The sequence below is a fragment of the Pseudomonas neuropathica genome (assembly GCF_015461835.1).
GTDB classification, from domain to species: Bacteria; Pseudomonadota; Gammaproteobacteria; order Pseudomonadales; family Pseudomonadaceae; genus Aquipseudomonas; species Aquipseudomonas neuropathica.
Map to the genome: position 1 here is coordinate 1 of NZ_JACOPX010000028.1, position 57,191 is coordinate 57,191.

Below are 57,191 nucleotides of genomic sequence, written 5' to 3' on the forward strand. Positions count from 1 at the left end.
AGCAGTGAAACGATGCATCGCCGATGGTAGTGTGGGGTTTCCCCATGTGAGAGTAGGTCATCGTCAAGATTAAATTCCGAAACCCCAATTGCGAAAGCAGTTGGGGTTTTGTTTTGCCCGCAGGAAAGTTTTCACAGGACAACGCTGTCCCAGCCGTCGCAAGAAATGGCCATTGGGGAAATTCCCTCTGAAATGACCGGGCAGTTTTTGGTATGGTGCAGCTCGTTTTTTTAACGGACTGATGTCATGCCCACGGATCGGCACTCATTTATGTCAAAGAGTTGCTGTAGAAATGCCTGAACCCATCCCGATCAAAGACCACGAAAAAGAGACGCGCCTGGTCAACAAACGGTTGATCGCCTGCGCCTTGTTCGTTTTCGCCATCAGCTGCGCCCTTGTCGTGCGCCTGTACATCCTCCAGGTGGTGGAGTTCGATTACCACTCCACAATCTCCGAAAACAACCGCGTCCACGTATTGCCGATCCCGCCGACACGCGGCTTGATCTACGACCGCAACGGCGTCTTGCTCGCCGATAACCGCCCCAGTTTCAACCTGACCATCACCCGCGAGCGCGCCACCGACGTCAATCAGGAACTGGACGAGGTCATCAACCTCCTGCACTTGCCTGCAGAAGATCGTACAGTCTTCGATAAAGCCATGAAGCAGTCCCGTCACCCGTTTACGCCGGTCACGCTGTTCTATGAGCTGACGGAAGAGCAAATCGCTGTATTGGCCGTCAATGAGTTCCGCCTCCCGGGCCTTGATGTTGAACCCCAGTTCGTCCGGCATTACCCGCTCGGCGCGCATTTCGCCCACTCGATCGGCTACGTCGGGCGGATCAATGAAAAAGAGTCGAAGAGCCTCGACTCGGTCGAATATCGCGGTACGCAATCCATCGGCAAAACCGGCATCGAACGCTTCTACGAGGCGCAACTACACGGCCACGTCGGTTACGAAGAAGTGGAGACCAACGCTCAAGGTCGCGTACTCCGTGTGCTCAAACATACCGACCCGGTCCCGGGCCAGAACATCGTCCTGAGCCTCGACATCAAACTGCAGGAAGCCGCCGAAGCCGCGCTGGGTGATCGTCGTGGTTCAGTGGTAGCGCTCGATCCGTCGACGGGCGAGGTATTGGCCATGGTCAGCAATCCGAGCTTCGATCCGAATCTGTTCGTCACCGGTATCAGTTCCAAGGAATACTCGGCACTGCGAGATTCGATCGACAGGCCGCTGTTCAACCGTGTGCTGCGCGGGCTCTACGCACCGGGCTCGACGATCAAGCCAGAAGTGGCAATCGCCGGCCTCGACGCCGGCGTCGTGACACCGCAGACGCGCGTCTTCGACCCCGGTTATTACCAACTCCCGGACTTCGATCACAAGTACCGCAACTGGAACCACAGTGGCGACGGCTGGGTGGACATGGACGCGGCGATCATGCGTTCCAATGACACCTATTTCTACGACCTTGCGCATAAGCTCGGCATCGATCGCCTGCACGATTACATGGCAATGTTCGGCTTGGGTGAGAAGGTCTCGCTGGACATGTTTGAAGAGTCGCCCGGCCTGATGCCATCGCAAGCGTGGAAGCGCGCGACTCGCCGTCAAGCCTGGTTCCCGGGCGAAACGGTCATCCTTGGCATCGGCCAGGGCTATATGCAGGTCACACCGCTGCAACTGGCTCAAGCCACGGCATTGATCGCCAACAAAGGTGTATGGAACCGGCCGCACCTGGCCAAGACCGTGGACGGTGTTGCTCCTGTCGACGAACATCCGATGCCGAACATCCTGCTCAAGGATCCGCGAGACTGGGAGCAGGTCAATCACGGCATGCAGATGGTGATGCACGATGCGCGAGGCATCGCTCGTGCGGCCGCGGCCGGTGCGCAATATCGCATCGCTGGCAAGAGTGGTACCGCGCAAGTGGTGGCGATCAAGCAGGGCGAGCGCTACAACCGCGAGAAAACCCTGGAGCGCCACCGCGATAACGCCTTGTTCGTTGGCTTTGCGCCGGCCGAGCATCCGAAGATTGCGATTTCGGTGATGATTGAGAACGGCGAGGCCGGTGGTCGTGTTGCCGGCCCTGTGGTGCGGCAGATCATGGACGCCTGGCTGCTTGATCAGGACGGCCATCTCAAGCCGCAATACGCCTCGCCGACGAAAGCGCCGGGTGACCCCCACGTTTAACTTTCAACAGTTCACAATAGCGGCTCATGCAAGCTGAGTCGCTACTGTGAACTGTCTTGCAAAGCCTATTTGCAGCGGTAACCCTCGGGCATCGTGACGGTGTAGTTGCGCTGCACGCGATCCTCGAAGTTCAGGTTCTGCAAGCCCTGTTCTACCAGAAAGGCTTCAACCTTGGTGGATTGGCAGTCTTCGTTATAGGACGACGCGCGAAGCAGGTAGACCGGGCGCTTGCTGACTTCGTCGCGGGCAGTGGCAACGAAGGTGCTGAGCGTGGTGTAACCGGTGCGCTCCGAGGTCCCTACCGGTCCATAGGTGGTGTTCGGTTTACTCGTACAGGTCAGTCGGTCGTCTTTTTTCTTGCTGGTCTTGCACACGGTAGAGGTGCTGGTCGGCACTTGCCCATAGTCGGTGGCGGTATAGCGGTAAGTCACCTGTCGACTGCCAATATCGAGGCTGACAGTCATTTTTATCGGCGCGTGGTTCTTTGGCAGACTGGCGTCGGTATAGACCTCCTGGAACCCCCTGTCTTTCAGCGCGTTAACCATGTCGCGAAGATAATAGCGGGCATTAAGAGCGTTTTCGTCGCTGCCACTCGCAGACGTCACCAGCACAGTCGCCTTTCGGTCGAAATGATAGTCCGGATCGGGTGTGGCATTTAGCGCTACGTCCATTTGCGTGGCGCAGCCGCTGATCAACGCTGTCAGTAAAAACAGCGCGCAAAGTAAAAAACGGGTCATGACAAAGCCACCTTACAAACTAAGGATTGAATAAGAGTTAAACGGTGTGGACTGGCGACAATTAACTCGCGCTGATGCGTAAGGCTCAGTCTTTCTGGTATTCCAGCAAATCGCCTGGCTGGCAATCGAGTGCTGCGCAGAGCTTGTCCAGGGTGGCCATCTTCACGCCCTTGACCTTGCCATTCTTCAGTAATGACAGATTGGCCTCGGTGATGCCCAGCAGGCTGGCCAACTCTTTCGAGCGAATTTTTTGCGTGGCCATGACAACGTCAAGGCGGACGATAATGGTCATTGTATTGTTCTATATGTATTGGCTTTGCTCATCGCTGAGTACTTTTGCATCGCGCATGATAATTGAAAACAAACAGAGCAATACGCCTTTGACAATCTCGTAGGCAGAAGTGGAAGACAGGCCGATCGAGAACTGAAAAATACGATCCCCAGGCGGCAGATCAATAGACAGGGCCAAACCTTGCAAGGTCTCTACCAATGGGTAGGCGGCCGGAGAAATGATGCACAGAATCCCTACTCGCCATAGCACCTTGATGTTGCGCTCGGTCCAGGTTTCGCCGCGGGACAAGCGCAGGAAAAACAACCCTGTCAGCCAGAGCACGTAGGTCGAAAGCAGGACGGGCAGAAAATCCAAAACGACGAGTAGCGCAGTGACCAGGGGCGAGAGCCATGTATCGGGGGCAAGCAGGGCACCTTCGACAAACGGGTCAAGTAATTGCGGCGAGTTTTCGGCGAAGGCGTAGAGCAGAGCCGCGAGCATTTCATCCGTTTGGAAGAACCAGATCGAAGCGTTGCCACCGACCTCGGTCACCGCTAAGACCCAGACAAGAATCGCTGCCAGTAATCCGACCCAATGCATGCGCTGCAGTGCCAATCCGTTGTTACGAGTACTCATGAAAAATCCTTGCGGTGTCATTGGGAATGACTAATTCTCGATGTTAAATTATCGAATGGCAATAATAAATTGTTCTTGTTTTGTGAAGGGCGTTGTTGGCATCGGACGCAGTGGTCATAGAGTGAACCTCAGTTCAATCGATTTGCGGGGATTTCAATGTCGATAGGTTCTCGAGTTCGAAGCATGTCGAGAGCAGGGGAGGGCGAACCACGCGGTGGCCGCTGATATCGATGACGGGTTCAGCGAATGATTGGAGCGGGGGGGGGGGCATGCGCCACAAGCATGCTTCAGTCCCCGCTCTAACCGGTATTAATTGATCTCGGTAATGAAGTTTTCCCGCGAGCGGCGAACCTTTTTCAAGTTGACCAACCAGTCTCCCTCACTGGCTCTATGCCCTAGCGGCAGAATCACAACACTGCGCAAGTTGCGGGCCGTGAGTCCGTGGATTTCATCGATGGCTGCCGGGTCGAAACCTTAGGTCTGTCAGTGTGCTCGTCATCAAATTCCGCAAAGGTGAAAGATGTTCTCCGCCCCCACATTTGAAATGCATTCCAATGTGGGAGATTCTATGGTTGAGGGGAAGCCCTCAACTGACTTTTGTCTGATATTCGCTTTGCCCTTTCAGCAAAGCGAATACCACCCGAGCAAGTTTGCGAGCCAGCATCACCAACGCCTGCGTGGTGCTAAAACCCCGTGCTCTTTGGGCTTCGTAAAACCCTTTCCAGGCTATCGTACGGCTAGCCGACATCGCTGCGTTGTGCAAAAGTCGGCGGGCCTCGGGGTCTCCGCGCTTGGTCAAGCTGCGGCGACCGTCCTTTTGCCCTGATTTCGATACCCGTAAATCCATGCCCAGGAAGGCGATAAACGCATCCGCGTTGCTAAATTCCCCCCGCTGAAACGCCGTGAGCAGGCGCGCTCCGGTCAGAAATCCAATGCCCTCAACTTTCAGGCAACGCTTCAATTGGCCGAGCAAACCGGCTTGTTTGAGCTGATCGTTGATCGTCTTTTCGATCATCGTTTCAAGCCGCTGCATGGATTTTATTTGTTCAGCAAAAGCTGCCTTCAACAGCGGCTCATTCGACCAGCTCTGCACCAGGCCGACCCTTGCCTGGACCAAAGCCGCGCGGCGGCGGAAAAGGCTCAGGAGCTGGCGGTACAGCGGTGATGGCGGGGTCCAGGGGCGCAACTCCTCGGCTTCGTTCTTCAGGTAACGGGCCAGCAACTTGGCGTCCAAGGCGTCGGTTTTGGCGCGGATCTTCACGCCTTCGCGGTAATGTTTGAGTTCATAGCCGCCCACCATGTAAATCGTGCAACCGGCCGCATAGGCCAAATCAGCGAATTCCAGGTGGTAGATGTTGGTTGCCTCAATGGCAATAGACACGGGGACGAGCAAGGCCTTCAGCCACTGCTTGATGGATGTTTTGGTATTGGGAATCGCTTCAAGCAGATCGCTATCGGCCTGATAAATCACCAGTTCATTTTTGGCGACATCCACGCCAACGATCGGATTTGATAGAGCGACTGGCATTGCCACAGGATCCCCTCCGGGATAAGGTTTGAGCACTTGAAGGGCTCACCCAGAGGCGCAGGCTTGTTCCTATCGTCGGTCTAGCCAGATGCATTCTTTATCGGCGCTTGGGTGAAAGGAGGAGGGGCGAAATCTCCCACGGTCTGTGCTGCGTCAACAGTCAGAATCGAGCCTTGTCCCTCCTCCTCCCTTCAAGTCCTACCATACAAGCGAGCCTGCTCGCGAAGGACCCTCAAAGCCGTCGCAAAAAAAATCAGGCCCCAGGCACCGGGCAGCTCATGTCACCTTCTTCACACTTCAAATACTGTTTCAGCGACTCAACCCGCAGCTTGGTCACCCCCGTCAGACAACTGCTGTAAACCCACGGATAAACGCTCCCGCCAGTAACTCCCGACGATGAAAACTTGCACTCGGCATCCCGAAACCCGAGCCACGCCCGCTGCGCGCTGACCAACAGCTTCTTGCCATCCGGGTTGTCCTTCAAGCGTCCAGTGATCTGCTGGTACACGGTGTTCAATTCCTTGTCCGCCGCTTTGAAGTCCTGCCCGGCGCACTGATTCATCGTCGCCTGATCGCTGGCATTGGCGCAGTCGACGGCGGCGTGGGCGAGGGGAGTGAACAGAAAGGGGGTCATGGCCAGAAGCAGGCGTGGGGACATGGTCAAGTCTCGCTGTATCGAAGATAAGTGCCGAGCAGTGTAGCGGCTGCTTCGCACTTATTCAGGCAGGCGCATTCGGGAGGCGTCGAGCAAACGGCCGGCGATGGCCGCAATCTCTTCGCCATCGTGCAGCCTTTCCAGCCAATGTGCAGGAATGCCCCGCACGCCGTAATAGGCGCCGGCCAACTGACCGGTGATCGCAGCGGTGGTATCGGCGTCATCACCGAGGTTGGCCGCTCGCAAAATGGCCGCTTCGAAGCTGTCCGTCTGGTGAAAGCACCACAGCGCCGCTTCCAGGGACTGCACGCTGTAGCCATTGCCTTTGATGTCCGTCTCGGACAGAACGAGGTATTCGCCACGGGCAATGGCGGCGACCTTGGATTGCGAGAAGCTGGCGGAAGGCAACTGACGCAGTTCTGCTTTGCTTGCGCCTTCGAGCGCTCTGGCAATCAACCCGGCCAACAATTGGCAGCATTCGATGGCTTCAGGTGCTGCGTGGGTGGTTCGCGAACTGTCGGCGGCAAAGCTCTGGATTTTCCGGGCATCGGGAAAGTAGAACAGCACCACCGGCACCAGACGCATCAGCGAACCGTTGCCGGCGCTGTACGGGTCGGTCGAGCCGGCGAAGGGATCAGCGGTTTGTTGATACTGCGCGAGCGCCTGGCTGACGGTCATGCCGACATCGAAACATTCACCGGTCGAACTGAGGTAACCCCATTGCCACCAGTTGAGGTAGCGCCCCATCTGATCGGCAGCGTTGAATCCATTCTTGTTCAGCAGGCTTTCTGCCAGACAGAGGGCCATGGAAGTGTCATCGGTCCACTGCCCTGGCTTGAGGTGGAACGGGCCACCGCCGACCATATCCGTCAATGGTGGGAATGATCCCCGTGGTTTGAACTCAACCGTAGTACCGACAGCGTCGCCGCACGCAAGACCGAGCAGGGCTCCGCGGTAACGTTCAGCGAGGGATGGCGGCATGATTCGTCCTTGTAGATTCAAATTCGCTGGAGAAGGTAACAGTTTCGTTGGGCGGAGGGTGCCTGGATCCATCACAGCAACGGCCAAAAAGTGCAGCTTGATGTGTCTTTGCTGATGAATGACTGCACCGCCTTGATACAACTTCACATTGGACATGTGGTCATACAGGCCTAGTGTTCAAAACAGGAGGTGACGTATGAAACCAGTACCCAATAGTTTCGAACGCAAAATCACGCTCAAGGCACCGCGTTCGCATGTCTGGCGTGCATTGGTCGATGCCGAGGCGTTTGGCCAGTGGTTTGGGGTGGCGCTGGAGGGCAGGCGTTTTATTGCCGGTGAATGGACGCAAGGGCAGGTCACGTATCCGGGTTATGAACACGTGTTGTGGAACGTGCTGATCGAGCGGGTCGAGCCGCAGCAGTTGTTTTCGTTTCGCTGGCATCCGTATGCGGTCAATCCGAAGATCGACTATTCACAGGAGCCGACTACGCTGGTCAGGTTCGAGCTGGAAGACTTCGAGAGCGGTACGTTGCTGAAAGTGTCCGAATCCGGCTTCGCGCACATTCCTGACATTCGCCAGAAAGAGGCGTATTACATGGACAGCCGTGGCTGGGAGGAGCAGTTGAGCCGGCTCGAACAGTTTCTTGCCGAGAGCGCCAAGGCCCGCGAGCGTGAGGGTGGCTGAGATCTTCGAATCTTGCCTGAACGACAGCGACAGCCGGCCATGTGCACGGTGGTGCTGGAAACAGGCCTCAGGGCAGCTGAAAGTCGCTTAGATCGTGGCTTCCATGCTTGCTGCCTGACACGGCTAGGGGTTTTCGGAAGGGTTGCTATGGCGAATGTCCTACACGCGCTGGTAGCTTTTACGACTATTGGCGATTGGATCCACCGCGTAATCTACACACATCAACTGAGACACAGGGAGTGTTTCAGGATCAAGGATGATCGACCATTTGCAAGGATCGCTGCCGACAGGGAGTCGATAATGGTCTTGGGAAAAACCCGCTTCGGCGGGTTTTTTTTCGCCTGTATGTAGGAGCTGCCTCAGGCTGCGATCTTTTGACTTGGGCTTTTAAAAGCAAGATCAAAAGATCGCAGCCTGCGGCAGCTCCTACTTCGGTTTGTGCGTTACGAGGCGATCAATTGGCGCAGGACGTAATGCAGAATCCCGCCCGACTTGAAGTACTCCACCTCATTCAACGTATCGATCCGGCACAACACCTCGATCTTCTCCTGGCGCCCGTCCTCACGGGTGATCAGCAGCGGTAGATTCATTCGCGGTGTCAGCTCGACGCCGGTCAGCCCCTGGATCTCAAAGGTTTCCTTGCCGGTGAGGTTGAGGCTCTTGCGGTTCTGATCAAGCTTGAACTGCAGCGGCAACACGCCCATGCCCACCAGATTGGAACGGTGAATTCGCTCGAAGCTTTCGGCGATCACCGCTTTGACCCCCAGCAGATTGGTGCCTTTGGCCGCCCAGTCACGGCTGGAGCCGGTGCCGTATTCTTGTCCGGCAACCACCACCAGCGGCGTTCCCGTAGCCTGATACTTCATCGCCGCGTCGTAGATCGCCAGTTTTTCGCCGGTCGGGATGTAGATCGTATTACCACCTTCTTCACCGCCGAGCATTTCATTGCGAATACGGATATTGGCGAAGGTGCCGCGCATCATCACTTCATGGTTGCCACGCCGTGAACCGTAAGAATTGAAGTCCCGCGGCTCGACGCCTTTTTCGCGCAAATAACGCCCGGCCGGGCTGTCGGCCTTGATGTTGCCGGCGGGGGAGATATGGTCGGTGGTCACCGAATCACCCAGCAGGGCCAGCACCCGTGCACCTTTGACGTCCTTGATTTCAGGCAACGGGCCGGAAATGTCGTCGAAAAATGGCGGATGCTGGATGTAAGTCGAATCGTCCTGCCACACATACGTCGCCGCTTGCGGCACTTCGATGGCTTGCCACTGTTCATCCCCGGCGAATACTTCGGCATATTCCTTATGGAACATTGCCGTACTGACCTGATTGACCGCGTCGGCTATCTCTTTGCTGGTCGGCCAGATATCGCGCAGGTACACCGGATTGCCTTGCTGATCTTCGCCCAGCGGTTCGCTGCTGATGTCGCTGCGCACGCTGCCGGCCAGGGCGTAGGCGACTACCAGCGGCGGTGAGGCCAGCCAGTTGGTTTTCACCAATGGATGCACGCGGCCTTCGAAGTTGCGGTTGCCGGAGAGCACCGAAGCGACGGTGAGGTCAGCTTTCTGGATGGCTTTCTCGATCGGCTCCGGCAGTGGCCCGGAGTTGCCGATGCAAGTGGTGCAGCCATAGCCGACCAAGGAAAAGCCGAGCTGATCAAGGTATTGCGTCAACCCCGCAGCCTGGTAGTAGTCGGTGACCACTTTCGAACCCGGTGCCAGCGAACTCTTCACCCAAGGTTTGCGGGTCAGGCCTTTTTCCACCGCTTTTTTCGCCAGCAGGCCGGCGGCCATCATCACGCTCGGGTTCGAGGTGTTGGTGCAGGACGTGATCGCGGCGATGACCACGGCGCCGTTTTTCAGGCGATAAGTGTGGCCTTCATATTCATATTCGGTTTCGCCGACCAGATCGGCATTGCCCACCGCCACACCGCCACCGCCCTCACTTTCCAGGCGTCCTTCTTCTTTACTGGTGGGTTTGAATTGCAGATCCATGAAGTCGCTGAACGCTTGTGCGACATTCGGCAGCGAAACGCGATCCTGCGGGCGTTTTGGCCCTGCGAGGCTTGCTTCGACGCTGCCCATGTCCAACGCCAGGCTGTCGGTGAACACCGGCTCTTGACCGGGCAGACGCCACAGGCCTTGAGCCTTGGTGTACGCCTCGACCAGTTTCACCACTTCCGGTGGCCGGCCGGACAGGCGCAGGTATTCCAGCGTTACGTCGTCAACGGGGAAGAAACCGCACGTCGCGCCATATTCCGGGGCCATGTTGGCGATGGTCGCGCGGTCGGCCAGCGGCAGGTCGGCGAGGCCGTCACCGTAGAACTCGACGAACTTGCCGACCACACCTTTCTTGCGCAGCATTTGCGTGACGGTCAGCACCAGGTCGGTGGCCGTGATGCCTTCCTTGAGCTTGCCGGTCAGTTTGAAACCGATCACTTCCGGAATCAGCATCGACACCGGTTGCCCGAGCATCGCCGCTTCGGCTTCGATCCCGCCGACGCCCCAGCCGAGCACGCCGAGACCATTGATCATGGTGGTGTGCGAGTCGGTGCCGACCAGTGTGTCGGGGAACGCGTAGGTGCGGCCGTCCTCATCCTTGGTCCACACCGTGCGGCCGAGGTATTCGAGGTTGACCTGGTGACAGATGCCGGTGCCCGGTGGCACCACGCTAAAGTTATCGAAGGCGCTCTGGCCCCAACGCAGGAACGCATAACGTTCGCCATTGCGCTGCATTTCGATGTCAACGTTCTGCTCGAACGCGCTGGCGGTGGCGAACTTGTCGACCATCACCGAGTGGTCGATCACCAGATCCACCGGCGACAACGGATTGATTCGCTGCGGATCGCCACCGGCCTTGGCCATCGCCGCACGCATGGCGGCAAGGTCGACCACGGCGGGCACGCCGGTAAAGTCCTGCATCAACACCCGGGCAGGGCGGTATTGAATCTCGCGGTCGGAGCGGCGCTCCTTGAGCCAGGCGGCAATCGCCTTGAGGTCGGCGCCGGTGACCGTTTTTTCATCTTCCCAGCGCAGCAGGTTTTCCAGCAGGACTTTCAGCGACATGGGCAGCTTGTCGAGGTCGCCCAGGCTTTTGGCGGCATCCGGCAAACTGAAATAGTGGTAGGTCTTGTCATCGATTTGCAGGGTTTTGAGCGTTTTCAGACTATCGAGGGACGGCATTACGATCACTCCTTTGAATCCGCACGGCTACGGATTGAGGGGACGAATAGAGCTTTAAACCTAGCCCTGTTTTAGGTAGCTGGCTAATAACTGGACTCTATGAGCGGAACCAAGGTTCCGACATCGGCTATCATGCGCCGGTTTTCGTGACAGGCTTTGCTTCAACGCAAGGTCTGAGCATCGCGCGGCGGCCGAATGATCGCCCGCTGCCCAGGAGTAAGAATGAACACCCTATTCATGCATTGCCGGCCAGGCTTCGAAGGCGAAGTCTGTTCGGAGATTTCCGAGCTCGCCGCGCAACTCAACGTGGCCGGCTACGCCAAGGCCAAAGCGGCCACCGCCTGTGCCGAGTTTGTCTGCACCGAAGAAGACGGCGCCGAGCGCCTGATGCGCGGTCAGCGTTTCGCCGAATTGATCTTCCCGCGCCAATGGGCGCGCGGGGTTTTCATCGATTTGCCGGAAACCGACCGCATCAGCGTGATCCTCGCGCACATGGCCGAATTCCCGGTGTGCGGCAGCCTGTGGCTGGAAGTCGTCGACACCAACGACGGCAAGGAACTGTCGAATTTCTGCAAAAAATTCGAAGGCCCGCTGCGCAAGGCCCTGACCGGCGCCGGCAAACTGGTGGATGACGCCAGCAAACCGCGTCTGCTGCTGACCTTCAAGAGCGGTCGTGAAGTGTTTCTCGGCATGGCCGATGCCGGCAATTCGGCGATGTGGCCGATGGGCATTCCGCGCCTGAAGTTCCCGCGTGAAGCCCCGAGCCGTTCGACGCTGAAGCTGGAAGAGGCCTGGCACCACTTTATCCCGCGTGATCAGTGGGAAGATCGTCTGCACAGCGACATGACCGGCGTTGATCTCGGCGCCGCGCCGGGCGGCTGGACCTGGCAACTGGTCAATCGCGGCATGCTGGTGACCGCGATCGACAACGGCCCGATGGCTGAAAGTCTGATGGATACCGGACTGGTTCAGCATTTGATGGCAGACGGTTTCACCTTCAAGCCCAAGCAACCGGTGGACTGGATGGTCTGCGACATCGTCGAGAAGCCGGCGCGCAATGCCGCCATGCTGGAAGAGTGGATCGGCGAAGGGCATTGCCGCGAGGCGGTGGTCAACCTGAAGTTGCCGATGAAGCAGCGTTACGCCGAAGTGAAGCGCTTGCTCGAACGCATTGCCGATGGTTTCAAGGCACGCGGGATCAAGGTCGATATCGGCTGCAAACAGCTGTATCACGACCGCGAAGAAGTGACCTGCCATTTGCGCCGTCACGACATCAAGAAAGCCAAATCCCGCTGACACAACACATAACCCTGTAGGAGCTGCCGCAGGCTGCGATCTTTTGATCTTGAAAAGCAAAGATCGCAGCCTTCGGCAGCTCCTACAGAGGGGGGGCGTAACGCCACAGATGACCGAATACCCGGCAATGCGCGACAATGCCGGCCAGTTTCAGGAGTGAATCATGAGTGAAATGATCGATACCCCGGTCGACGGAACCCTCGACGCCACCGGTCTCAATTGCCCGGAGCCGGTGATGATGCTGCACCAGCACATTCGTGATCTGGTGCCCGGCGGCCTGCTCAAAGTGATCGCCACCGACCCGTCAACCAAGCGCGATATTCCCAAGTTCTGCGTGTTTCTCGACCATGAACTGGTGAGCCAGCACGAAGAGGCCGGTACTTATCTGTACTGGATCCGCAAGAAACACGCATAACAGCAGCTACACATAAAACAATTGTGGGAGCCAGCCTGCTGGCGATAGCGGTAGTCGATTCAACATTGATGTTGACTGACTGTCCGCTATCGCCAGCAGGCTGGCTCCCACATTTTTTTGTCCCGCTTTAAAGGTTTTAGCCCGCCGAGCGACTGATCCGAATACGCTTGCGGGCACTGCGCGTCAGGCGAATCGACAGCATCAACGCCGCACAGCTCAAGCCCACGATCAAACCCTGCCACAAACCGCTTGGGCCACGTGGCTCGCCGAGCCAGTCGGTCAGACCAAGGGCGTAACCCACCGGCAAACCAATGCCCCAGTAGGCGAACAGGGTCAGGATCATGGTCACGCGCGTGTCCTGATAGCCACGCAGCGCGCCGGCGGCGGTGACCTGGATCGCGTCGGAAAACTGGAACAGCGCCGAATACACAATCAGCATCGCCGCGATGTGAATCACCGTCGGGTCAGCGGTGTAGATTGCCGCAATCGGCTCGCGCAGCAACAGCATCATGCTCGCCGACAGGCAGGCGTACGCCAGCGCGGTACCCATGCCGACGCCAGCGGCAAAGCGTGCTTCACGTGGTTCTTCGCGGCCCAGTGCCTGACCGACGCGCACGGTCACCGCCATACCCAACGAGTAGGGAATCATGAACACCAGCGAACTGACGTTGAGGGCAATCTGGTGCCCGGCCACCACGGTGGCGCCAAGACTGCCGATCAGCAGGGCGATCACGGCGAAAATGCTCGACTCGGCAAACACGGCGATACCGATTGGCAGACCAATCGCCAGAAGACGCTTGATCACTGTCCATTGTGGCCAGTCGAAACGGCTGAAGATTTCGCTCGAACGATAGGCCGGTGCCCAGCGCTCATAACCGGCCAGACCCAGCGCCATCACCCACATCACGATGGCCGTGGCCCAACCGCAACCGACGCCGCCCATCGCCGGCACACCGAAATGGCCATAGATGAAGATGTAGTTCAGTGGAATGTTCAGCGCCAGACCGCACAGGCCCAACACCATCGCCGGGCGGGTACGGCCGATGCCGTCACTGGTGCAGCGCAGTACGTGATAGAACGCTACTGCCGGCAGACCACTGGCGATGCCGTGCAGGTATTGCATGCACGGGCCGATCAGCTCGGGATCGACCTTCATCAGGTGCAGCACCGGCTCGGCGGCCACCAGCATGGCGGTGGCGATCAGTCCGACCACCAGCGCCAGCCACAACGCCTGACGGACGATAGGGCCGATTTCGCTGTGGGTACCGGCGCCGAAGCGCTGAGCGACTTTCGGCGTGGTCGCCAGCAGGGTGCCGGTCATCAGCAGGAACACCGGCACCCAGATGGAGTTGCCCAGCGCCACCGCCGCCAGATCCTTTGGCCCGACGCGGCCAGCCATCACCGCGTCGACGAAGCCCATGGCCGTAGTCGCCAGTTGCGCGATGATGATCGGCAATGCCAGGGCGAGCAGGTTCTTGAACTCCAGGCGAATCCGCGCGGGGCGAGTGAGGGAGACGGCGACAGGTTGATCAGTTACAGAATTCACGGGAAAAACGTCCACAGGTGTTGATGCGCAAGGCGCCGCATTCTACGCCGCTGACGCCTTGGTCAGGAAAAATCCTCTGTTGCGGATTTGTAAGCGCAAAGCCCGCTGGCCCAGCGACCGATCTGCACCTAAACTGCCGATCCGCCTAAGGAGCCCGCCATGCTGATTGTTGCCGACGAAAATATCCCGCTGCTCGATGCCTTTTTTGCCGGTTTCGGCGAGATCCGCCGGGTGCCGGGCCGTTCCATCGACCGTGCGACGGTCGCGCAGGCCGATGTGTTACTCGTGCGCTCGGTGACCAACGTCAACCGCACGTTGCTTGAGGGCAGCAAGGTGCGCTTTGTCGGCACCTGCACGATCGGCACCGATCATCTGGATCTCGACTACTTCAATGAGGCCGGCATCACCTGGTCGAGTGCACCCGGCTGCAATGCCCGAGGCGTGGTCGATTATGTGCTGGGCAGTCTGATGACCCTCGCCGAAATCGAAGGTGTCGATCTCACTCAGCGGACTTATGGTGTCGTCGGCGCCGGTGAGGTGGGAGGGCGTCTGATCAAGGTTCTGAAAGGGTTGGGCTGGAACGTCAAAGTCTGCGATCCGCCGCGTCAGTCTGCCGAGGGCGGCGATTACGTGAGCCTTGAGCAAATCATTGAGCAGTGTGACGTAATCAGTCTGCACACACCGCTGACACGCAGCGGCGTTGGTGCGACCTGGCATCTGTTCGATCAGCAGCGTCTGCAGCAGCTCAAGCCCGGTGCATGGCTGATCAACGCGGCGCGTGGTCCGGTGGTGGATAACGCCGCGCTGCGCGAAGTGCTGCTGGAGCGTGAAGACCTGCAAGCCGTTCTCGATGTCTGGGAGGCCGAGCCTGAGGTTGATGTTGCATTGGCCGAGCTTTGCGTACTCGCCACTCCGCACATTGCCGGTTACAGCCTTGATGGCAAACAGCGCGGAACGGCTCAGATCTATCAGGCTTACTGCCAATTCATCGGCCAGCCAGCCAGCATTCAACTCAGTGAGCTGCTGCCGGCGCCGTGGTTGTCGCAAGTGACCTTGCATGGCGACAGCGAGCCGGCCTGGGCGCTGGCGATGTTGTGCCGAGGCGTGTACGACCCGCGCCGTGATGATGCGGATTTTCGCCGCAGCCTTGTAGGTAATGTCGGCGAGCAGCGGGCGGCGTTCGATGTGTTGCGTAAACAGTATCCGGTGCGGCGCGAGATTGAAGGGCTAAAGGTGCGGATTGAAGGGGATTCGCCGGCGTTGGCGAAGATCGTCGCGGCGCTGGGGGCGGTGACGGTCTAGAAACCGGGTCGGCCCTTTCGCGAGCAGGCTCGCTCCCACATGGATCTCGCACTCACTGACGATCTCCTGTGTGCGAGCCTGCTCGCGAAGGTCTCACCACAAATGGCGGATTTACAGACAGAAAAAACCCGGCCAAAGGGGCCGGGTCAGGAAGACGGTGGCTATATCACTTTTGTTTGGCAGGCTTGACCAATCGCTTGTCCAGTTCGCGGCACGCGTCCTGGATCATGTCTTCGGTGATCGGTACTTCACGCCCATCCTTATCGATAATCGAGCAACCCAGAGGTTGGCCGGGCTTGGTGCGGATCACTTCAATCTTGTCATCGCTGCTGTGTTGCAAGGACATGGCCTGTCTCCTCATCAGGTTGTTTACCCAGATTAAAACCGCCACGTGACCAGGCTGTGACAGCGCCTTTCGATCCGTCATGAGTGGCCATTCCAGTCCAACAGAAATGACCGTTCGTCTCAACCTTGACGTTAGACCGATAGCAACTATGGCCTAGTCTTTGGGGGCATATTTAACCTGACTCATTGTGATTTACAGAGTTCCACCCCAAAGAAGGTTTACGCTAGCCCTTTCATCAACACGGATGTACACCTGAATGACCCCAAAGCTTTCTTCACGACACCGTCGCGCGCTGCGTCTGACCAGTCGATTTCTGGCCCCTTACCGCTGGCAGGTCATCGCTGCGCTGCTGGCGTTGATCGTTACGGCCGCCGTCACGTTGTCGATGGGGCAGGGGATCAAACTGTTGGTCGACCGGGGCTTCATGACTCAGTCGCCGCACCAGCTTAATCAGAGCATCGGCATCTTCATGTTGATGGTGCTGGGTCTGGCGGTCGGTACGTTCGCGCGGTTTTACTGGGTGTCGTGGATCGGCGAGCGTTGCGTGGCCGATATTCGCCGCGAGGTGTTCAACCACCTGGTCTATCTGCATCCCGGCTTCTACGAGAACAACCGCAGTTCGGAGATCCAGTCGCGGCTGACCGCCGACACGACGCTGTTGCAATCGGTGATCGGCTCGTCGTTGTCGATGTTCCTGCGCAACCTGTTGATGGTGATTGGCGGTGTCATCCTGCTGTTTGTCACCAATGCCAAACTCACCAGCATTGTGGTGATTGCCTTGCCGTTCGTGGTTGCGCCAATCCTGATTTTCGGCCGGCGCGTGCGCAATCTGTCGCGGCTGAGCCAGGACCGGGTCGCCGATATCGGCAGCTATGTGTCGGAAACCCTCGGCCAGATCAAAACCGTGCAGGCCTACAACCACCAGGTCCAGGATGAGCGGCGTTTCGCGACGACGGTCGAGGACGCGTTCGACACCGCGCGCAAACGCATCTTTCAGCGTTCGTGGATGATCACCCTGGTGATCGTGCTGGTGCTCGGCGCCGTGGCAGTGATGTTGTGGGTCGGAGGCATGGACGTGATCGCCGGGCGCATCACCGGGGGCGAACTGGCGGCGTTTGTCTTTTACAGCCTGATCGTCGGCAGTGCGATTGGCACGTTGAGTGAGGTGATCGGCGAACTGCAGCGCGCGGCGGGTGCCGCCGAACGTATCGCTGAACTGCTGGGTTCGGAAAACATCATCCAGCCGCCCGTCACCGGGCTGGTGACCTTGCCGGAGCGCGTGCGGGGCGAATTGCAATTGCAGGACGTGCGCTTTTCCTACCCTTCGCGTCCGGAAAGCTACGCCGTCAACGGTTTGAATCTGACCATTCGGGCTGGCGAGACGCTGGCGCTGGTGGGGCCGTCCGGTGCGGGCAAGTCCACCGTGTACGACTTGCTGTTGCGTTTTTATGATCCGCTGGAAGGGCAGATCCTGATTGATGGCGTACCGTTGACCAGCCTCGATCCGCTGGACCTGCGCCGTCACTTCGCTCTGGTATCACAGTCGCCAGCGCTGTTCTTTGGCAGCGTTGAAGAGAATATTCGTTACGGCAATCCCGGGGCGACGCTGGAGCAGGTCAAGGACGCTGCGAAAATTGCTCATGCCCACGACTTCATCGAGAAAATGCCCAACGGTTACCAGACCCACCTCGGCGATGGTGGCCTCGGCCTGTCCGGCGGCCAACGTCAGCGCTTGGCGATCGCCCGGGCGTTGCTGGTCGACGCACCGATCCTGCTGCTGGACGAAGCCACCAGCGCCCTTGATGCGCAGAGCGAACATCTGATTCAGGAAGCCCTGCCGAGCCTGATGCAAAACCGCACCACGCTGGTGATCGCGCATCGACTGGCCACGGTGAAAAACGCTGACCGGATTGCGGTAATGGATCAGGGCAAACTTGTGGCCATTGGCACCCATCAGGAACTGATTGCCAGCAATCCGCTGTATGCGCGGTTGGCGGCGTTGCAGTTTAATGATGGAAAAGTAACGGTTGATCAAGTCTGATGGACACTGCTCGTATCGGGCATTATGGCGACCTGTTTGGAATGCCTGGATGAGGACATGAGTCGTTACCAACCGCCGTTGACCCTAACCACACGAATGATTGCGTTGATCGCCGAAATCAGCGAGCAAATCGGTCAGCTTTCGGCTGGGGGCGACAGTCGGCAGACGCCTCATCTGCGCCGAGGCAATCGTATCCGTACAATTCAGGCATCTTTGGCAATCGAAAACAATACATTGAGTGTCGAGCAGGTAACCGCAGTGCTCGCCGGGCAACGGGTTTTAGGTTTGCCCAAGGAAATTCAAGAAGTGCGCAATGCATTTACAGCGTATGAAACCATGCCGCAATGGCAGCCTGACAACAGGGCTGACCTGCTTCAAGCGCATGAGTTGTTGATGCATGGGCTGATTGATGAGTGCGGGCATTTTCGTCGAGCGGGTGTGGGGATCTATCGCGCAGAGCAACTGATTCATATGGCGCCACCTCCGAGCCGCATATCACCGCTGATGGATGACTTGCTGGCATGGGTTGTGCGCTCTGAATGGCATCCGCTGATCATTAGTTGTGTATTCCACTATGAGTTTGAGTTCATCCATCCGTTTGCTGATGGAAACGGGCGAATGGGACGGCTGTGGCAAACATTGATATTGAGCCAATGGCGCCCGGTCCTTGCGTATTTGCCGGTCGAAGCGGTTATTCGAAAGGAGCAGGATGCCTATTACTCTGCTTTGTCTGCTTCTGACCGGCAGGGAGAGTCAACGCCTTTTGTCGAGTACATGCTGCATGCGCTAAATGTTTCGTTGCGTGAAGCCATCGCTAATGAGTCAGCGAGCGACCTAGTAACCGACTCAGTAACCGACCTAGTAGCAAGATTGTTGTTAACGCTGGGACCCCGTTCTTTGAGGATCAGTGATCTGATGGCGGAGATGAGCCTGGCCCACAAGGCTACGTTCAGATCCAACTATCTCAAACCGGCCTTAACCGCTGGAATGATCGAAATGACCGATCCTCAATCACCCAAGAATCCAACCCAGAAATATCGGCTTACTCAACTTGGCAAAATGATGGTTAAAAAGTTGAAGTGTTAAGTCTGCAGCCGACAGCTCAATAAAAATGCCCATATCTCGCGATACGGGCATTTTTTGTTACTCGGCGTCAGCCGCGTGATCACTGATCATCAAAATACCGCTCATGCCAGTCCACCAGCGGCTGTGGCGAGTTGAGTTTCTGGCCGTAGATCACCGAGTACGACAGCACGTTCTGCACATACTGACGGGTTTCGTCGAACGGAATGCTTTCCACCCAGACGTCGAAGCTCAGGTGATCAGCACCGCGCAGCCATTGGCGCACGCGACCGGGGCCGGCGTTGTAGGCGGCGGAGGCGAGGACGCGGTTGCCGTTGAACTGGCTGTGCACCTGGCTCAGATACGCGGCGCCGAGCTGGATGTTCTTGTCCGGGTCCAGCACTTGCTGCGGCGAGGCCAGCGGAATGCTGAATTTGCGCGCGGTTTCCTTGGCGGTGCCGGGCATCAATTGCATCAGGCCGCTGGCGCCGACGCCGGAGCGGGCGTCGTCCATGAAAGCGCTTTCCTGGCGGGTAATGGCAAACACCCAGCTCGAATGCAGGCCACGCACCTTGGCTTCACGCACGAGCGTTTCGCGGTGGGCCATCGGGAAGCGGATATCCAGATCGTCCCAGTACTGCGCCTGACTGATGGTGCGGATCGCCGGGAAATACCATTTCAGGTCGTAAGCCAGTTTCGCCTGGGCAACCATCTCATCGCGGTTGAAATGGCGGCTGACGTGATACCACTCGCGACGACCGTCGACGATCTGCCCACGGGCATGGAATTCCAGCGCGCGGCGTACACCCGGCGTGTTGCGCACCTTGTTGATCAGCGCCTGGCTGAGGACCAATGGCTTGTTGTTCAGCGAGTACGGCGATTGCGAGCGATCGGCGGCGAGGAAACCGTAGAAATCGCGCTCGCGCGCAAGGTTTTTATAAAGGGTCTGTGCTTCCGGGTTTTGCGGCTGGGCCAGTTCCAGACTGCGTGCCTGCCAGTAGCGCCAGCGGTTGGTGGTGGCCAGATCCTGCGGCAGACGGCGGGTCAACTGATAGGCGTCGTCCCAGCGGGCCAGACGCAGCAACAGGCGCAGACGCCATTCCGAAACCGTGTTGTCGCGCAGTTCCGGGTCGTACTTGGTCATCACATCCAGCGCGCGGCTGTCGAAACGACGGGCGAGGGTCAGGCCGATTTCCCGGGCGATTGCGACTTTTTCATCGCGAGAGAAATGCATGCTGCTGGCATACCCGTCGAGCAGCGCCATGGCCTTGTCAGGATCCTGACGAGCGAGGCGGCGCAGGCCGAGGCTGACCACGTCGGACATCGGCTCATCGGCCGGGGTGAAACGCGAAGGCTGATTGAGCAGCTCGGGTTTCTGCGCGACATCGACCAGCAAGCGACCGCGCGGGGCGAGGGTGGTCAGGCCGTTGACCAGGCTGTTGGCCAATGGATAGTTGCGGGCCTGAGCGGCAAGCTTGGTGCGCTCCCAGCGTTTCTGTTCAGTGAGCTGGCCATCGGCGGCCCAGATGCCGAACAGCGCGTCACACGCGGCGGGTTGGGATTTGCCGGTCAGCCAGAGCTTTTCAGCATTGGCGTACCCCTCGGCCTTATGGTTGCTGCTGATCTGGTACTGCGCGTTGAGGCAGTCCAGTTCAGTGAAGTTGAGTTTCGGGTCGTAATACTTGACGAAGGTCGCCCAGTCGCCGCGGTCGGCGAGCCAGCGCAACCAGCGCAGTTTCATCCAGTTGGCCTGGGGCAGGTCACCGTGTTCGGCGAGGAATTTCTCGATTTCCGCATTGCTCGCGGACTTCAGGCGCGCGGTCAGTTCGTCGTAAGCCAGATACGGTTCCAGCGGATAATCGGCCAGCGCCTGGCTGTAGCGGAAATACGGGCCGGTATCACCCTTGGCCAAGGCGCGCTTGGCTTCATCGTAATACTGGCGTTGGGTGGACAGGTCCACCGCCTGGGCGGATTGAGCGGCAGCGGCGGTAAGTAGCAAACAGGACAAGACACTGAAAAGGCGACTGCGCATGAGACATCCGGGCAGAGAAATCATGACAAGTGCCGACCTCGGTCAGCACTGAATTGTCTGTAGCTTAGCCTTTTGCCAGCAAGCGGCGAAAGCTTTGCCGGCCTCGCAGCACAAGTTCGCAACAAATGTTGTGCAGAGTGCTTCGACAGACAAATTGCCGGCCTGCTGAAGCCCTAACTCAGGTAGAATGCGCGCCCGGTTTTTGGAGAAGCTCATGACCCTGCTCAAATTCAGCGATGTGTCCCTTGCGTTCGGCGCTATGCCGTTGTTGGACAAGGTGTCCTGGCAGATCGCCCGTGGTGAGCGGGTGTGCATCATCGGCCGCAACGGCACTGGCAAGTCCAGCATGATGAAACTGGTCAAGGGCGACCAGAAGCCCGATGAAGGCTCGGTGTGGCGTGCCCCCGGTCTGAAAATCGGCGAATTGCCGCAAGAATTGCCGGTGGCCGACGATCGGACGGTGTTCGACGTGGTCGCTGAAGGCCTTGATGGCGTGGGAGCGTTGCTCGCCGAATACCATCACCTCGCACAGAACTGCGTTACTGAGGAAGACCTGAACAAGCTGATGCACGTTCAGCAAGACCTCGAAGCCCGTGATGGCTGGCGTTTGCAGACTCTGGTCGAGAGCACTTTGAGCCGCCTGCAACTACCGGCCGACAAGACCCTCGCCCAGTTATCCGGCGGCTGGCGTCGTCGCGTGCTGCTGGCGCAGGCGCTGGTGTCCGAGCCGGATCTGCTGCTGCTCGACGAACCAACCAACCACCTGGACATCGGTGCGATTGCCTGGCTCGAAGAAGCCCTGAAAGATTTCCAGGGCGCCGTGCTGTTCATCACGCACGACCGTTCTTTCCTGCAAAACCTTGCCACGCGCATCCTCGAACTGGATCGCGGCGGCCTGATCGACTGGAACGGCGACTACGCCAGTTTCCTTGTGCACAAAGAAGCCGCGCTGGCCGCCGAAGAGACCGCCAACGCGCTGTTCGACAAGAAACTGGCCCAGGAAGAAGTCTGGATCCGCCAGGGCATCAAGGCTCGCCGCACCCGCAACGAAGGCCGCGTCCGCGCCCTGAAAGCTTTGCGCGTGGAGCGTAGCGAGCGTCGTGAGCGCACCGGCAAGGCCAACATTCAGCTGGACACTGCCGACAAGTCCGGCAAGCAGGTGATGGTCCTCGAGAACGTGAGTTTCGCTCACCCGGGCGGCCCGTTCCTGATCAAGGATTTCTCGATGGTGCTGACACGCGGCGATCGTATCGGTCTGCTTGGCGCCAACGGCACTGGCAAGACCACCCTGCTGAAACTGATGCTCAGCGGTCTGCAACCGACCAGTGGCAAAGTGGAAGAGGGCACGCGGATCGACGTGGCCTACTTCGACCAGTTGCGCCATCAACTGGATCTGGAAAAAACCGTGATCGACAACGTCGCCGAAGGTCGCGACTTCATCGATATCGACGGCCAGAGCCGTCACGTGCTGAGCTACCTCGGCGATTTCCTGTTCAGCCCGCAGCGTGCCCGCACGCCGGTCAAGGCGCTGTCGGGTGGCGAGCGTGCGCGTCTGTTGCTGGCCAAACTGTTCAGCAAACCGGCGAACCTGCTGGTACTCGACGAACCGACCAACGACCTCGACGTGGAAACCCTCGAGCTGCTCGAAGAAGTGCTGCTGACCTTTAATGGCACTGTGCTGATGGTCAGCCACGACCGGGCATTCCTCGACAACGTGGTCACCAGTACTCTGGTCTTCGAAGGTGAAGGCAAGGTGCGTGAATATGTCGGTGGTTATCAGGACTGGATCCGTCAGGGCGGTTCGCCGCGTCTGCTGGGCGTAACCGAAAGCAAATCCGGCAAGGCTGACCTGAATTCGGCGGTGGTCACTGCCGAACCTGCTGTTGTTGCCGCGCCTGTGGCGGCTGCCCCGGCCGCCAAGAAGAAGCTCAGCTACAAGCTGCAACGCGAGCTGGAAGCGTTGCCGGGCGATATCGACGCCAAGGAACAGCAGATTGCTGCGGTAGAAGCCGAGATGGCTGAAGCCGGTTTCTATCAGCGTCCTGCGGCTGAAACGGCCAAGGTGATTGCTTCGCTGGAGCAGTTGCAGGCTGAGCTGGATGCGTTGATGGAGCGTTGGGCCGAGCTCGATGCCTGATTGATCTGGCAATAAAAAAGCCCGGCCTCATTTGCGTGAGGCCGGGCTTTTTGTAGGAGCTGCCGAAGGCTGCGATCTTTTGATCTTGTTTTTAAAACCAGCGTCAAAAGATCGCAGCCTTCGGCAGCTCCTACTCAAGGGTTAGCGTTTGACCAGGTGCACGGCAAGGACATCGCATGGTGCACCGTGCAGCACGTCATTCGCAGTGGAGCCGAGCAACAGCGCCAGACCATGACGACCATGACTACCGACCACGATCAAATCGCACTGCTGTTCTTTGGCGAAGTGATGGATTTCCTGGCGTGGCTGGCCATAGGTCAGGTGGCAGTTGGCGCCTTCGAGTTCGGAATACTTGAGTTTCAGACGCTCAAGACGCTCCTTGGCCTGATCGAACTGCTGTTGTTGCAGTTGTGACAGATCCATCGGCACGTCGCCGCCGAATGCCATGGCCATTGGTTCGACGATATGCACCAGCGACAGTTTGGCGCCATTGCTCACCGACAGCTCGCGGGCGCGGTGAATCACTGGGTCGCACTCTTCGGTCAGATCTACGGCGACCAGGATGTGGTGGTAGGGCATGAGGTGCTCCTCGTGAGGTTTCAATATTGTTAAGTATGGCTGGTTTCAAGCGCATTGGTTCCAAAGTGACACAATGCGCTCACCAAGAATTGGGAATAGAGATATGACGGTCTGGTTGGTGGTGTCAATCCTGCTGGTGGTTTTGAGCCCGTTGGCGTGGTTGCGCCCATCGCGCGCGCAAAGCGGTCGCATCGCCTTGCGCATGGAGGCGCGGCGCATGGGGCTGGCCATGCAACTGGCGCCTCAGGAATGGCCGCACTGGCTGGCGCAAGAGCCGCCGAATCCGTGTGCGCAGTACCATCGGCCGCGCCGTGGCAAGTCGCCTGCCTGCTGGACTTACTGGCAAAAATCGCCGGGTGTGTGGGTCAATCAATGGCAGGAAGTCTGCGAAGATCGGGCGCTGCTCAATCATTTCGAAAAGTTGCCAGGCAACGTTTTCAAAGTCGAAGCAGACAAGCAGATGATCGCCTTGTACTGGGGCGAGAAGGGCGAAGCGTCGGTGTTGCAGGACATCGACACCACTCTGAAAGCACTGGCGTGACGCGCGGACTTTTCCCACTGCAACGGTGTGGAACGTCCGGCAGACGCGCAATAAAAAGCCCGACATGATTCATCGGGCAGGGTGGCCAGGCAGGCCGGAAACCTTTTTTGATGCTGACTTGGTCGGTACATCCCTCTGTAGTCCACCCAGCGTAGCCCTTTAAACTCGGGCTGCTGGGAATTAGGGCGACTTTTCTAACTATTGATTCTATGAATGGCTTCACATGCAGACGCGTGTTGCGGGTCTTCGTCTTACAGAAATGACCGCAAAGTCGCATTTCAACCCGTATTTTGGGCGATTGACAATTGTCGGAAATTCCGTGAAGGTGACGTACCCAAATCAAACGGGCGTATGAATTGAGCGTTTGTCTTACAGACTGCTCCTACAGAATCCCGACTATCGCGTTGGCGGGTGTGCCGGGTGGATTGGCGTTAGCATCGACGAAAAAGCGTCCTGCCGAGCCATTCGCCTGCGTCCGACGTGTACTGTTCAGCTTCCATATCGTGGAGATCAGTTGATGATTTACGAAGGTAAAGCCATCACGGTTAAAGCTCTTGAAAGTGGCATCGTCGAATTGAAATTCGACCTCAAGGGTGAGTCCGTCAACAAGTTCAACCGTCTAACCCTGAACGAACTGCGTCAGGCCGTAGACACCATCAAGGCAGATGCTTCGATCAAGGGCGTGATCGTCAGCAGTGGCAAGGACGTGTTCATCGTCGGCGCCGACATCACCGAATTTGTCGACAACTTCAAGCTGCCGGATGCCGAGCTGGTTGCTGGCAATCTCGAAGCCAACAAGATCTTCAGCGATTTCGAAGACCTCAACGTCCCAACCGTAGTGGCCATCAATGGCATCGCCCTGGGCGGCGGTCTGGAAATGTGCCTGGCGGCTGACTATCGCGTCATGTCGACCAAAGCCAAGATCGGCCTGCCGGAAGTCAAGCTGGGCATCTACCCAGGCTTCGGTGGCACCGTGCGTCTGCCGCGCTTGATCGGTGTCGATAACGCCATCGAGTGGATTGCCTCCGGTAAGGAAAACCGCCCTGAAGACGCCCTGAAAGTCAGCGCCGTCGACGCCGTGGTTGCTCCTGAAAAACTGCAGGAAGCTGCCCTTGAACTGATCAAGCGCGCCATCTCCGGCGAGTTCGATTTCAAGGCCAAGCGTCAGCCGAAACTTGAAAAACTCAAACTGAACGCCATTGAACAGATGATGGCTTTCGAAACCGCCAAAGGTTTCGTTGCCGGTCAGGCTGGCCCGAACTACCCGGCGCCGGTTGAAGCGATCAAGACCATCCAGAAAGCCGCGAACTTCGGTCGTGACAAGGCGCTGGAAGTCGAAGCTGCCGGTTTCGTCAAACTGGCCAAGACCTCTGCCGCGCAGAGCTTGATCGGTCTGTTCCTGAACGATCAGGAGCTGAAGAAAAAGGCCAAGGCCTACGACGAAATCGCCAAAGACGTGAAGCAGGCCGCTGTACTCGGCGCTGGCATCATGGGTGGTGGTATCGCTTATCAGTCGGCCTCCAAAGGTACGCCGATCCTGATGAAGGACATCAACGAGCACGGCATCGAGCAGGGTCTGGCTGAAGCCGCCAAACTGCTGGTTGGCCGCGTTGATAAAGGTCGCATGACCGCTGCGAAAATGGCTGAAGTGCTCAACGCCATTCGTCCGACCCTGTCCTACGGCGACTTCGGTCACGTCGATCTGGTTGTCGAAGCAGTGGTCGAGAACCCGAAGGTCAAGCAAGCCGTACTGGCTGAAGTCGAAGGTCAGGTCAAAGAGGACACCATCCTCGCGTCCAACACCTCGACCATTTCCATCAGCCTGCTGGCCAAGGCCCTCAAGCGTCCGGAAAACTTCGTCGGCATGCACTTCTTCAACCCGGTGCACATGATGCCGCTGGTGGAAGTGATCCGTGGCGAGAAGTCCAGCGAGCTGGCTGTTGCCACCACCGTTGCCTACGCCAAGAAAATGGGCAAGAACCCGATCGTCGTCAACGACTGCCCGGGCTTCCTCGTTAACCGCGTGCTGTTCCCGTACTTCGGCGGTTTCGCCAAGCTGGTCAGCGCCGGTGTCGACTTCGTCCGTATCGACAAGGTCATGGAAAAATTCGGCTGGCCGATGGGCCCGGCTTACCTGATGGACGTGGTCGGTATCGACACCGGTCACCATGGTCGTGACGTCATGGCTGAAGGTTTCCCGGATCGCATGAAGGATGACCGCCGTTCGGCCATCGACGTGCTGTACGAAGCCAAGCGCCTGGGTCAGAAAAACGGCAAGGGCTTCTACGCCTACGAGGCCGACAAGAAAGGCAAGCAGAAGAAAGTCGCCGACCCTTCGGTGCTGGAAGTGCTCAAGCCGATCGTTTACGAGCAGCGCGAAGTCACTGACGAAGACATCATCAACTGGATGATGATCCCGCTGTGCCTGGAAACCGTGCGTTGCCTGGAAGACGGCATCGTTGAAACTGCCGCCGAAGCCGACATGGGTCTGGTCTACGGTATCGGTTTCCCTCCATTCCGTGGCGGTGCGCTGCGCTACATCGATTCGATCGGTGTTGCCGAGTTCGTTGCCCTGGCTGACCAGTACGCTGATTTGGGCGCGCTGTACCACCCGACCGCGAAGCTGCGCGAAATGGCCAAAAACGGCCAGAGCTTCTTCGGTTAAGCGCCCCCAACTAGAGTGAGAGTGAACTTATGAGCTTGAATCCTAGAGACGTCGTGATTGTCGACTTCGGTCGTACTCCGATGGGCCGCTCCAAGGGCGGCATGCACCGCAACACCCGCGCCGAAGACATGTCGGCGCACCTGATCAGCAAGTTGCTGGAACGCAACGCCAAGGTCGATCCTGCAGAAGTCGAGGACGTGATCTGGGGCTGCGTCAACCAGACCCTGGAGCAGGGCTGGAACATCGCGCGCATGGCTTCGCTGATGACCCAGATCCCGCACACCTCGGCCGGTCAGACTGTTAGCCGTCTGTGCGGCTCGTCGATGAGTGCGCTGCACACCGCTGCGCAAGCAATCATGACCGGCAACGGTGACGTGTTCGTGGTTGGCGGCGTCGAGCATATGGGCCACGTGAGCATGATGCACGGTGTCGATCCGAACCCGCACATGTCGCTGTACGCGGCGAAAGCCTCGGGCATGATGGGCCTGACCGCTGAAATGCTCGGCAAAATGCACGGCATCACTCGCGAGCAACAGGACGCTTTCGGCGTGCGTTCCCACCAGTTGGCCCACAAGGCCACCGTGGAAGGCAAGTTCAAAGATGAAATCATCCCGATGCAGGGCTATGACGAGAACGGTTTCCTGAAACTGTTCGACTACGACGAAACCATTCGTCCGGAAACCACCCTGGAAAGTCTGGCGGCCCTCAAGCCGGCCTTTAATCCAAAGGGCGGCACCGTGACTGCCGGTACTTCGTCGCAGATCACCGATGGTGCTTCGTGCATGATCGTGATGTCGGCGCAGCGTGCGCAGGACCTGGGTATCCAGCCAATGGCGGTTATCCGTTCGATGGCAGTAGCGGGTGTGGATCCGGCAATCATGGGCTATGGTCCAGTTCCGGCGACACAAAAAGCCCTGAAGCGTGCGGGCCTTGGCATCAACGATATCGACTTCTTCGAGCTCAACGAAGCTTTCGCCGCACAGGCCCTGCCAGTGCTGAAAGATCTGAAAGTACTCGACAAGATGAACGAGAAGGTTAACCTGCACGGCGGCGCGATCGCCCTGGGTCACCCGTTCGGTTGCTCCGGTGCCCGTATTTCCGGCACTTTGCTGAACGTGATGAAGCAGAATAGCGGCACCTTCGGGGTGGCCACTATGTGCATTGGTCTCGGCCAAGGCATCTCCACCGTCTTCGAACGCGTTTAAGCGTCTCGTCGATGGAAGCCGGGGCCAAGTGCCCCGGTTTTTGTTTTTGTGGATTTATTTTATTTTTATTTTTGAAAAAATTTGAGTGAGGGCCGAAGCATGCCGATACAACCTGGGCTCTACCAACATTACAAAGGTCCGCAGTACCGCGTATTCAGTGTTGCGCGGCATTCCGAGACCGAAGAAGAAGTGGTCTTTTACCAAGCCCTGTATGGCGATTACGGCTTTTGGGTACGCCCTCTGAGCATGTTTCTCGAGTCAGTCGAGGTTGACGGCGAGCAGGTGCCACGCTTTGCTTTGGTGCAAGCCGAACCGAGCCTTTTTTCCAAGGCATGAGGCGAGTGCGCACAGAACCCTGTGCTTGACCTCACCTTGTATCAACTATATATAGCGGTGCCGCGTCAGGCGCCAACCGCCTTTCACTTCTAGAATTCAGGAATTTTCTGATCCATGGGCAAATCGCTGGTCATTGTGGAATCCCCGGCTAAGGCCAAGACCATCAACAAGTATCTGGGTAACCAATACGTGGTGAAGTCGAGTATCGGCCATATCCGAGACCTGCCCACCAGCGGTTCGGCTAGCGCCAGCAAAGAGCCAGCCGCCAAGCGCGGCAAGGCTGCTGCGGGCGAAGGTCCGGTGCTCTCGCCGAAAGAGAAAGCGCGCAAGCAGCTGGTCTCGCGTATGGGTGTCGATCCCGATCATGGCTGGAAAGCCCAGTACGAGATCCTTCCGGGTAAAGAGAAGGTCATCGAAGAGTTGCGCCGGCTCGCCAAAGATGCTGACACCATCTATCTCGCAACCGACTTGGATCGCGAGGGGGAAGCCATTGCCTGGCACCTGCGCGAAGCCATCGGTGGTGACGACAGCCGCTACAAGCGTGTGGTGTTCAACGAAATCACCAAGAAAGCGATTCAGGAAGCTTTCTCGGAACCGGGTGAGCTGGACATCGATCGTGTCAACGCTCAACAGGCGCGTCGCTTCCTCGACCGCGTTGTTGGTTACATGGTCTCGCCGCTGCTGTGGGCGAAGATCGCTCGTGGCTTGTCCGCCGGTCGCGTGCAATCGGTTGCCGTGAAGCTGGTGGTCGAGCGTGAACGTGAAATTCGCGCGTTCAACCCGGAAGAGTACTGGGAAGTGCATGCCGATCTCGGCACCACCAAAGGCTCCACCGTGCGTTTCGAAGTGGCTCGCGAAAAAGGCGAAGCGTTCAAGCCGCTCAACGAAGCTCAGGCCATGGCTGCGCTGGAGAAACTCAAGTCTTCCAGCTACAGCATCGTCAAGCGCGAAGACAAACCGACCAGCAGCAAGCCGTCGGCGCCGTTCATCACGTCGACTCTGCAGCAGGCTGCGAGCAATCGCCTGGGCTTCGGCGTGAAGAAAACCATGATGATGGCCCAGCGTCTGTACGAAGCCGGCTACATCACTTATATGCGTACCGACTCGACCAACCTCTCGGCTGATGCCGTGACGATGGCGCGTACTTACATCGAAGACGAGTTCGGCAAGAAGTACCTGCCGGAAACGCCGAACGTCTACAGCAGCAAGGAAGGCGCACAAGAGGCTCACGAAGCGATTCGTCCTTCTGATGCCAACACCACGCCAAGCAAGCTGGCGGGTATGGAGCGTGACGCTGAGCGTCTCTACGAGCTGATCTGGCGCCAGTTCCTCGCTTGCCAGATGCTGCCGGCGCAATACTTGTCGACCACCGTTAGCGTAGGCGCTGGTGACTTCGAGCTGCGCGCCAAGGGCCGTATTCTCAAGTTTGACGGTTACACCCGCGTCATGCCGCAGATTGCCAAACCGGGTGATGACGACGTTCTGCCTGATATGGCGCAGGGCGACGTGATGAAGCTGATCAAGCTCGATCCATCGCAGCACTTCACCAAACCGCCGGCCCGCTACTCGGAAGCCAGTCTGGTTAAAGAAATGGAAAAGCGCGGTATCGGTCGTCCTTCGACTTACGCTGCGATCATTTCGACCATTCAGGATCGCGGTTACGTGACTTTGCACAACCGTCGTTTCTACTCGGAAAAGATGGGCGACATTGTCACCGAGCGTCTGTCGGAAAGCTTCTCGAACCTCATGGACTACGGCTTCACCGCAGGCATGGAAGAGAACCTCGATGACGTGGCGCAGGGCGAGCGCGACTGGAAAAACGTACTGGACGAGTTCTACGGCGACTTCAAAAAGAAACTCGAAGTAGCCGAAAACCCGGACAGCGGCATGCGTGCCAACCAGCCGGTCATGACCGACATTCCGTGCACGACTTGCGGTCGTCCGATGCAGATTCGTACCGCGTCGACAGGCGTTTTCCTCGGTTGTTCAGGCTACAGCCTGCCGCCGAAAGAACGCTGCAAGGCCACCGTCAACCTGGTGCCGGGCGATGAAATCGCTGCGGACGACGAGGGTGAGTCGGAATCGCTGGTACTGCGTGGCAAGCACCGCTGCCCGATCTGCAGCACGGCGATGGACGCGTACCTGCTCGACGAAAAACGCAAGCTGCACATCTGCGGTAACAACCCGGATTGCGCAGGCTATGAAATCGAAGAGGGCAGCTATCGCATCAAGGGCTACGAAGGTCCGAGCCTGGAATGCGACAAGTGCGGCAGCGAGATGCAACTCAAGACCGGGCGTTTCGGCAAGTTCTTCGGTTGCACCAACCCGACCTGCAAGAACACCCGCAAACTGCTTAAGAGCGGTGATGCGGCGCCGCCGAAGATGGACCCGGTGAAGATGCCTGAGCTGAAATGCGAAAAGGTCAACGACACCTACATCCTGCGTGACGGTGCGTCCGGTCTGTTCCTGGCTGCCAGTCAGTTCCCGAAAAACCGTGAGACCCGTGCTCCGCTGGTGATCGAGATTCTGCCGCACAAGGACGAGATCGATCCGAAGTACCACTTCCTCTGCGACGCTCCACAGAAAGATCCTGATGGTCTGCCGGCGGTGATTCGCTACAGCCGCAAGACCAAGGAGCAATACGTACAGACCGAAGTCGATGGCAAGCCTACCGGTTGGAAGGCGTACTTCGACGGCGGCAAGTGGACGGTTGAAGACAAGCGTACGAAGGCCAAAGCTGAGTAAGCGTTAGCCTGATACTGAAAGGCCGCATGATGACCCCTCCGGGTTTTCATGCGGCCTTTTTGTTTTGTGCTTGCGGTGGGATCGGCTGATCCACGACACTGTCCGGCCTGTGTGAAGCAAATATTTCGTTGTGGAGAGCGCCGTCATGGCTCACGAACTCTATACCCGCACCAACCAGAAGATCTATTTCGCCGGACTGTCGCTCGAAGCTCTGGCTCGCGCCGAAGAGGGGCGAGCGATGAATTCGCTGGCGTTGATTCAGGCGGGGCGTGAATCGGCGTTGTTTCACCTTTACGGCGCTTTGCTCGGTCTCTGTCACGAGATCGCTGGTTTCTATCGTCTGCCGCAGGCCAATGCACCACGCGCCGAGATGCTGCTGACACGTGAAGTCCTGGAGTCGATCGCGATTCCCGAGTTGGCCGAGATGGTCGAACTCGCGGGAAACTCTGAAACCTGGCTGGCAAAACTGCTGGCTGCGCATTCGGCGCTGTTCCAGCCGCCACGGGTGCCACACAAGCCCAAAGGGGACGTGACTCAGCCGCTAATTCAGGCGATTAATCTGGATGAAGAAGCGCCAGAAGAGTTGAGTCGAGAGGAGCTGGAGAGCTGGCGGCAAAATCTGAAAGGCTTGGCGATTCGCTTTCGCGAAGGCTTGAACGAGTGCTGAGGGTGATTGACACGGTGGCAATCTGAAACATGCTGCTGGTCAAGATCCCGAGCGAAGCCTGAATGATGTCTATATAATCCCTGCCTTTCGTGGAGAACAGACCTATATGCCAACGTCCTTTCTAGAAATTGTCGAGTTACCAGACGGCCGAATCGAACTGCGCAGGGCTGAGGACGAGGGTTCTCTGGTGACGCTGGATTTCTCCGACGATGCCAAGGCGTTCCTTCAAGGTCAGCATGTAGAAATCGCCAAGGCGATGCTAAGCGTCGGCGTGCAGATGGCCGGTCGTATGGTCGAAGGCGAGTTTGATAAGGAAGAGGGGCCGCGGGTTCTTCATTGATCCGCGCCTTTGCTTTTTAACGTTACCGCTTCAGATCGGCTTCTCTGTCCCTGGAGAAGCCCTGCGCTTCACACAGCGCGTAATAGCAACCCTCAACCCAAACGAATATTCAGGCTTTGAGCTTCGCCCGTGCGTGCGGCGCTGATCAGTTGTTGCCGCGAGTGGGTGTTTAGCGGGTTGAGCCAGGTGACCACAGTGTGGCTGCGCCCCAATCGCAGAGCTTCGCACGCCAGTTGCTGGGCGCTTTGAGCACCCCGTGGTTGCAGTAGCAGAATACGTTCGCGGTTCAGGCCGGCATCCCGCAGCCAGGTTTGAGTCAGGCTGGCAGGTGGTGCGATCAATGTAAGCCAGCGTGCGTCCTGATCTTCGCTGAGTTCGCGAAGAATCGGGGCGAGCAGGTTCAGGCAGTTCCCGGCCGCACCACGCAGTGACAGCTCACTGAATACTTCGGGTTCGGCATTCCAGGGGCGTTCGACCACGTCTTTCAGGATCGGCGCCATCGGTTGCGCCAGAAACGCTTCGAATAAAGGCAGTTGTGTTTGCTGAGGGGTGTGTGGGAACTGCATAAAGCCTCCTTTAGCGGCGGATTACGCCGACACTCAAGCCTTCGATCACCAGTTCCTGATCTTTCAGGTCGACTTCGATAGGGGCGAACTCGGGGTTTTCGGCAATCAGCCAGACCTTGCTACCTTCACGCTTGAAACGTTTGACCGTCACTTCGTCGCCGATACGGGCAACGACGACCTGGCCATTACGTGCTTCGCGGGTGGTGTGCACGGCAAGAAGGTCACCGTCGAAAATACCGATGTCCTTCATGCTCATGCCGTGTACGCGCAGCAGGTAGTCGGCGCGCGGATGAAAGAAGGCCGGGTTGATGTTGCAGGATTCTTCGATGTGCTGCTGGGCGAGGATCGGCGCGCCGGCAGCGACCCGGCCAATGATTGGCAGGGTAGAGTCGTCGGCCTTGGCTTCAAAGCCGGGTATGCGAATACCGCGAGAAGCGCCCGGTGTCATCTCGATGGCGCCTTTTCGGGCCAGTGCCTTGAGATGTTCTTCAGCCGCGTTCGGCGACTTGAAGCCCAGTTCCTGAGCGATTTCCGCACGGGTCGGCGGATAGCCGTTGTCTTCGAGGCAGCGTTTGATAAAGGCCAGAATCTCGGCTTGGCGTGGCGTCAGCTTTAGCATATTGATCGCTCTGTCTTTTTATACAGTGACTGGGATTATATACAGTGAAGCGTCCTTGGCAATGCCCGTTTTTTTGCAGGCCGCCAGACGGTCGGCATTCGTGCTTATTAATGAGTTGGGCTTGTGTGGTTAAATACCTGACCGACCATTCCCAAAACGAACCGGCAGGCTTGACAAGGCACAGGCTGAAACGTATGTTTCAAACAAGTGTTTGTCAGGCGGAGTAGCCATGGCCCAGTCGGAAACCGTTGAACGCATTCTTGATGCTGCCGAGCAGTTGTTCGCGGAGAAAGGTTTCGCCGAAACCTCATTGCGTTTGATCACCAGCAAGGCCGGCGTCAACCTGGCAGCGGTGAACTATCACTTCGGCTCGAAAAAAGCGCTGATTCAAGCGGTTTTCTCACGCTTCCTCGGGCCGTTCTGCATCAGCCTCGACAAAGAGCTGGAGCGGCGTCAGGCCAAGCCTGAAAACAAGCCGACGCTTGAAGAGCTGCTCGAAATCCTCGTCGAGCAGGCCCTTGTGGTGCAACCACGCAGCGGCAACGACCTGTCGATCTTCATGCGCCTGCTCGGCCTCGCGTTCAGCCAGAGCCAGGGCCACTTGCGCCGTTATCTGGAAGACATGTACGGCAAGGTGTTTCGTCGCTACATGCTGCTGGTCAACGAAGCCGCGCCACGCATTCCGCCGATCGAGCTGTTCTGGCGCGTGCACTTCATGCTCGGCGCCGCGGCGTTCAGCATGTCTGGCATCAAGGCATTGCGCGCAATTGCCGAGACCGATTTCGGCGTCAACACCTCCATTGAGCAAGTGATGCGTCTGATGGTGCCGTTCCTCGCTGCGGGCATGCGTGCCGAAACCGGCGTCACTGACGCCGCGATGGCCACCGCGCAACTGCGTCCGCGCAGCAAATCAACGCCGGTCGCCGCCAAGGTTTAACCGCGCACGGGTGGGCGCGGCAGCTTGTATCCGCTAAGCTAGCCGCCCATGCCGACTCTCGTTCTGAACCAGAAATCCATAGAAATTGCCGACCTGCCGAGCATTGCTCAGGGTAGCGATTTGCTGCGGATCGGGTTTTTCGTTTTCAAGGAATCTCTATGACTGCTGGCCTGCAAGGCTCGTTGATGGTGGACGTCGCCGGTACCTGGCTGACGGCCGAAGATCGCCAATTGTTGCGTCAGCCCGAAGTGGGCGGCCTGATCATTTTCGCGCGCAACATTGAGCATCCGCGTCAGGTGCGTGAGCTGAGTGCGTCGATTCGCGCAATTCGTCCGGATCTGTTGCTGGCGGTTGATCAGGAGGGCGGTCGCGTGCAGCGTCTGCGTCAGGGCTTCGTGCGCCTGCCGGCCATGCGTGCCATCGCCGACAATCCGAACGCCGAATACCTCGCCGAGCAATGCGGCTGGATCATGGCCACTGAAGTGCTGGCGGTCGGTCTCGACCTGAGTTTCGCCCCGGTGCTGGATCTGGATTACCAGCGCAGCGCTGTTGTCGGCACCCGTTCATTTGAGGGCGATCCGGAGCGCGCCGCAGTGCTTGCCGGAGCGTTCATTCGCGGCATGAACAGCGCGGGCATGGCGGCCACCGGCAAGCACTTCCCCGGCCATGGCTGGGCCGAAGCCGATTCCCACGTGGCGATCCCGAACGACGAGCGCAGCCTGGACGAGATCCGCGCCAACGATCTCGTGCCCTTCGCCAGACTCAGCAAACAACTGGCTGCTGTGATGCCGGCCCACGTTATCTATCCGCAAGTCGACTCGCAGCCTGCCGGCTTCTCCCGGCGCTGGTTGCAGGACATCCTGCGCGGCGAATTGCAGTTCGACGGTGTGATCTTCAGCGACGACCTGTCGATGGCCGGCGCCCACGTGGTTGGCGATGCCGCCAGTCGTATTGAGGCCGCACTCACGGCCGGTTGCGACATGGGGCTGGTGTGCAACGACCGCGCTGCTGCAGAGCTCGCTTTGAGCGCCGCGCAACGCATGAAGGTCAAGCCATCGGCCCGAATTGCCCGTATGCGCGGCCAGGCGTTCGCCAGCACCGACTACCGTCAGGATCCGCGCTGGCTCACCGCCATTGGCGCCCTCAAAGATGCTCAACTGATCGATTAAGGATTTTCGCTATGACGGTTTACGCAATCATCGGTGGCACCGGCCTGACCCAGCTCGAAGGCTTGACCATTCGCCAATCACTGGCGGTGGACACTCCTTACGGCGCGCCATCGGCCGACGTGCAGATCGGCGAATACGCCGGCAAGGAAGTGCTGTTCCTCGCCCGTCACGGCCATCCGCATCGTTTCCCGCCGCACAAGGTCAACTACCGCGCCAACCTGTGGGCGCTGAAGCAGGCCGGTGCCGAAGCGATCATCGCGGTGAACGCCGTGGGCGGGATCCACTCGGCCATGGGCACCGGGCATTTCTGCGTGCCACATCAGATCGTCGACTACACCAGCGGCCGCGAGCACACCTTTTTCGCCGATGATCTGGAGCACGTCACCCACATCGACTTCAGCTTTCCCTACAGCGAGCCGTTGCGCCAGCAATTGATCGCCGCGGTGGCCGCCGAAGGTTGCGAGTACAGCGATCAGGGCGTTTACGCCTGCACCCAGGGCCCGCGTCTGGAAACGGTTGCCGAGATCGTGCGTCTGGAGCGCGATGGCTGTGACATCGTTGGCATGACCGGCATGCCGGAAGCGGCGCTGGCGCGTGAGCTGGATCTGGATTACGCCTGTCTGGCGCTGGTGGTGAACCCGGCGGCGGGCAAGACCACCGAAGTGATCACCATGGCCGAGATCGAGCAGGCGTTGCATGACGGCATGGGCAAGGTGAAGTCGGCGTTGGCCCGGGTGTTGGCCGGCTAAGGACTGCCCATGAGCATTCTCATCGAACGGCTCAAGTCGTTGGCCTGGACTCAGGCATTCAGTAGCAAGGCGCTGGCCAAGGCTCGCGCTTATGCCGCCGATGACCGGGTAGAGATCATCGAGATCGAAGACAGAAAGATCGAGGCGTTCTGTGTCGGTTCGGAAGATCAGGCGTATGAACAAACCATTTACCTGTCCGAAGATCGCCTGGGTTCCGTCTACTTGCGTTGCCTGTGCACCTGTCCTGTCTCAATCGACTGCAAACACTGCGCTGCGGTGCTCTATCACCTGCAGGGCAGTGATCATGAAGCGTCCGAAAGTGACGCACAGACCCAGTTGGGGCGGGCGCTGGAACATTGGCTTTCGACCATTCCCGTGCCGGCCAAGCCCGCCGAAGAAGGCGCGCAAACCGCAGGCACGCGCCTGTTTTACAAGCTCAAGCCAACGTCAGTGAGCGGCAAGTGGCTGCTCGATATTTTCAAGGTCTCCCAGCTCAAGAACGGCGAGTTGCGCGAAGTCAAACCGATGTATTCGCTGGCGGAAATGCTCATGCGTCAGCCCGGCTATCTGTCCGAGCTGGATCTGCGCGTCGCCAGGCTGCTGGTTGCCATGCACTCCCACCACGCCTATTACAGCGGCTATCCGCTGGAAGGCAGCAGCGGCGCCGAACTGCTGGAAATGCTCTTGCGCACCTCGCGGCTGTTCCTCGATTTCGAGGATCTGCGACCGTTGGTGCCGGGCGCGAAGCGCATCGGCCAGTTCGCCTGGGCGGAGCAGGCCGACGGCGGTTTCCGTGCGCAGTGGAGCAGTGCCGAGGCGGCGCAGGAAACCGTGCTGGCGCTGGAGCCGCTTTATTACCTGGATCGTGAACAGCGGCAGATTGGCCCTCTGTTCAATGAACTGGAAGAAAAACTGGCCAGTCATTTGACTCTGGCGCCGGAGATTCCGGCGCGTCAGGCCATGCAGTTCAGCCATCGCATGAGCGCGGCAACGAGAATCCCGCCGCCCCACCAACTGACCGAACGAATCATCGACGACGTACTACCGCAGCCACAACTGACCCTCGTCAGCGGTCGGGAGCGCTCGCGCTGGGAATACGTTCTGGAGCACCGTGCCGCTCTGGTGTTTACCTACAACGGCCAGCCGACGGTGGATCGCAACCCGGAAGTGATGATCCTCAACGGTACCGAAACCCAGCGCATTCAACGCCAGCCTGCGGTGGAAAAGAAACTGCGTCAGATCCTGCAAAAGTTCGGCTTCAAGAAAGCCACGCGCAAGAGTTCGCTGGATCGTCCCGGCGAGATGTTCACGTTGCCGGATGATTCCGCCTGGCTCGGGTTTATGCACGAAGGGCTTGCCACGTTGCGCGCCTCGAACTGGGAAGTCGAGATGAGTCCCGGCTTTCATTTCAATGTGCAACCGGTTGAGCATTGGTACGCCGAGGTCGAAGAAGAGGCTGGGCATCAGTGGTTTGATTTGCAGTTGGGTATTGTCGTCAATGGCCAGCGCTACAGTTTGCTACCGATCCTTCTGCACTTGTTGCGCACCCAGCCGCGCTTGCTTGACCCGGTCAATCTTGCACAACGCAGCGATGACGAAAAACTCCTGATCGAACTCAAGCCCAGCGGTTTTGGCGACCCTTCGGGCGCCAAGGTCGCGCTGCCGCTGAGTCGGGTCAAACCGCTGATGGTCACGCTGGGCGAGTTGTACCTGGGCGGTCATCAGGGCGATGCCCTGCGCTTGAGTGTCCCGGATGCCGCGCGCTTGAGTATGCTCGATGGCGTGCCGCTGGATTGGCAGGGTGGCGAGCGGCTGCGCACCTTCGCCAAGCGCTTGCAGAATTCCAGTCACACTCAGGTCGCTGCGCCGGCCGGCCTTAACGCGCAACTGCGCCCATATCAGCTCGAAGGCCTGAACTGGATGCAGACCCTGCGCGAGCTTGAGGTCGGCGGCATTCTGGGCGATGACATGGGGCTGGGCAAAACGCTGCAGACCTTGGCGCATCTGCTCACGGAAAAACACGCCGGTCGCCTTGATTGTCCGGCTCTGGCGGTGATGCCGACCAGCCTGATTCCCAACTGGCTCGACGAGGCCGAGCGTTTCACCCCCCAGCTGAAAGTATTGGCGCTGCACGGCTCGGGGCGGCAAAAGGATTTCGCTGATCTGGCTGAGTACGATCTGGTACTGACCACTTACGCGTTGCTGCCGAGGGATCTCGAGGTTCTACAGCCACAGCTGTGGAGCGTGCTGATTCTCGACGAAGCGCAGAACATCAAGAACCCGCTCAGCAAAGCCGCACAGGCCGTGCGCGATTTGCAGGCCCGCCAGCGCTTGTGCCTGAGCGGCACGCCATTGGAAAACCACTTGGGCGAGCTTTGGTCGCAGTTTCATTTCCTCATGCCCGGTTGGCTCGGCGACAGCAAGTCCTTCAATCGCGATTACCGCACGCCGATCGAGAAGCACGGCAATGTTCAGCGCATGCAGCACCTGACCGCGCGCATCAAGCCGTTTTTGTTGCGCCGTAAAAAGGATCAGGTGGCCACCGAACTGCCGCCGAAAACCGAAATTGTCCATTGGGTCGATCTCAGCGACGGCCAGCGGGATGTCTATGAAACGGTTCGCGTGGCGATGGACAAAAAAGTCCGCGACGAAATTGCCCGCAGTGGCGTGGCACGCAGTCAGATCATCATTCTGGATGCCTTGCTCAAGCTGCGGCAGGTCTGTTGCGACCTGCGCCTGATCAACATGCCGCTGACAGCGAAGGCGCTGCGCTCCGGCAGTGGCAAGTTGCTCAGCCTGATGGAGATGCTCGAAGAGTTGCTCGGCGAAGGTCGAAGAATCCTGCTGTTTTCGCAGTTCACCTCGATGCTCGCCTTGATCGAGCAAGAATTGCAGCAACGTGACATTGCCTATTCACTGCTGACCGGGGACACCACGGATCGGCGCACACCGGTGAAGGATTTTCAGGGCGGCAAGGTGCCGCTGTTTCTCATCAGTCTCAAAGCGGGCGGTACCGGTTTGAACCTGACCGCTGCGGACACGGTGATTCACTTCGACCCTTGGTGGAACCCGGCGGTGGAGAACCAGGCCACAGATCGTGCGTATCGAATCGGGCAAAACAACCCGGTGTTCGTTTACAAGCTGATTGCTCGTGGCACGGTAGAGGAAAAAATACAGGCGTTGCAGCAGGAGAAAGCGGCGTTGGCCGGGGCGGTGCTTGAGGGCGGGACGACAGGTGGCTGGAAGCTGGAGCAGAGTGACATTGAGGCGCTGTTTGCACCGTTGCCGGTTTCCAAGGATTGAGCCTGGGTTTTAACCGTTATACCGAGGTGAGCCATTCGCGAGCAGGCTCGCTCCCACACTGGATCTGTGGCATTCACCAATCCAGTGTTCACAGGGATCTTGTGAATCACAGAAATCTAATGTGGGAGCGAGCCTGCTCGCGAAAGCTATCTAACAGGCGACGCAGATATCAACGCTTGTCGGACTTATCCGGCAATGGCGCAAACAGCGCCTCGATATCATCACTCTGCAACTTCCAGTCCCCGGCCTTGCGCCCATCCAGCACGCCCGCTGCCAAGTCGGATTTTTCCTTTTGCAGGTGCTGAATCTTCTCTTCCACGGTGCCCCGGGCAATCATCTTGTAGACGAACACCGGTTTCTCCTGGCCGATCCGATAGGCACGATCCGTCGCCTGATTCTCGGTGGCCGGGTTCCACCACGGGTCGTAATGAATCACCGTGTCGGCCTCGGTCAGGTTCAACCCGACGCCGCCGGCCTTCAGGCTGATCAGAAAGATCTGACGCTTGCCGCTCTGGAATTCCCTCACAGGCGTGCGCCGATCCCGGGTCTGGCCGGTCAGTAGCGCGTAGGACACGTTACGTTTTTTCAGCTCTTCCTCGATCAACGACAGCATCGAAGTGAACTGCGAAAACAGCAGAATCCGCCGGCCTTCCTCGAACAACTCCTCGAGCATTTCCATCAAACTGTCGAGCTTGCCTGACGTGCTGCCGCGAGCGGGCAGGGTGGCGTCATTGACCAGGCGCAGATCGCAGCAGACCTGACGCAGTTTGAGCAGCGCCTCAAGAATGATGATCTGGCTGCGCGCCACGCCTTTGCGGGTGATCTCGTCGCGGACCTTCTTGTCCATCGCCAGGCGCATGGTTTCATATACATCGCGCTGCGCTTCGTTGAGATCGACCCAATGGATGATCTCGGTTTTCGGCGGCAACTCGGTCGCCACTTGTTCCTTGGTGCGGCGCAGCAGGAACGGTTTTATCCGACCGTTGAGGTGCTGAAGCCTGACTTCACTGCCGCGCTTTTCAATCGGCACGCGGTAATCGGCGTTGAAGCTTTTTACGTCGCCGAGCCAGCCCGGCAGCAGGAAGTGAAACAGCGACCACAGCTCGCCTAGGTGGTTTTCCAGCGGCGTGCCGCTCAGGCACAAGCGCTGACGCGCATTCAGCTCGCGCGCGGCTTGAGCGGCTTTGCTGTTCGGATTCTTGATGTACTGCGCTTCATCCAGCACCAGTACATGCAGCGGCTGTTTGGCCAGGCGTTCGACGTCTTTCGGCAGCAGCGCGTAGGTGGTGAGAATCAGGTCGAAGTCGGCCAGGTTATCGAAATGCTTTTTGCGAGTGGCGCCATACAGGGCAACCACTTTCAGTTGCGGGGTAAAGTGCGCCGCCTCATCGAGCCAGTTCGGAATCAGGCTGGTCGGCATCACCACCATGCACGGACGATCGAGGCGTCCGGCGTTTTTCTCGCTGAGAATATGCGCCAGTGTCTGTAGGGTTTTACCCAGGCCCATGTCATCCGCGAGAATCCCGCCGACTTCCAGTTGCCGCAGTGATTGCATCCAGCTTAAGCCTTCGAGCTGATAAGGCCGCAGCGTAGCATTCAAGCCTTCAGGCACCTCTGCGCTGAAATCACGAATATCGCGCAGGCGTTGGGCAAACGTGCGGATCTGCTCGCCGCCCTCCCACAGCAGTGGAAGGCCTTCCAGCGAATTCAGGCGGGTGGCGTCGGCCTTGCTCAGGCGCAGGGTGGTTTCGCCCGGCTCTTGCAAATAGAACTCGCCGAGCGTCATCAATACCGGCTTCAACCGGCCCAACGGCAAAGCCACTTGCAGCGGCCCATGCTCGCTGGTGCGTTGCGGGATGTTGACCAGAATCAGCTCGTCATCGCGGCGGCGTGCCAGGCGTTCCGGGTTGAGGATTTCCGCGTGCGAGCGCATCAGATTGAGCAAGATAGGCAACAGACTCAGGCGCTCACCATTGACGATGATCCCCAGTTCCAGATCAAACCAATCGCGTTCCGGCACCTGCTCGACGGTGGCGTACCAGTCATCCACAGCGGTCAGATCGAAGCCGAATTCCTCGTCGATCTGCAGCTCCCAGCCTTGGCTGCGCAGTTTCGGCAGGTCGTTGAGGGTGAATGTCAGCCAGGCGCTGTCATTGACCATCTCGTACAGTTCACCGGCGCTTTCCGGCAGGGCTTTGCTCTGGCGGGTGGCGATGCGAAAGCCGAGGATGCGCAACTGTTCGCGGTACGACTGCTCGACATCCGGATGGCGTTTGACGCGCAGCGTCTGGCTTTCCTGGCGAATCAGGATATCGCTGTTCTTCTGCCCGCTGACGTACTCGTCAAGGTAGCTGAACGAAAGCGCCGCGCGATGCTGAATGTAGCGCTGCATCTTGCCGTTGCGCGGTTCGAAGGCACTGAACTCGACACTGGCCAGCCATAGGCGTGGCAGTGGCTGCACATTGTCGACCAGCACTTGCGGTGGCGCCTTCGGGCTGCGGTTTTCCAGCACGGCTTGCAGCTTTTCCAAGAGTTCGGCGTCTTTGGCGGCGGCCGGGTAATCGAGGGTTTCCTGCACTTTCAGCAGCACCGCTGCGCAGTGTTTGCAGTTGCTGCGAACCGGGCACGTGCAACTGGCATCGACCAGCAGCAAGGTGCTTTTGGCGGATTCGCGTAGCTGGATGGTCTGGCGGTAAACGTTACCGCCAGAGCCTTCGCAACTGGCGGTGATGGTCGCATCGCCGACCTGGGCGATGCGTACCCGGTTTTCCAGGGCATAGCGGCGGCCACGCTCCAGGCTCTGTTCCTTGAATCGGCTGACCCAGGAGGGTGCCAACGGTTTACTCAGGGGCGGGGACATAAGGACTTCGATCAGTCCGGAATCGCTTCAGGCGCTTCCCGTGGCGCTGGCGCGGTCAGGGAAGTGATCTTGATCAGCAAGGCCAGATGGCCGTTGTCCAGGTAGTTGAGTTGGCCATTTTTGGTGTGGCTGTCCTGCTTCAGGCGCTCGCTGGCGGTGACCAGGCCATTGGCGTCGATCTGATTGACCCAGAAATCGGCGTTCACATCGGTGAAACGTCCCAGTTTCATTTCCAGCGTGCCCTCGATCGGGAATTGACCGAACTGCTCCTGACCGTCGCTGACCGCCACTTTTGCCGGTGCTTCGCCAAGGGTTTGCTGCCAGGCCTTGTGCATCAGCACGCTGTAGTCGCCGCTGGCGGTGAGTTTGCTGACAACGTCGTTCAACGCCGGTGTGCGTTTGCTGTCGTCGCTCAAACGCTGGGCGCCAGCGGCCCAGTCTTCCGGCGCGGCGCGGCTGACGATTGCCGGCACGGCGTTCTGGCGCACCAGTATCATTTCGACCTGATACAGGTCATCGGCGAAAGCCGAAGGGGCTACCAAAGCAAGTAGCAAAGTCACTGAGCGGAACAGGCGCATTGGGCGTCCTTCAAACAGATTTCGGGAGGAGGCGCTCAAACAGCGCCTCTACAGTATTAAAGCGCTCTTCCGGACGTTCCATCGGTACCTGGAATTTGAACATCGTCGCGCCTTCGAATTTGTAGCGTTTTGGCTGGCTCTGGATCAGCTTGATCAGCGTCATCGGGTCGACCGGCGTCTGCGCTTCGAACTCGATGCGCCCACCTTGCGGTCCGCCATCGACCTTCTTGATACCCAGTTGCTCAGCCTGCAATTTCAACGCCGTGATGCGCACCAGATTCTTCGTCGGTTCCGGTAACAAGCCGAAACGGTCGATCATCTCGACTTGCAGATCCTTCAAGCCTTCTTCGTCGGTGGCCGAAGCAATGCGCTTGTACAGAATCAGACGGGCGTGAACGTCCGGCAGATAGTCTTCCGGAATCAGCGCCGGCACTCGCAAGTTGACTTCCGGGCCACCGCCCAGCGGCTGATCGAGGTTTGGTTGTTCGCCCTTGCGGATCGACTTCACCGCACGTTCCAGCATCTCCATATACAACGTGAAGCCCACGGCCTGAATCTGTCCGCTTTGGCCATCGCCAAGCAGTTCGCCAGCGCCACGGATTTCCAGGTCGTTGGTCGCCAGGACGAAACCAGCACCGAGATCCTGAGTGTTGGCGATCGCTTCCAGACGCTTTTCCGCATCCGAGGTGATTTGCTGGCGCGGCGGCGTCAGCAGGTAGGCGTAAGCCTGGTGGTGACTACGGCCGACACGACCACGCAACTGGTGCAGTTGTGCCAGGCCGAACTTGTCGGCGCGCTCGATGATGATGGTGTTGGCGCTCGGCACGTCGATGCCGGTCTCGATGATGGTCGAGGCGATCAGCACGTTGAAGCGCTTGTGATAGAAGTCGCTCATCACCTGTTCGAGTTCGCGCTCGCGCATCTGTCCGTGACCAATGCCGATGCGGGCTTCCGGCACCAGTTCGGCGAGATCGGCGGCGCATTTCTCGATGGTTTTCACATCGTTGTGCAGGTAGTACACCTGACCGCCACGCAGCAGTTCGCGGAGCAGGGCCTCTTTGACCGTGCTCTTGTTCTGCTCCATGACGAAAGTGCGCACCGACAGGCGTCGTGCTGGCGGCGTGGCGATGATCGACAGGTCGCGCATGCCCGACACCGCCATGTTCAGCGTGCGCGGAATCGGTGTGGCGGTCAGCGTAAGAATGTCGACTTCACTGCGCAGGGCCTTGAGCTGTTCTTTCTGACGGACACCGAAACGGTGCTCTTCGTCGATGATCACCAGCCCGAGGTTTTTGATTTTCACATCGTCGGACAGCAGCTTGTGCGTGCCAATGACGATGTCGATTTTGCCTTCGGCCAGGTCGGCGATCGCCGCGTTCACTTCCTTGGCCGACTTGAAGCGGCTCATCACTTCCACGGTCACTGGCCAGTCGGCGAAGCGGTCGCGGAAGCTGTTGTAGTGCTGCTGGGCGAGCAGGGTGGTCGGCACCAGAATCGCCACCTGACGACCGCCGTGCACGGCGATGAATGCCGCACGCATGGCCACTTCGGTCTTGCCGAAACCAACGTCGCCGCAGACCAGGCGATCCATCGGTTTCGGCGCGAGCATGTCTTCGCGCACGGATTCGATGGTCGATTGCTGGTCAGGGGTTTCTTCGAACGGGAAACCGGCGCTGAACGTCGCATAATCGGCTTTCGGGTCGGCAAATGCGTAACCCTCGCGAGCGGCACGGCGGGCATAGATGTCGAGCAGTTCAGCGGCAACATCGCGCACCTGTTCGGCGGCTTTGCGCTTGGCCTTCTGCCAGGTTTCCGAGCCGAGACGGTGCAGCGGGGCCAGCGCATCGTCGCTGCCGGTGTAACGCGCGATCAGATGCAGGTTGGCTACGGGCACGTAAAGCTTGGCGTTCTCGGCGTATTCGAGGGTGAGGAATTCGGCCGCCTGATTGTCGATCTCCAGAATCGTCAGGCCCAGATAGCGGCCGACACCGTGATCGATGTGCACCACCGGCGCGCCTTCGCGCAGTTCGGTGAGGTTCTTGATCACCGCGTCATTGCTGACGTCGCTGCGTTTCTCGCGGCGACGACGTTGCATCACACGCTGACCGAACAGCGGACTTTCCGCGACGAGTGCCAGCGCCGGGTCATCCAGCATCAGGCCTTCGTCGAGCGGGGCAATGGTAATCGCCAGACGATCCTTGCTCGCGACGAAATCAGGCCAGTTGTCGACATTTTTCGGCCGCAGCTTCAGGCGCTCAAGCAATTCCAGCAGGACTTCACGACGGCCCGCGGATTCGGCGGTGAACAGCACGCGACCGGGGAACTCATCGAGGAACGCCGACAGCGCCGCCAGCGGTTGGGTGGCTTTGGCTTCGATCGCCAGATTCGGCAGAGCCTGCGCGGGGAAGCGCTCGCGGCCGACGCCGGTTTCGACGTCTTGTTGACTGGCAACCACACGTGGCCAGCTCTTCAAGCGAGCGAAACAATCTTCCACCGGCAGGAACAGTTCCGCTGGTGGCAATAAAGGACGCGATGGGTCGACGCGGCGCTCTTCATAACGATTGCGCACGTCGTTCCAGAAATTCTCCGCTGCTTGCTCGATGCCGGGCAGCGAGAACACTTGCGTGTCTTGCGGCAGGTAATCGAACAGGGTCGAGGTTTCGTCGAAAAACAGCGGCAGGTAATACTCGATCCCGGCCGGGGTGATGCCGCTGCTCAGATCCTGGAAGATCGGGCAGCGTCGGAAATCCACGTCGAAGCGCTCGCGGAAACGCGCCTTGAAGCGGGTGACCGCGTCTTTCTGTAGCGGGAACTCACGGGCCGGCAGCAGTTTGACCGATTCGACCTTGTCGATGGAGCGCTGGTTTTCCGGGTCGAAGGTGCGCAGGGTTTCGATTTCGTCATCGAACAGGTCGATGCGATACGGCAACTTGCTGCCCATCGGAAACAGGTCGATCAACGCACCGCGCACGGTGAACTCGCCGTGCTCATAAACCGTGTCGACGTAGCGATAGCCACTGGCTTCGAGCCGCGAGCGCATTTGCTCGACATCGAGTTTCTGTCCGACATCCAGCACCAGACTGCTGCCGAGCAGGAATTTGGTCGGCGCCAAGCGGTGCAACGCTGTGGTGATCGGCACCACCAGCACGCCATGCGCCAGTTCCGGCAGCCTATATAAGCTGGCGATGCGCTGGGAAATGATGTCTTGGTGCGGCGAGAACAGGTCGTACGGCAGGGTTTCCCAGTCAGGGAAATGCAGAACGGGCAAATCCGGGGCGAAGAAACTCAGCTCCTGTTCCAGTCGTTCAGCACTCTGGCTGTCGGCGGTCAGTAGCAGGGTGAAGCGCTTGGCAGCGCTGGCAGCCTCGGCAATCGCCAGGCTGAGGGCGGCACCGGGCAGATTGCCCCAATGCTGTTTACCTGCCTCGGCAGGGAGTAGCGGTAGACGCAGAACGGGCACGGAAGGTTGAGCTCCAGGCTTTGCGACAAAGTCGGTAATTGTAGCGGCGTCCGGTGCCGCCTGTCAGTTGCAGACTACGTCTATCTTCGATGTTTGCGCGAAATGTAGTGGTAACCATAAAAACCAGCGGTTTTTTAGCGATTATGTAGTGCCGAAAGTGGCTGGTGTTACGGAGGGTTACAGACATCGTCTAACAGTCGTCGAAAAATTGACTGCGCTGAAAGCCCCGGTTTTACTGGGCTGGCGCGAGGCGCAATTTTTTTGAACGGGATTTTGTTACCGATTTCGCGACAAGCGCGCATTGCTGAATGAGGTTGTCGGCGGCATAATGTAGCCCCTTTTTTCTGCCCCTACATGTGGAAGGTTACCGTGACTCAGAAGCCCGACCAGTGTCTTGGTGAATGGATCGACCGTGAAGCACTCGCAGAAGCGATGATTCCGCTTATCGGTCAGCTCTACCGCAATAACAACGTGGTGAGCTCGATCTATGGCCGCAGCCTGATCAACCAGTCTGTCATCGCGATTCTCAAAGCTCACCGCTTTGCGCGCCACCGTTCTTCCGACGACAGCGAACTCTCCGTCCACGAAACATTCCCACTGCTCAAGGCCATGAGCGAGCTCAAGCTCGGCGCGGCTTCGGTAGATCTGGGCAAGTTGGCGTTCAAATTCCGTAACGAAGGCAATGGCCGCAGCGCCGAGCAATTCGTTCGTGAAGAAATGGCTGACGTGGTTGGCCAGCAAAACGCTTCCGCACGTAAAGGCACCGACGTTGTGCTGTACGGCTTCGGTCGTATCGGCCGTCTGCTGGCGCGCATCCTGATCGAGAAAACCGGTGGTGGCGACGGTCTGCGTCTGCGTGCCATCGTCGTGCGCAAAGGCGCCGACAACGACCTGACCAAGCGCGCCAGCCTGCTGCGTCGCGATTCGGTCCATGGTTCGTTCAACGGCACCATTACCATCGATGAAGAAAACAACACCATCACCGCCAACGGTAACCTGATCCAGGTGATCTACGCGAAGAACCCGACCGAGGTGGATTACACCCAGTACGGCATCAAAGACGCGCTGCTGGTGGACAACACCGGTGTATGGCGTGACGCCGATGGCCTCGGTCAGCACCTGGCGTGCCCGGGTATCGACCGCGTTGTCCTGACCGCGCCTGGCAAAGGCAAGCTGAAGAACATCGTTCACGGCATCAACCACAACGAAATCACCGCTGACGACAAGATCGTGTCCGCCGCTTCCTGCACCACCAACGCCATCGTGCCGGTGCTGAAAGCTGTGAATGACAAGTTCGGCATCATCAACGGTCACGTCGAAACCGTTCACTCGTACACCAACGACCAGAACCTGATCGACAACTTCCACAAGGGCGATCGCCGTGGCCGTAGCGCCGCGCTGAACATGGTGATCACCGAGACCGGTGCTGCCACCGCTGCTGCCAAGGCCCTGCCTGAGCTGGCCGGCAAGCTGACCGGTAACGCGATCCGCGTTCCGACGCCAAACGTGTCGATGGCCATTCTCAACCTCAACCTTGAGAAAGCCGCTACCCGTGAAGAGATGAACGAGTACCTGCGCTACATGGCGCTGCACTCCGATCTGCACAAGCAAATCGACTTCGTCAATTCCCAGGAAGTGGTTTCGACCGACTTCGTTGGCTCGCGCCACGCCGGTGTGGTCGACGCTGAAGCGACCATCGTTCAGGACAACCGCGTTGTTCTGTACGTCTGGTACGACAACGAGTTCGGCTACAGCTGCCAGGTGGTTCGCGTGATGGAAGACATGGCCGGTGTAAACCCGCCAGCGTTCCCGCGCTAAGCGATAGCTGCACATGAAAACGCCCCGACCTAGGTCGGGGCGTTTTTGTTTGTGTGCCTTTTAGAGCTGTGTTGTCAGTGCTGACCCTTCGCGAGCAAGCTCGCTCCCACACTGGATCTGTGGCGCTTAGAAAATCCCCTGTGGGAGCGAGCTTGCTCGCGAAAGCGATTTATCGAGCGCCGCCGGGTATGGCCGCTTGCGCCGTGCGCAGTTCATGCTTATTACCGCGGAACAATACCAGCGTCGCTATCAGCCCCAACACCGCCGCACCACTGAGCCAGATCCCCGGCGCAGCCTTGTTATCCAGCACATGAATCAGGTACGTACACGCCGCCGGGGTAAACCCGCCGAACGTCGCGGTTGCCAGGCTGTAAGCCAGCGAGAAACCGGTCGTGCGCACCTCCACCGGCATGATCTCGGTCAGCGCCACCACCATCGCGCCGTTGTACGAACCGTAGAGGAACGACAGCCACAACTCGACAATCAGCAAATGGCTGAAGCTCGGGTTCGCCACCAGCCACGACAGCGCCGGGTAGGCGGTCAGGATCGCCAGAATCGTCGCCGCCAGCAGTAAGGGTTTACGGCCGATCTTGTCAGACACCGAACCCATCACCGGCAACCAGAAGAAGTTCGACAGGCCGATGCACACCGTCACCAGCAACGCGTCGAAATCCGACAGGTGCAGCTCAGCCTTGCCGAACGTCGGGGTGTACGCGGTGATCAGGTAGAACGACACCGTGGTCATCACCACCAGCGCCATGCCGGCGATGACGATGCCAAAGTTCTGACCGATCGAGCGGACGATTTCCTGCAGGGTAGGGCGGTGTTTTCTGGCCTGGAACTCCGGCGTTTCCTCCAGCGAGCGGCGAATGACGAAGATTACCGGCACAATCATGCAGCCGATCAGGAACGGCACGCGCCAGCCCCAGTCGCCCATTTGTTCCGGGCTCAGCCAGTGATTTAGGCCGACCCCGAGCAGGCCGGCGAAAACCACTGCCGCTTGCTGACTGGCGGATTGCCAACTGACAAAGAAGCCCTTGCGGCCCGGGGTGGCGATCTCTGCCAGATAGACAGATACACCGCCCAGTTCTACGCCAGCGGAAAAGCCTTGCAGCAAGCGACCGAACAGCACGATCAGTGGCGCGGCGACGCCGAGGGTTGCGTAGCCTGGCACACAGGCAATCAGCACCGTACCGGCAGCCATCAACGCCAACGTGATGATCAGCCCTTGGCGACGGCCATGACGGTCGATATAGGCGCCGAGGAAAATCGCCCCGAGCGGTCGCATCAGGAAGCCGGCACCAAAGGTTGCCAGTGAAAGCATCAGCGAAGCGAAGGCGCTGTCGGTGGGGAAGAAGGTCTTGGCAATGGCTGTGGCGTAAAAGCCGTAGACCATGAAATCGAACATTTCGAGGAAGTTGCCGCTGACAACGCGAAAAATCGCTTTGCCTTTGCCCGTGGTGGAGGACATGTTCAGGTACTCACTATTGGATTTTGTATAAAGATGTTGCAGATCCTTTAATCCATAATGGCCGTCGCGGTTTTACGGAGAGATGAATAATTGTTCACTGGACGGTTGCTGGGGCTTGTGATTCTGGCTGGCATATTGGCTGGCTGCGGCAATGGCGACTCCATGGAAGGCTTCGGTGGGCCGACCATGGGCAGCACGTATTCAATCAAGTATGTGCGTCGCTCCGGCTTGCCCGAGCCGAAGCAAGTTCGCGGTGAAGTGGAGGGGATCCTCGGCGAAGTCGATCGGCAGCTATCCACCTATCGCAACGATTCGGACATCGAGCGCTTCAACGCTTTGCCCGCCAACCGCTGTCAGAAAATGCCTGCAGCGGTACTCGAACTGGTCCGCACAGGCGAACAGCTGTCAGCGCAAAGCGAAGGCTCCTACGACCTGACTGTCGAACCGCTGATGAATCTCTGGGGGTTCGGCCCGCAGGGGCGCGAAGAGAAAGTCCCTGGCGCCGCCGCACTCGCCGAGTTGATGTCGCGCGTCGGTTATCAGCACTTGCGCATCAATGGCGAGCAGTTGTGCAAGGACGCCGCCGTCGAAGTCGATTTCAACAGCATCGCCGCCGGTTATGCCGTCGACACCATCGCGGCACGGCTCGATGCCATGGGCATCCACGATTACCTCGCTGAAGCCACGGGTGAGTTAAAAGCCAAAGGCAGAAAGCTCGACGGCTCACCTTGGCGCATTGCTCTGGAAGAACCCCGTGATGATCAGCAGGTCGCCGAGCGCATCATCGATGTCGACGGCTACGGGGTTTCTACTTCCGGCGACTACCGCAACTACTTCCTGCAGGATGGTAGGCGTTATTCCCACACCTTCGATGCGCGCACCGGTGCACCGGTCCTACACGACCTGGCGTCAGTCACGGTTATTCATCCTTCAGCGCTAATGGCTGATGGACTATCGACACTGTTGCTGATTCTTGGCCCGGAAAGGGCGTGGGACTATGCCGAAAAACATGACATTGGTGCATTCTTTGTGATTCGTGCCGATACAGGTTTTGTCGTTCGTACCAACACGGCTTTCGAGCGCCTCAGTGGCAAGAAAACTGACTGAGAACAATACGAAAGCTGGCGTTGTAGTGCAGGCAAAAGTAGCCTACGACGCGACCAAGGGTTAATGTGCGCGGCGTTGACGCTTCTATAGACTGTGTCCGGGTTCTTGATTGACCCCCAATTGTTCCTTCGCGCCGCCGTTCGGCGTGATTTAGCCGCCGGTGCTGCTGGCACCGCGGCCTGTTCTGAGGAGTACGCATGGCTGTCTACAACTACGACGTGGTGGTGCTGGGTTCCGGCCCGGCGGGAGAAGGCGCGGCAATGAACGCCGCCAAAGCAGGGCGCAAGGTCGCGATGGTCGACAGCCGTCGCCAGGTCGGCGGCAACTGCACCCACCTCGGCACCATCCCGTCCAAGGCACTGCGTCACTCGGTGCGGCAGATCATGCAGTTCAACACTAACCCGATGTTCCGGGCGATCGGCGAGCCACGCTGGTTCTCCTTCCCGGACGTGTTGAAAAGCGCTGAAAAGGTTATTTCCAAACAAGTCGCTTCGCGTACCGGCTACTACGCCCGTAACCGCGTCGACGTGTTCTTCGGCACCGGCAGCTTCGCCGATGAGCAAACCATCGAAGTGGTCTGCGCCAACGGCGTGGTCGAGAAGCTGGTGGCCAAGCACATCATCATCGCCACCGGTTCGCGTCCTTATCGCCCGGCGGACATCGATTTCCACCACCCGCGTATCTACGATAGCGACACCATCCTCAGCCTCGGCCACACCCCGCGCAAACTGATCGTTTACGGCGCCGGCGTGATCGGTTGCGAATACGCATCGATCTTCAGCGGTCTGGGTGTGTTGGTTGAACTGGTCGATAACCGTGGTCAGTTGCTGAGCTTCCTCGACTCGGAAATCTCCCAAGCGTTGAGCTATCACTTCAGCAACAACAACATCACCGTGCGCCACAACGAAGATTACGATCGCGTTGAAGGCGTCGACAACGGCGTGATCCTGCACCTCAAGTCCGGCAAGAAGATCAAGGCCGACGCCTTGCTCTGGTGCAACGGTCGTACCGGCAACACCGACACGCTGGGTCTGGAAAACATCGGCGTCAAGGTCAACAGTCGTGGCCAGATCGAGGTCGACGAGGCTTACCGCACCTGCGTACCGAACATCTACGGTGCCGGTGACGTGATCGGCTGGCCGAGCCTGGCCAGTGCCGCCCACGACCAGGGTCGTTCGGCTGCTGGCAGCATCGTCGATAACGGTAGCTGGCGCTTTGTGAATGACGTGCCGACCGGCATTTACACCATTCCGGAGATCAGCTCGATCGGCAAGAACGAACAGGAACTGACCCAGGCCAAAGTGCCGTACGAAGTCGGCAAGGCGTTCTTCAAGAGCATGGCGCGTGCGCAGATCGCCGGCGAGCCGCAAGGCATGTTGAAGATCCTGTTCCACCGTGAAACCCTGGAAGTGCTCGGCGTTCACTGCTTCGGTTATCAGGCGTCGGAGATCGTCCACATCGGTCAGGCGATCATGAACCAGCCGGGCGAACTGAACACCCTGAAGTACTTCGTCAATACGACGTTCAACTACCCGACCATGGCTGAAGCCTATCGGGTCGCGGCGTACGACGGCCTCAACCGGCTTTTTTGACGGGCTCCGGCCGGTGGCCTGGGCCGGCCGGGGAGACCGATTTCAGCAATTCTCGAGGGTGGCAGTGGCCAAACCGGGAAAGTCTGTAATCAGGCTGTCAACGCCGAAGTCGGCGAGTCTGCGCATCAGCGCAGGCTCGTTGACGGTCCACACCGACACATGCAGCCCCTGACGCTGCGCCTTTTGCAGGCGTTCCGGCGTACACAGTGTCCAGTTCAGCGCGAGAATCTCACAGCCATAGCTGGCCGCGACCTTCAACGGGTCGAGCCAAGCGTATTCGGCCACCAATCCGCGTGACACGTCCGGCACCAGATCCAGCGCCGCTTTCAGCACTTCCCGCGAACTCGAGGTGATCGTCACCTTGTCGAGCAGGCCATGGCGCTGAGCCATTTCACGAATCGCCAGCACGGTGGTTGCCGCGCGAGTACGCGAAGCGCTTTTGACTTCCAGCTGCCAGTGATCGAAATCACATTTCTCGAACAACTCTTCCAGCGTCGGAATCGGGCACGGCTTGATCCAGCCGGGGCCGCCCTTGCGCGCGTCGTAGGTCACCAGTTCGGCGGCGGTGTGCTCAACGACTTTGCCGCGGCGTTCCGTGGTGCGTTTGAGGGTCGGGTCATGGATGACCATCAACTCGCCGTCCTTGGACAGGTGCAGATCCAGTTCGCAGCGGCGCACGCCGTGCTTGAGACATTCCTGAAAACTGCTCAGGGTGTTTTCCGGTGCTTCGCCCTTGGCGCCGCGGTGGCCGTAGATGAGGGTCACGGTTCTTCCTTAAATTAAATGCCTGATTCGTTCTGTTCGCGGGCCAGACGTCGTTCCTGAGCCTGCTTCTGCAAGATATAGCGGGCGAGCAACTGGCGCTGGGCATCGGTCAAGTGTTCGAACTCGGTGCCGACGTCATAACCTTCGCCCTTGCGGTCGCAATGGGTGACGCGTGCGCGCAGCAGCAGGCCGAGCGCTTGCGGCATCAGCACCAGTTTCACTGACAGGTGAGCGCCGGTGGCAATCGGTGTGGGGTGCTGAAAGTCGATTCCGCCCTCGGAGATGATCACCGGTTGCGGCTCGCCGATATGACCGAGTACGGTCAGGGCGACCACCTGGCTGAGCAGGTCGATGCGTTTGTTCTGGGATTTCAGGAACGCGGCGATGGCCCGGTCGCGCTCGCTGATCTGCCGCAACAGGTGTTGCGACTCGAATTCACTCAGGTGCAGTTCGCTGAGCAGGTTGAACAGTGGGGAAGCATCCTGCAACACTTCCTGGCCTGCGGCTTCGGGAGCGGACAGGGGCCGAATTTCCAGTGCGATCGTGTCCTCGATACGGTAGTATTCGCGGCGATCTTCTTCATCTAATGTCGACATGGCGAACCCATGGTAGCGGCGGTGGTCTGAGTGTAAAGCTGGTTATCGACCCCCGCCACAAGGACGTTCCTTTTCCCTCCGAACAAGCCCCGACATGTTCAGACCTCTCTTCGTATTTATCGGCACGCGTTATACCCGTGCAAAGCGTCGCAATCATTTTGTGTCATTCATTTCCCTGACTTCGATGATCGGGCTCGCCCTTGGCGTGGTCGTGATGATCGTCGTGTTGTCGGTGATGAACGGCTTCGATCATGAGATGCGCACCCGTGTGCTGGGCATGGTGCCCCACGCGACCATTGAATCCACTGAGCCGATCAACGATTGGCAAAGCCTGGCCACCCAGGTCAAGCAGAACCCGCAGGTGACGGCGGTTGCGCCGTTCACCCAGATGCAGGGCCTGCTGACCAATAACGGTCAGGTGTCCAAGGTGGTGCTCAATGCCATCGACCCTGCGCTGGAGCGCAATGTGTCGATCATCGACAACTTCATGAAACAGGGCAAGCTCGACGATCTGACGCCGGGCAGCTTCGGCATCGTCATCGGCGACAAGGCGGCGACCAAGCTCGGCGTCGGCATCGGTGACAAGGTCACCTTCGTCGCGCCGGAGGTCAGCGTGACCCCGGCCGGGATGTTCCCGCGCATGAAGCGCTTCACCGTTGTCGGCATTTTCCATGTCGGCGCTGGCGAACTCGATGGCTATCTGGGCGTGACCAACCTGCAGGATCTGGCGAAGATGCACCGCTGGAAGCCTGATCAGGTGCAGGGCATTCGCCTGAAGTTCGACGACCTGTTCCAGGCACCGCGTGTGGCATGGAACATCGCCCAGCAGCTTGGCGAAGACCACTACTACGCCCGTGACTGGACCCGCACCCACGGCAATCTGTATCAGGCGATCCGCATGGAAAAAGCCATGATCGGCCTGCTGTTGCTGCTGATCGTCGCTGTCGCTGCGTTCAACATCATTTCCACGCTGGTGATGGTGGTCAACGACAAGAAAGGCGACATCGCCATTCTGCGTACGTTGGGCGCGACGCCGGGCACGATCATGCGCACGTTCATGGTGCAGGGCACGGTGATCGGTGTGGTCGGTACGGCGATTGGCGCGGTGGTGGGTATTTTCGCCGCGCTTAATGTCAGCGCCGCGATCTCGGCACTGGAAGGCCTGATCGGCCACAAATTCCTTAATGCTGACGTGTATTTCATTGATTATCTTCCGTCGCAGGTGCAGAGCCAGGATGTGGTCATGGTCTGCGCCGCTGCGTTGGTCCTGAGTTTCCTCGCCACCCTGTATCCAGCCTGGCGTGCCGCGCGCACCCAGCCGGCGGAGGCGCTACGTTATGAGTGAGTCGGGCATGAGTGAACAAGCAATCCTGAGCTGCCGCAACCTGGGCAAATCTTACGAGGAAGGCCCGGAATCGGTAGAAGTACTGGCCGGCCTGCAACTGGAGTTGCACCCGGGCGAGCGTGTCGCGATCGTCGGCACCTCGGGTTCGGGCAAAAGTACTTTGCTCAACCTGCTCGGCGGCCTCGATACGCCGACCAAGGGCAGCGTCTGGCTCGACGGTGAAGAGTTGTCGGCGCTGAGCGAGAAGAAGCGTGGCCTGCTGCGTAACCGTGCGCTTGGTTTCGTTTACCAGTTCCACCACTTGCTGCCGGAATTCACCGCACTGGAAAACGTCTGCATGCCGCTGCTGATCGGCAAGACGCCGATCCCGGAAGCGCGTCAGCGCGCCACGGCGTTGCTGGAACGCGTCGGCCTCGGTCATCGCCTGGAGCACAAACCGGCGGAACTGTCCGGCGGTGAACGTCAGCGTGTGGCCATCGCCCGCGCCCTGGTGAACAGGCCGGGCCTGGTGATGCTCGACGAGCCAACCGGTAACCTCGATTCCCACACCGCCCAAGGCATTCAGGATTTGATGCTGGAACTCAGCACCTCCATGCGCACGGCGTTCCTGGTGGTGACTCACGACATGAACCTGGCCCGCCAGATGGATCGCGTACTGCACCTGCAAGAAGGTTGCCTCACGCCTATCTGACTGGCTGAAACCTGACGTCTGTAAAGGCGTCGGGTCTTTTATTTTTATACGGTGCCCCAGCGAATGTTCAGACCGTTATCGATCTTTATCGGCACGCGCTATACCCGCGCCAAGCGCCGCAATCGCTTTGTTTCGTTCATTTCGATGACCTCGATGATCGGCCTCGCCCTCGGCGTGCTGGCGATGATCGTAGTGTTGTCGGTGATGAACGGCTTCCAGCGCGAAATGAGCTCGCGCATCCTCGGCATGGTGCCGCACGCCACCATCGTGGGCGTCAAGCCGATCGATGACTGGCAGCCGGTGGCCGCCGCCGCGATGAAAAACCCTGAAGTGACCGCCGCCGTGCCGTTCACTGAGATGGAAGGCATGCTGTCCTACAAGGGCTTGATGCAGCCGATCCAGATCAGCGGCGTCGATCCGGCGCAGGAAGGCAAGGTCTCCATCGTTGCCCAGCACATTGTGCAGGGCCGTCTCGATGCCTTGAAACCGGGAGAGTTCGGCGTGGTGATTGGTGAAATCACCGCGCGCCGTTTCCGCCTCAACGTTGGCGACAAGATCACCCTGATCGTGCCGGAAGTCAGCACCGCCCCGGGCGGCATTACCCCGCGCATGCAGCGTCTGAACGTGGTGGGCGTGTTCAAGGTTGGCGCCGAACTGGATGGCTCGATGGGCCTGATCCACGTGGCTGACGCCGCGACCATGCAGCATTGGCAGCCGAATCAGGTACAGAGCGTGCGTCTGGCGGTCAAGGATCTGTACGCCGCGCCGAAAGTCTCTTCGGACATCGCTGCCGGCTTGGGCGCCGAGTTCAAGGCTGACGACTGGACCCACACCCAGGGCAGCCTGTTCAGTGCGATGAAGATGGAAAAAACCATGATCGGCCTGCTGTTGCTGATGATCGTCGCGGTAGCGGCGTTCAACATCATCGCGACCCTGATCATGGTGGTGAACGACAAGGGCGCGGACATCGCGATCCTGCGTACCATCGGCGCCACGCCACGACAGATCATGGCGATCTTCATGGTCCAGGGCACGGTGATCGGAATTGTCGGTACGATCATTGGCGGCGTGTTGGGCGTGATCGCCGCGCTGAATGTCAGTCAGATCGTGGGCTGGATCGAGCGAGTCAGCGGGCAGCACATCTTCAGTTCTGATGTGTATTTCGTCAGCAATTTGCCGTCGGAATTGCAGGGTGGGGATGTGCTGTTGATCTGCTCGGCGGGCTTTATCCTGAGCTTTCTGGCTACGGTGTATCCGGCCTGGCGGGCGGCGAAGATCGAGCCGGCTCACGCCCTGAGATATTCGTAAGCGATTCCATGCTCGTTCCCACGCTCTGCGTCACTAGTGTCCGGTAAAACCTGTTTCAAGCAGAAGGCAGCCTTGAGCTGCCTTCTGCTCCGTTCGCTTCTGCCTTCGGTGCTCAAGATGTTCAATGCTTGATGGACGT

44 protein-coding genes are annotated in these 57,191 nt (G+C 58.8%); 25 read left to right on the top strand and 19 right to left on the bottom strand.

The window, feature by feature from the left end:
- Positions 1-292: 292 nt before the first annotated feature.
- Positions 293-2,185: a penicillin-binding protein 2 gene (gene mrdA / locus H8F23_RS27975; protein WP_194936497.1), complete on the top strand. Its 1,893-nt coding sequence runs from the start codon at positions 293-295 to the stop codon at positions 2,183-2,185.
- Positions 2,186-2,250: 65 nt separating this feature from the next.
- Here mrdA and H8F23_RS27980 read toward each other — a convergent pair whose 3' ends face one another.
- The 6 genes from H8F23_RS27980 to H8F23_RS28005 form a co-directional block, all read right to left on the bottom strand.
- On the bottom strand, positions 2,251-2,922 hold the full coding sequence (locus tag H8F23_RS27980; RefSeq protein ID WP_099756803.1) for a hypothetical protein: 672 nt from the start codon (positions 2,920-2,922) through the stop codon (positions 2,251-2,253).
- Between the two features lie 85 nt (positions 2,923-3,007).
- On the bottom strand, positions 3,008-3,214 hold the full coding sequence (locus H8F23_RS27985) for a helix-turn-helix domain-containing protein (RefSeq protein WP_007910409.1): 207 nt from the start codon (positions 3,212-3,214) through the stop codon (positions 3,008-3,010).
- A 9-nt stretch (positions 3,215-3,223) separates the two neighbouring features.
- Complete coding sequence (locus H8F23_RS27990; RefSeq protein WP_194936498.1) at positions 3,224-3,829, bottom strand: hypothetical protein; 606 nt, start codon at positions 3,827-3,829, stop codon at positions 3,224-3,226.
- A gap of 586 nt (positions 3,830-4,415) precedes the next feature.
- Positions 4,416-5,357 (bottom strand): IS110 family transposase, encoded by a 942-nt coding sequence (locus tag H8F23_RS27995; RefSeq protein WP_194936517.1) that lies wholly within the window; start codon positions 5,355-5,357, stop codon positions 4,416-4,418.
- A gap of 253 nt (positions 5,358-5,610) precedes the next feature.
- Positions 5,611-6,015 (bottom strand): lysozyme inhibitor LprI family protein, encoded by a 405-nt coding sequence (locus H8F23_RS28000; protein WP_194936499.1) that lies wholly within the window; start codon positions 6,013-6,015, stop codon positions 5,611-5,613.
- Positions 6,016-6,072: 57 nt separating this feature from the next.
- The gene (locus tag H8F23_RS28005) at positions 6,073-6,993 is read right to left on the bottom strand and encodes an ADP-ribosylglycohydrolase family protein (protein ID WP_194936500.1); all 921 of its coding nucleotides are present in this window, start codon (positions 6,991-6,993) and stop codon (positions 6,073-6,075) included.
- 196 nt (positions 6,994-7,189) lie between these two features.
- Between H8F23_RS28005 and H8F23_RS28010 the strand changes: the two genes are divergently transcribed.
- Positions 7,190-7,678 carry an SRPBCC family protein gene (locus tag H8F23_RS28010; RefSeq protein ID WP_194936501.1) on the top strand — a complete coding sequence of 163 codons (489 nt, stop codon included), beginning with the start codon at positions 7,190-7,192 and terminating at the stop codon, positions 7,676-7,678.
- 443 nt (positions 7,679-8,121) lie between these two features.
- Here the strand turns inward: H8F23_RS28010 and acnA are convergent, their stop codons facing one another.
- Positions 8,122-10,863, bottom strand: a complete 2,742-nt coding sequence (gene acnA, locus H8F23_RS28015; RefSeq protein ID WP_194936502.1) for an aconitate hydratase AcnA — start codon at positions 10,861-10,863, stop codon at positions 8,122-8,124.
- A 222-nt stretch (positions 10,864-11,085) separates the two neighbouring features.
- On the opposite strand from acnA, the gene rlmM reads away from it, so the two are divergent.
- Positions 11,086-12,159 carry a 23S rRNA (cytidine(2498)-2'-O)-methyltransferase RlmM gene (rlmM, locus tag H8F23_RS28020; RefSeq protein WP_194936503.1) on the top strand — a complete coding sequence of 358 codons (1,074 nt, stop codon included), beginning with the start codon at positions 11,086-11,088 and terminating at the stop codon, positions 12,157-12,159.
- A 163-nt stretch (positions 12,160-12,322) separates the two neighbouring features.
- A complete protein-coding gene (tusA, locus tag H8F23_RS28025) occupies positions 12,323-12,574 on the top strand; it encodes a sulfurtransferase TusA (RefSeq protein ID WP_007910424.1) in 252 nt (83 codons plus the stop codon).
- Between the two features lie 136 nt (positions 12,575-12,710).
- Here the strand turns inward: tusA and H8F23_RS28030 are convergent, their stop codons facing one another.
- The gene (locus tag H8F23_RS28030; RefSeq protein WP_099756799.1) at positions 12,711-14,120 is read right to left on the bottom strand and encodes an MATE family efflux transporter; all 1,410 of its coding nucleotides are present in this window, start codon (positions 14,118-14,120) and stop codon (positions 12,711-12,713) included.
- 159 nt (positions 14,121-14,279) lie between these two features.
- Here H8F23_RS28030 and pdxB point away from each other — a divergent pair, with 159 nt between their 5' ends.
- Positions 14,280-15,422 (top strand): 4-phosphoerythronate dehydrogenase PdxB, encoded by a 1,143-nt coding sequence (pdxB, locus tag H8F23_RS28035; protein WP_194936504.1) that lies wholly within the window; start codon positions 14,280-14,282, stop codon positions 15,420-15,422.
- A 166-nt stretch (positions 15,423-15,588) separates the two neighbouring features.
- Here pdxB and H8F23_RS28040 read toward each other — a convergent pair whose 3' ends face one another.
- Complete coding sequence (locus H8F23_RS28040) at positions 15,589-15,768, bottom strand: PA1571 family protein (protein WP_093433652.1); 180 nt, start codon at positions 15,766-15,768, stop codon at positions 15,589-15,591.
- Positions 15,769-16,024: 256 nt separating this feature from the next.
- On the opposite strand from H8F23_RS28040, the gene H8F23_RS28045 reads away from it, so the two are divergent.
- Positions 16,025-17,809 (top strand): ABC transporter transmembrane domain-containing protein, encoded by a 1,785-nt coding sequence (locus tag H8F23_RS28045; RefSeq protein WP_194936505.1) that lies wholly within the window; start codon positions 16,025-16,027, stop codon positions 17,807-17,809.
- Between the two features lie 57 nt (positions 17,810-17,866).
- Positions 17,867-18,895: a Fic family protein gene (locus H8F23_RS28050; RefSeq protein ID WP_194936506.1), complete on the top strand. Its 1,029-nt coding sequence runs from the start codon at positions 17,867-17,869 to the stop codon at positions 18,893-18,895.
- Between the two features lie 79 nt (positions 18,896-18,974).
- Here the strand turns inward: H8F23_RS28050 and H8F23_RS28055 are convergent, their stop codons facing one another.
- Positions 18,975-20,903, bottom strand: a complete 1,929-nt coding sequence (locus H8F23_RS28055) for a transglycosylase SLT domain-containing protein (RefSeq protein ID WP_194936507.1) — start codon at positions 20,901-20,903, stop codon at positions 18,975-18,977.
- 214 nt (positions 20,904-21,117) lie between these two features.
- Here H8F23_RS28055 and H8F23_RS28060 point away from each other — a divergent pair, with 214 nt between their 5' ends.
- Complete coding sequence (locus H8F23_RS28060) at positions 21,118-23,040, top strand: ATP-binding cassette domain-containing protein (RefSeq protein WP_194936508.1); 1,923 nt, start codon at positions 21,118-21,120, stop codon at positions 23,038-23,040.
- 141 nt (positions 23,041-23,181) lie between these two features.
- On the opposite strand, the gene H8F23_RS28065 is transcribed toward H8F23_RS28060, so the two are convergent.
- Positions 23,182-23,619, bottom strand: a complete 438-nt coding sequence (locus H8F23_RS28065; protein WP_093433662.1) for a universal stress protein — start codon at positions 23,617-23,619, stop codon at positions 23,182-23,184.
- 103 nt (positions 23,620-23,722) lie between these two features.
- On the opposite strand from H8F23_RS28065, the gene H8F23_RS28070 reads away from it, so the two are divergent.
- From H8F23_RS28070 to H8F23_RS28100, 7 genes are all read left to right on the top strand, one after another.
- Positions 23,723-24,160, top strand: coding sequence for a hypothetical protein (locus H8F23_RS28070; protein ID WP_095050464.1), 438 nt, complete (start codon positions 23,723-23,725; stop codon positions 24,158-24,160).
- 517 nt (positions 24,161-24,677) lie between these two features.
- Positions 24,678-26,825, top strand: coding sequence for a fatty acid oxidation complex subunit alpha FadB (gene fadB / locus H8F23_RS28075; protein WP_093433666.1), 2,148 nt, complete (start codon positions 24,678-24,680; stop codon positions 26,823-26,825).
- A 29-nt stretch (positions 26,826-26,854) separates the two neighbouring features.
- Positions 26,855-28,030: an acetyl-CoA C-acyltransferase FadA gene (gene fadA / locus H8F23_RS28080; RefSeq protein ID WP_007910465.1), complete on the top strand. Its 1,176-nt coding sequence runs from the start codon at positions 26,855-26,857 to the stop codon at positions 28,028-28,030.
- A 99-nt stretch (positions 28,031-28,129) separates the two neighbouring features.
- Positions 28,130-28,366, top strand: coding sequence for a DUF1653 domain-containing protein (locus H8F23_RS28085; RefSeq protein WP_007910467.1), 237 nt, complete (start codon positions 28,130-28,132; stop codon positions 28,364-28,366).
- A gap of 114 nt (positions 28,367-28,480) precedes the next feature.
- A complete protein-coding gene (topA, locus tag H8F23_RS28090; RefSeq protein WP_093433668.1) occupies positions 28,481-31,111 on the top strand; it encodes a type I DNA topoisomerase in 2,631 nt (876 codons plus the stop codon).
- Between the two features lie 145 nt (positions 31,112-31,256).
- Positions 31,257-31,778, top strand: coding sequence for a DUF6586 family protein (locus H8F23_RS28095; protein WP_194936509.1), 522 nt, complete (start codon positions 31,257-31,259; stop codon positions 31,776-31,778).
- Positions 31,779-31,884: 106 nt separating this feature from the next.
- On the top strand, positions 31,885-32,118 hold the full coding sequence (locus H8F23_RS28100) for a hypothetical protein (RefSeq protein ID WP_007910471.1): 234 nt from the start codon (positions 31,885-31,887) through the stop codon (positions 32,116-32,118).
- Between the two features lie 92 nt (positions 32,119-32,210).
- On the opposite strand, the gene sulA is transcribed toward H8F23_RS28100, so the two are convergent.
- Positions 32,211-32,684, bottom strand: a complete 474-nt coding sequence (gene sulA, locus H8F23_RS28105; RefSeq protein ID WP_095050467.1) for an SOS-induced cell division inhibitor SulA — start codon at positions 32,682-32,684, stop codon at positions 32,211-32,213.
- A 10-nt stretch (positions 32,685-32,694) separates the two neighbouring features.
- Entirely contained in the window at positions 32,695-33,303 is a 609-nt protein-coding gene (gene lexA / locus H8F23_RS28110; RefSeq protein ID WP_003226590.1) for a transcriptional repressor LexA, read from the bottom strand.
- Positions 33,304-33,532: 229 nt separating this feature from the next.
- Here lexA and H8F23_RS28115 point away from each other — a divergent pair, with 229 nt between their 5' ends.
- From H8F23_RS28115 to H8F23_RS28130, 4 genes are all read left to right on the top strand, one after another.
- Positions 33,533-34,240 (top strand): TetR/AcrR family transcriptional regulator, encoded by a 708-nt coding sequence (locus tag H8F23_RS28115; RefSeq protein ID WP_007910473.1) that lies wholly within the window; start codon positions 33,533-33,535, stop codon positions 34,238-34,240.
- Positions 34,241-34,398: 158 nt separating this feature from the next.
- On the top strand, positions 34,399-35,409 hold the full coding sequence (gene nagZ / locus H8F23_RS28120; RefSeq protein WP_194936510.1) for a beta-N-acetylhexosaminidase: 1,011 nt from the start codon (positions 34,399-34,401) through the stop codon (positions 35,407-35,409).
- A gap of 11 nt (positions 35,410-35,420) precedes the next feature.
- The gene (locus H8F23_RS28125) at positions 35,421-36,158 is read left to right on the top strand and encodes an S-methyl-5'-thioinosine phosphorylase (RefSeq protein WP_007910483.1); all 738 of its coding nucleotides are present in this window, start codon (positions 35,421-35,423) and stop codon (positions 36,156-36,158) included.
- A 9-nt stretch (positions 36,159-36,167) separates the two neighbouring features.
- Complete coding sequence (locus H8F23_RS28130) at positions 36,168-39,461, top strand: DEAD/DEAH box helicase (RefSeq protein WP_194936511.1); 3,294 nt, start codon at positions 36,168-36,170, stop codon at positions 39,459-39,461.
- 169 nt (positions 39,462-39,630) lie between these two features.
- Here the strand turns inward: H8F23_RS28130 and H8F23_RS28135 are convergent, their stop codons facing one another.
- From H8F23_RS28135 to mfd, 3 genes are read right to left on the bottom strand one after another with little or no spacing between them, the layout of a single operon-like run.
- On the bottom strand, positions 39,631-42,321 hold the full coding sequence (locus H8F23_RS28135) for a DEAD/DEAH box helicase (RefSeq protein ID WP_194936512.1): 2,691 nt from the start codon (positions 42,319-42,321) through the stop codon (positions 39,631-39,633).
- An 11-nt stretch (positions 42,322-42,332) separates the two neighbouring features.
- Positions 42,333-42,899, bottom strand: a complete 567-nt coding sequence (locus H8F23_RS28140) for a CsiV family protein (protein ID WP_093433687.1) — start codon at positions 42,897-42,899, stop codon at positions 42,333-42,335.
- 10 nt (positions 42,900-42,909) lie between these two features.
- A complete protein-coding gene (gene mfd, locus H8F23_RS28145) occupies positions 42,910-46,359 on the bottom strand; it encodes a transcription-repair coupling factor (protein ID WP_194936513.1) in 3,450 nt (1,149 codons plus the stop codon).
- A 354-nt stretch (positions 46,360-46,713) separates the two neighbouring features.
- On the opposite strand from mfd, the gene H8F23_RS28150 reads away from it, so the two are divergent.
- A complete protein-coding gene (locus H8F23_RS28150) occupies positions 46,714-48,177 on the top strand; it encodes a glyceraldehyde-3-phosphate dehydrogenase (protein ID WP_186624461.1) in 1,464 nt (487 codons plus the stop codon).
- A 169-nt stretch (positions 48,178-48,346) separates the two neighbouring features.
- On the opposite strand, the gene tcuC is transcribed toward H8F23_RS28150, so the two are convergent.
- Positions 48,347-49,648 carry an MFS transporter gene (gene tcuC, locus H8F23_RS28155; protein ID WP_194936514.1) on the bottom strand — a complete coding sequence of 434 codons (1,302 nt, stop codon included), beginning with the start codon at positions 49,646-49,648 and terminating at the stop codon, positions 48,347-48,349.
- Positions 49,649-49,810: 162 nt separating this feature from the next.
- On the opposite strand from tcuC, the gene H8F23_RS28160 reads away from it, so the two are divergent.
- The gene (locus tag H8F23_RS28160; RefSeq protein WP_228759413.1) at positions 49,811-50,755 is read left to right on the top strand and encodes an FAD:protein FMN transferase; all 945 of its coding nucleotides are present in this window, start codon (positions 49,811-49,813) and stop codon (positions 50,753-50,755) included.
- Positions 50,756-50,952: 197 nt separating this feature from the next.
- Positions 50,953-52,347, top strand: a complete 1,395-nt coding sequence (sthA, locus tag H8F23_RS28165) for a Si-specific NAD(P)(+) transhydrogenase (RefSeq protein ID WP_158955726.1) — start codon at positions 50,953-50,955, stop codon at positions 52,345-52,347.
- A gap of 42 nt (positions 52,348-52,389) precedes the next feature.
- On the opposite strand, the gene H8F23_RS28170 is transcribed toward sthA, so the two are convergent.
- Both H8F23_RS28170 and H8F23_RS28175 read right to left on the bottom strand, forming a co-directional pair.
- Entirely contained in the window at positions 52,390-53,112 is a 723-nt protein-coding gene (locus tag H8F23_RS28170; protein WP_095121056.1) for a glycerophosphodiester phosphodiesterase, read from the bottom strand.
- A 14-nt stretch (positions 53,113-53,126) separates the two neighbouring features.
- Positions 53,127-53,708 carry a PilZ domain-containing protein gene (locus H8F23_RS28175; protein ID WP_034156427.1) on the bottom strand — a complete coding sequence of 194 codons (582 nt, stop codon included), beginning with the start codon at positions 53,706-53,708 and terminating at the stop codon, positions 53,127-53,129.
- Between the two features lie 94 nt (positions 53,709-53,802).
- On the opposite strand from H8F23_RS28175, the gene H8F23_RS28180 reads away from it, so the two are divergent.
- The 3 genes from H8F23_RS28180 (at position 53,803) to H8F23_RS28190 (ending at position 57,052) form a co-directional block, all read left to right on the top strand.
- Positions 53,803-55,053 carry a lipoprotein-releasing ABC transporter permease subunit gene (locus H8F23_RS28180; protein ID WP_194936515.1) on the top strand — a complete coding sequence of 417 codons (1,251 nt, stop codon included), beginning with the start codon at positions 53,803-53,805 and terminating at the stop codon, positions 55,051-55,053.
- Positions 55,046-55,744, top strand: a complete 699-nt coding sequence (gene lolD / locus H8F23_RS28185; protein WP_407692568.1) for a lipoprotein-releasing ABC transporter ATP-binding protein LolD — start codon at positions 55,046-55,048, stop codon at positions 55,742-55,744. The genes H8F23_RS28180 and lolD overlap by 8 nt, the downstream gene beginning before the upstream one ends.
- Positions 55,745-55,807: 63 nt before the next feature.
- Positions 55,808-57,052 (top strand): lipoprotein-releasing ABC transporter permease subunit, encoded by a 1,245-nt coding sequence (locus H8F23_RS28190; RefSeq protein ID WP_093433700.1) that lies wholly within the window; start codon positions 55,808-55,810, stop codon positions 57,050-57,052.
- Positions 57,053-57,191 lie beyond the last annotated feature (139 nt).

Coding starts and splice junctions, on each gene's coding strand:
- mrdA (WP_194936497.1), top strand. CDS start 293: ATGCCTGAACCCATCCCGATCAAAGACCACGAAAAAGAGACGCGCCTG.
- H8F23_RS27980 (WP_099756803.1), bottom strand. CDS start 2,922: ATGACCCGTTTTTTACTTTGCGCGCTGTTTTTACTGACAGCGTTGATC.
- H8F23_RS27985 (WP_007910409.1), bottom strand. CDS start 3,214: ATGACCATTATCGTCCGCCTTGACGTTGTCATGGCCACGCAAAAAATT.
- H8F23_RS27990 (WP_194936498.1), bottom strand. CDS start 3,829: ATGAGTACTCGTAACAACGGATTGGCACTGCAGCGCATGCATTGGGTC.
- H8F23_RS27995 (WP_194936517.1), bottom strand. CDS start 5,357: ATGCCAGTCGCTCTATCAAATCCGATCGTTGGCGTGGATGTCGCCAAA.
- H8F23_RS28000 (WP_194936499.1), bottom strand. CDS start 6,015: ATGTCCCCACGCCTGCTTCTGGCCATGACCCCCTTTCTGTTCACTCCC.
- H8F23_RS28005 (WP_194936500.1), bottom strand. CDS start 6,993: ATGCCGCCATCCCTCGCTGAACGTTACCGCGGAGCCCTGCTCGGTCTT.
- H8F23_RS28010 (WP_194936501.1), top strand. CDS start 7,190: ATGAAACCAGTACCCAATAGTTTCGAACGCAAAATCACGCTCAAGGCA.
- acnA (WP_194936502.1), bottom strand. CDS start 10,863: ATGCCGTCCCTCGATAGTCTGAAAACGCTCAAAACCCTGCAAATCGAT.
- rlmM (WP_194936503.1), top strand. CDS start 11,086: ATGAACACCCTATTCATGCATTGCCGGCCAGGCTTCGAAGGCGAAGTC.
- tusA (WP_007910424.1), top strand. CDS start 12,323: ATGAGTGAAATGATCGATACCCCGGTCGACGGAACCCTCGACGCCACC.
- pdxB (WP_194936504.1), top strand. CDS start 14,280: ATGCTGATTGTTGCCGACGAAAATATCCCGCTGCTCGATGCCTTTTTT.
- H8F23_RS28040 (WP_093433652.1), bottom strand. CDS start 15,768: ATGTCCTTGCAACACAGCAGCGATGACAAGATTGAAGTGATCCGCACC.
- H8F23_RS28045 (WP_194936505.1), top strand. CDS start 16,025: ATGACCCCAAAGCTTTCTTCACGACACCGTCGCGCGCTGCGTCTGACC.
- H8F23_RS28050 (WP_194936506.1), top strand. CDS start 17,867: ATGAGTCGTTACCAACCGCCGTTGACCCTAACCACACGAATGATTGCG.
- H8F23_RS28055 (WP_194936507.1), bottom strand. CDS start 20,903: ATGCGCAGTCGCCTTTTCAGTGTCTTGTCCTGTTTGCTACTTACCGCC.
- H8F23_RS28060 (WP_194936508.1), top strand. CDS start 21,118: ATGACCCTGCTCAAATTCAGCGATGTGTCCCTTGCGTTCGGCGCTATG.
- H8F23_RS28065 (WP_093433662.1), bottom strand. CDS start 23,619: ATGCCCTACCACCACATCCTGGTCGCCGTAGATCTGACCGAAGAGTGC.
- H8F23_RS28070 (WP_095050464.1), top strand. CDS start 23,723: ATGACGGTCTGGTTGGTGGTGTCAATCCTGCTGGTGGTTTTGAGCCCG.
- fadB (WP_093433666.1), top strand. CDS start 24,678: ATGATTTACGAAGGTAAAGCCATCACGGTTAAAGCTCTTGAAAGTGGC.
- fadA (WP_007910465.1), top strand. CDS start 26,855: ATGAGCTTGAATCCTAGAGACGTCGTGATTGTCGACTTCGGTCGTACT.
- H8F23_RS28085 (WP_007910467.1), top strand. CDS start 28,130: ATGCCGATACAACCTGGGCTCTACCAACATTACAAAGGTCCGCAGTAC.
- topA (WP_093433668.1), top strand. CDS start 28,481: ATGGGCAAATCGCTGGTCATTGTGGAATCCCCGGCTAAGGCCAAGACC.
- H8F23_RS28095 (WP_194936509.1), top strand. CDS start 31,257: ATGGCTCACGAACTCTATACCCGCACCAACCAGAAGATCTATTTCGCC.
- H8F23_RS28100 (WP_007910471.1), top strand. CDS start 31,885: ATGCCAACGTCCTTTCTAGAAATTGTCGAGTTACCAGACGGCCGAATC.
- sulA (WP_095050467.1), bottom strand. CDS start 32,684: ATGCAGTTCCCACACACCCCTCAGCAAACACAACTGCCTTTATTCGAA.
- lexA (WP_003226590.1), bottom strand. CDS start 33,303: ATGCTAAAGCTGACGCCACGCCAAGCCGAGATTCTGGCCTTTATCAAA.
- H8F23_RS28115 (WP_007910473.1), top strand. CDS start 33,533: ATGGCCCAGTCGGAAACCGTTGAACGCATTCTTGATGCTGCCGAGCAG.
- nagZ (WP_194936510.1), top strand. CDS start 34,399: ATGACTGCTGGCCTGCAAGGCTCGTTGATGGTGGACGTCGCCGGTACC.
- H8F23_RS28125 (WP_007910483.1), top strand. CDS start 35,421: ATGACGGTTTACGCAATCATCGGTGGCACCGGCCTGACCCAGCTCGAA.
- H8F23_RS28130 (WP_194936511.1), top strand. CDS start 36,168: ATGAGCATTCTCATCGAACGGCTCAAGTCGTTGGCCTGGACTCAGGCA.
- H8F23_RS28135 (WP_194936512.1), bottom strand. CDS start 42,321: ATGTCCCCGCCCCTGAGTAAACCGTTGGCACCCTCCTGGGTCAGCCGA.
- H8F23_RS28140 (WP_093433687.1), bottom strand. CDS start 42,899: ATGCGCCTGTTCCGCTCAGTGACTTTGCTACTTGCTTTGGTAGCCCCT.
- H8F23_RS28150 (WP_186624461.1), top strand. CDS start 46,714: ATGTGGAAGGTTACCGTGACTCAGAAGCCCGACCAGTGTCTTGGTGAA.
- tcuC (WP_194936514.1), bottom strand. CDS start 49,648: ATGTCCTCCACCACGGGCAAAGGCAAAGCGATTTTTCGCGTTGTCAGC.
- H8F23_RS28160 (WP_228759413.1), top strand. CDS start 49,811: ATGGAAGGCTTCGGTGGGCCGACCATGGGCAGCACGTATTCAATCAAG.
- sthA (WP_158955726.1), top strand. CDS start 50,953: ATGGCTGTCTACAACTACGACGTGGTGGTGCTGGGTTCCGGCCCGGCG.
- H8F23_RS28175 (WP_034156427.1), bottom strand. CDS start 53,708: ATGTCGACATTAGATGAAGAAGATCGCCGCGAATACTACCGTATCGAG.
- H8F23_RS28180 (WP_194936515.1), top strand. CDS start 53,803: ATGTTCAGACCTCTCTTCGTATTTATCGGCACGCGTTATACCCGTGCA.
- lolD (WP_407692568.1), top strand. CDS start 55,046: ATGAGTGAGTCGGGCATGAGTGAACAAGCAATCCTGAGCTGCCGCAAC.
- H8F23_RS28190 (WP_093433700.1), top strand. CDS start 55,808: ATGTTCAGACCGTTATCGATCTTTATCGGCACGCGCTATACCCGCGCC.